Annotated in this window: 40 protein-coding genes and 1 other RNA gene; 3 read left to right on the top strand and 38 right to left on the bottom strand. The window is 46.8% G+C overall.

The window, feature by feature from the left end; translation table 11 throughout:
* The first annotated feature begins 312 nt into the window (after positions 1 to 312).
* Entirely contained in the window at positions 313 to 1,953 is a 1,641-nt protein-coding gene (locus ACKX2L_RS10900; protein ID WP_497551267.1) for an ABC-F family ATP-binding cassette domain-containing protein, read from the top strand.
* A gap of 127 nt (positions 1,954 to 2,080) precedes the next feature.
* Here the strand turns inward: ACKX2L_RS10900 and ACKX2L_RS10895 are convergent, their stop codons facing one another.
* From ACKX2L_RS10895 to ACKX2L_RS10885, 3 genes are all read right to left on the bottom strand, one after another.
* Positions 2,081 to 3,994, bottom strand: a complete 1,914-nt coding sequence (locus ACKX2L_RS10895; RefSeq protein ID WP_497553286.1) for a heavy metal translocating P-type ATPase — start codon at positions 3,992 to 3,994, stop codon at positions 2,081 to 2,083.
* 27 nt (positions 3,995 to 4,021) lie between these two features.
* Entirely contained in the window at positions 4,022 to 4,240 is a 219-nt protein-coding gene (locus ACKX2L_RS10890; RefSeq protein ID WP_497553285.1) for a cation transporter, read from the bottom strand.
* 290 nt (positions 4,241 to 4,530) lie between these two features.
* Positions 4,531 to 5,196, bottom strand: coding sequence for an energy-coupled thiamine transporter ThiT (locus ACKX2L_RS10885; protein ID WP_497551264.1), 666 nt, complete (start codon positions 5,194 to 5,196; stop codon positions 4,531 to 4,533).
* A gap of 456 nt (positions 5,197 to 5,652) precedes the next feature.
* Here ACKX2L_RS10885 and ACKX2L_RS10880 point away from each other — a divergent pair, with 456 nt between their 5' ends.
* Both ACKX2L_RS10880 and ACKX2L_RS10875 read left to right on the top strand, forming a co-directional pair.
* The gene (locus ACKX2L_RS10880; RefSeq protein ID WP_497553284.1) at positions 5,653 to 6,705 is read left to right on the top strand and encodes an IS30 family transposase; all 1,053 of its coding nucleotides are present in this window, start codon (positions 5,653 to 5,655) and stop codon (positions 6,703 to 6,705) included.
* 108 nt (positions 6,706 to 6,813) lie between these two features.
* Positions 6,814 to 7,212: an ArsR/SmtB family transcription factor gene (locus ACKX2L_RS10875; RefSeq protein ID WP_497553283.1), complete on the top strand. Its 399-nt coding sequence runs from the start codon at positions 6,814 to 6,816 to the stop codon at positions 7,210 to 7,212.
* A 62-nt stretch (positions 7,213 to 7,274) separates the two neighbouring features.
* On the opposite strand, the gene sdaAA is transcribed toward ACKX2L_RS10875, so the two are convergent.
* The 35 genes from sdaAA to ACKX2L_RS10700 all read right to left on the bottom strand — a co-directional run.
* Entirely contained in the window at positions 7,275 to 8,147 is an 873-nt protein-coding gene (gene sdaAA / locus ACKX2L_RS10870; RefSeq protein ID WP_497553282.1) for an L-serine ammonia-lyase, iron-sulfur-dependent, subunit alpha, read from the bottom strand.
* A 15-nt stretch (positions 8,148 to 8,162) separates the two neighbouring features.
* Positions 8,163 to 8,825, bottom strand: a complete 663-nt coding sequence (sdaAB, locus tag ACKX2L_RS10865) for an L-serine ammonia-lyase, iron-sulfur-dependent subunit beta (protein WP_497553281.1) — start codon at positions 8,823 to 8,825, stop codon at positions 8,163 to 8,165.
* A gap of 9 nt (positions 8,826 to 8,834) precedes the next feature.
* Positions 8,835 to 10,199, bottom strand: a complete 1,365-nt coding sequence (locus ACKX2L_RS10860; protein ID WP_497553280.1) for a PFL family protein — start codon at positions 10,197 to 10,199, stop codon at positions 8,835 to 8,837.
* 15 nt (positions 10,200 to 10,214) lie between these two features.
* Positions 10,215 to 10,505 (bottom strand): ACT domain-containing protein, encoded by a 291-nt coding sequence (locus ACKX2L_RS10855; protein WP_497551445.1) that lies wholly within the window; start codon positions 10,503 to 10,505, stop codon positions 10,215 to 10,217.
* Positions 10,506 to 10,596: 91 nt separating this feature from the next.
* Positions 10,597 to 11,394 carry an MBL fold metallo-hydrolase gene (locus tag ACKX2L_RS10850; RefSeq protein WP_497553279.1) on the bottom strand — a complete coding sequence of 266 codons (798 nt, stop codon included), beginning with the start codon at positions 11,392 to 11,394 and terminating at the stop codon, positions 10,597 to 10,599.
* Between the two features lie 126 nt (positions 11,395 to 11,520).
* Positions 11,521 to 12,114 carry a dephospho-CoA kinase gene (gene coaE / locus ACKX2L_RS10845; RefSeq protein WP_497553278.1) on the bottom strand — a complete coding sequence of 198 codons (594 nt, stop codon included), beginning with the start codon at positions 12,112 to 12,114 and terminating at the stop codon, positions 11,521 to 11,523.
* Positions 12,115 to 12,129: 15 nt separating this feature from the next.
* Positions 12,130 to 13,740 carry a bifunctional metallophosphatase/5'-nucleotidase gene (locus ACKX2L_RS10840; protein ID WP_497553277.1) on the bottom strand — a complete coding sequence of 537 codons (1,611 nt, stop codon included), beginning with the start codon at positions 13,738 to 13,740 and terminating at the stop codon, positions 12,130 to 12,132.
* 221 nt (positions 13,741 to 13,961) lie between these two features.
* Positions 13,962 to 14,768, bottom strand: coding sequence for a phosphonate ABC transporter, permease protein PhnE (phnE, locus tag ACKX2L_RS10835; protein WP_497551441.1), 807 nt, complete (start codon positions 14,766 to 14,768; stop codon positions 13,962 to 13,964).
* A gap of 12 nt (positions 14,769 to 14,780) precedes the next feature.
* Positions 14,781 to 15,602, bottom strand: coding sequence for a phosphonate ABC transporter, permease protein PhnE (gene phnE / locus ACKX2L_RS10830; RefSeq protein WP_497553276.1), 822 nt, complete (start codon positions 15,600 to 15,602; stop codon positions 14,781 to 14,783).
* Positions 15,603 to 15,604: 2 nt separating this feature from the next.
* Positions 15,605 to 16,357, bottom strand: coding sequence for a phosphonate ABC transporter ATP-binding protein (phnC, locus tag ACKX2L_RS10825; RefSeq protein ID WP_497553275.1), 753 nt, complete (start codon positions 16,355 to 16,357; stop codon positions 15,605 to 15,607).
* A gap of 222 nt (positions 16,358 to 16,579) precedes the next feature.
* Positions 16,580 to 17,623 carry a phosphate/phosphite/phosphonate ABC transporter substrate-binding protein gene (locus ACKX2L_RS10820; RefSeq protein ID WP_497551438.1) on the bottom strand — a complete coding sequence of 348 codons (1,044 nt, stop codon included), beginning with the start codon at positions 17,621 to 17,623 and terminating at the stop codon, positions 16,580 to 16,582.
* Between the two features lie 253 nt (positions 17,624 to 17,876).
* Positions 17,877 to 20,606: a DNA polymerase I gene (gene polA, locus ACKX2L_RS10815; protein WP_497551437.1), complete on the bottom strand. Its 2,730-nt coding sequence runs from the start codon at positions 20,604 to 20,606 to the stop codon at positions 17,877 to 17,879.
* A gap of 106 nt (positions 20,607 to 20,712) precedes the next feature.
* Positions 20,713 to 22,338: an MBL fold metallo-hydrolase RNA specificity domain-containing protein gene (locus ACKX2L_RS10810; protein WP_497551436.1), complete on the bottom strand. Its 1,626-nt coding sequence runs from the start codon at positions 22,336 to 22,338 to the stop codon at positions 20,713 to 20,715.
* 179 nt (positions 22,339 to 22,517) lie between these two features.
* Positions 22,518 to 23,768: a cell division protein FtsZ gene (gene ftsZ, locus ACKX2L_RS10805; protein ID WP_497551435.1), complete on the bottom strand. Its 1,251-nt coding sequence runs from the start codon at positions 23,766 to 23,768 to the stop codon at positions 22,518 to 22,520.
* A 132-nt stretch (positions 23,769 to 23,900) separates the two neighbouring features.
* On the bottom strand, positions 23,901 to 24,686 hold the full coding sequence (locus ACKX2L_RS10800; protein WP_497553274.1) for a cell division protein FtsQ/DivIB: 786 nt from the start codon (positions 24,684 to 24,686) through the stop codon (positions 23,901 to 23,903).
* Between the two features lie 14 nt (positions 24,687 to 24,700).
* Entirely contained in the window at positions 24,701 to 25,801 is a 1,101-nt protein-coding gene (locus tag ACKX2L_RS10795) for an FtsW/RodA/SpoVE family cell cycle protein (RefSeq protein WP_497551452.1), read from the bottom strand.
* Entirely contained in the window at positions 25,779 to 25,910 is a 132-nt protein-coding gene (locus tag ACKX2L_RS10790) for a hypothetical protein (RefSeq protein WP_497553289.1), read from the bottom strand. Before ACKX2L_RS10790 ends, ACKX2L_RS10795 begins: the two co-directional genes overlap by 23 nt.
* 80 nt (positions 25,911 to 25,990) lie before the next feature.
* Positions 25,991 to 27,346 carry a UDP-N-acetylmuramoyl-L-alanine--D-glutamate ligase gene (gene murD, locus ACKX2L_RS10785; RefSeq protein WP_497553273.1) on the bottom strand — a complete coding sequence of 452 codons (1,356 nt, stop codon included), beginning with the start codon at positions 27,344 to 27,346 and terminating at the stop codon, positions 25,991 to 25,993.
* 24 nt (positions 27,347 to 27,370) lie between these two features.
* Positions 27,371 to 28,336 carry a phospho-N-acetylmuramoyl-pentapeptide-transferase gene (gene mraY / locus ACKX2L_RS10780; RefSeq protein WP_497553272.1) on the bottom strand — a complete coding sequence of 322 codons (966 nt, stop codon included), beginning with the start codon at positions 28,334 to 28,336 and terminating at the stop codon, positions 27,371 to 27,373.
* Between the two features lie 56 nt (positions 28,337 to 28,392).
* Positions 28,393 to 30,366: a peptidoglycan D,D-transpeptidase FtsI family protein gene (locus ACKX2L_RS10775; RefSeq protein ID WP_497551431.1), complete on the bottom strand. Its 1,974-nt coding sequence runs from the start codon at positions 30,364 to 30,366 to the stop codon at positions 28,393 to 28,395.
* 27 nt (positions 30,367 to 30,393) lie between these two features.
* The gene (locus ACKX2L_RS10770; RefSeq protein WP_497551430.1) at positions 30,394 to 30,858 is read right to left on the bottom strand and encodes a hypothetical protein; all 465 of its coding nucleotides are present in this window, start codon (positions 30,856 to 30,858) and stop codon (positions 30,394 to 30,396) included.
* Positions 30,859 to 30,872: 14 nt separating this feature from the next.
* The gene (gene rsmH, locus ACKX2L_RS10765; protein ID WP_497553271.1) at positions 30,873 to 31,847 is read right to left on the bottom strand and encodes a 16S rRNA (cytosine(1402)-N(4))-methyltransferase RsmH; all 975 of its coding nucleotides are present in this window, start codon (positions 31,845 to 31,847) and stop codon (positions 30,873 to 30,875) included.
* 14 nt (positions 31,848 to 31,861) lie between these two features.
* On the bottom strand, positions 31,862 to 32,299 hold the full coding sequence (gene mraZ, locus ACKX2L_RS10760) for a division/cell wall cluster transcriptional repressor MraZ (protein WP_497551428.1): 438 nt from the start codon (positions 32,297 to 32,299) through the stop codon (positions 31,862 to 31,864).
* A gap of 395 nt (positions 32,300 to 32,694) precedes the next feature.
* On the bottom strand, positions 32,695 to 33,582 hold the full coding sequence (gene lgt / locus ACKX2L_RS10755) for a prolipoprotein diacylglyceryl transferase (RefSeq protein WP_497553270.1): 888 nt from the start codon (positions 33,580 to 33,582) through the stop codon (positions 32,695 to 32,697).
* A complete protein-coding gene (gene queA, locus ACKX2L_RS10750; RefSeq protein ID WP_497553288.1) occupies positions 33,579 to 34,718 on the bottom strand; it encodes a tRNA preQ1(34) S-adenosylmethionine ribosyltransferase-isomerase QueA in 1,140 nt (379 codons plus the stop codon). The genes lgt and queA overlap by 4 nt, the downstream gene beginning before the upstream one ends.
* Positions 34,719 to 34,774: 56 nt before the next feature.
* Positions 34,775 to 37,207 carry a phenylalanine--tRNA ligase subunit beta gene (gene pheT, locus ACKX2L_RS10745; protein ID WP_497553269.1) on the bottom strand — a complete coding sequence of 811 codons (2,433 nt, stop codon included), beginning with the start codon at positions 37,205 to 37,207 and terminating at the stop codon, positions 34,775 to 34,777.
* 41 nt (positions 37,208 to 37,248) lie between these two features.
* Positions 37,249 to 38,271, bottom strand: coding sequence for a phenylalanine--tRNA ligase subunit alpha (pheS, locus tag ACKX2L_RS10740; RefSeq protein ID WP_497551425.1), 1,023 nt, complete (start codon positions 38,269 to 38,271; stop codon positions 37,249 to 37,251).
* Between the two features lie 426 nt (positions 38,272 to 38,697).
* A non-coding RNA gene (ssrS, locus tag ACKX2L_RS10735) (6S RNA) lies at positions 38,698 to 38,878 on the bottom strand.
* A gap of 346 nt (positions 38,879 to 39,224) precedes the next feature.
* The gene (locus ACKX2L_RS10730; RefSeq protein WP_497553287.1) at positions 39,225 to 39,791 is read right to left on the bottom strand and encodes a UPF0236 family transposase-like protein; all 567 of its coding nucleotides are present in this window, start codon (positions 39,789 to 39,791) and stop codon (positions 39,225 to 39,227) included.
* Positions 39,683 to 40,699: a UPF0236 family transposase-like protein gene (locus ACKX2L_RS10725; protein ID WP_497553268.1), complete on the bottom strand. Its 1,017-nt coding sequence runs from the start codon at positions 40,697 to 40,699 to the stop codon at positions 39,683 to 39,685. The genes ACKX2L_RS10730 and ACKX2L_RS10725 overlap by 109 nt, the downstream gene beginning before the upstream one ends.
* A gap of 123 nt (positions 40,700 to 40,822) precedes the next feature.
* Positions 40,823 to 44,185 (bottom strand): DEAD/DEAH box helicase family protein, encoded by a 3,363-nt coding sequence (locus ACKX2L_RS10720; RefSeq protein ID WP_497553267.1) that lies wholly within the window; start codon positions 44,183 to 44,185, stop codon positions 40,823 to 40,825.
* Positions 44,186 to 44,477: 292 nt separating this feature from the next.
* Positions 44,478 to 45,554 (bottom strand): restriction endonuclease subunit S, encoded by a 1,077-nt coding sequence (locus tag ACKX2L_RS10715; RefSeq protein WP_497553266.1) that lies wholly within the window; start codon positions 45,552 to 45,554, stop codon positions 44,478 to 44,480.
* A gap of 38 nt (positions 45,555 to 45,592) precedes the next feature.
* A complete protein-coding gene (locus ACKX2L_RS10710; protein WP_497553265.1) occupies positions 45,593 to 45,760 on the bottom strand; it encodes a hypothetical protein in 168 nt (55 codons plus the stop codon).
* A 16-nt stretch (positions 45,761 to 45,776) separates the two neighbouring features.
* A complete protein-coding gene (xerA, locus tag ACKX2L_RS10705) occupies positions 45,777 to 46,745 on the bottom strand; it encodes a site-specific tyrosine recombinase/integron integrase (protein WP_497553264.1) in 969 nt (322 codons plus the stop codon).
* A 43-nt stretch (positions 46,746 to 46,788) separates the two neighbouring features.
* Positions 46,789 to 47,511, bottom strand: a 723-nt coding sequence (locus ACKX2L_RS10700) for a restriction endonuclease subunit S (RefSeq protein WP_497553263.1), incomplete at its 5' end; no start/stop codon positions are given.

Here is a 47,511-nt window from a genome sequence, read left to right as displayed (position 1 = left end):
CCGTAGGCAAGGCTTCCATTTCAGACAAGTTTACGCAGCATTACGCTTTTCGCGAGATAAAAACAAAGCCGGAATCCTAGATGTATACTGGGATTGCGGCTTTTTAGGTGTCAAAGATGGGATTATATTAGGATTTTCATTGTGAAAAATCAATAGAGCGACGGTCGATTCCACTGTTTAATTTCAAATACAGAACGGATCCGACCGGCCTTCCGTCTTAACAAGCTTGTGTGAAAATTTTTCCTGCCACTTGATTTCACCGGAAAACTCTATAAAATAGGAAATGTTGTTTCAACTATAGAAAGGTAAATCATGATCCAGGCAAGCAATATTTCTCTTCGTTTCGGTAAAAAAGCCCTCTTTGAGGATGTAAATATCAAGTTTACCGAGGGTAACTGTTACGGTCTGATCGGTGCCAACGGCGCCGGAAAGTCCACCTTCCTGAAGATTCTTTCAGGCAAGATCGAGCCCACGTCCGGCGAGATCATTATCACTCCCGGTCAGAGGCTTTCTGTCCTCGAGCAGGACCACTTCAAATATGACGATTATACCGTCTTAAATACTGTCATCATGGGAAATCAGAGACTATATGACATCATGCAGGAAAAGGATGCATTGTATGCAAAGCCGGACTTCTCAGACGAAGACGGCATCCGGGCATCGGAACTCGAAACCGAGTTTGCCGAGATGGATGGCTGGAATGCCGAAAGCGATGCCGAATCTCTCCTGAACGGACTTGGCGTTGATAATGAATATCATTATCAGATGATGAAGGATCTCCCTATGGCGATCAAGGTCAAAGTCCTTCTTGCCAAGGCTCTCTTCGGAAGTCCTGACATTCTTCTTCTCGATGAGCCGACCAACCACTTGGATCTGGATGCCATCGGCTGGCTGGAAGACTTCCTGATCAATTTTGAAAATACCGTCATCGTCGTTTCCCATGACCGGTATTTCCTGAACAAGGTCTGCACCAATATCGCCGATATCGACTACGGCAAGATTCAGATCTATGCCGGAAACTATGATTTCTGGTACGAATCCTCCCAGCTCATTATCAAGCAGCGGAAGGAAGCAAATAAGAAGAAGGAAGAGCAGATCAAGGAATTGAAGGAATTCATCTCCCGCTTCTCTGCCAATGCAAGTAAGAGTAAGCAGGCGACTTCCCGTAAGAAGGCACTGGAAAAGATAGAGCTCGACGACATTCGTCCTTCCAGCCGGAAGTATCCTTACATCGATTTCCGCCCTCAGCGTGAGATCGGAAATGAGGTCTTAAATGTCGATAATATTTCCCTGACTGTCGATGGAAAGAAGATCCTTGACAATATCACCTTCCATGTCAATCACGACGACAAGATCGCCTTTGTCGGATCCAATGAAGCTGCAAAAACTGCTCTCTTCCAGATCCTGACCGGGGAATTAAAGCCAGATTCCGGTGAATACAAATGGGGCGTTACCACCAGCCAGTCTTACTTCCCTAAGGACAATACCAAGATCTTCGACAATGATCTGACCATCGTGGAATGGCTGACCCAGTTCTCTGAGATCAAAGACGCTTCCTATGTCAGAGGTTTCCTTGGCCGCATGCTTTTCGCAGGAGAAGATGGTGTCAAGAAGATGCGGGTACTCTCCGGTGGTGAAAAAGTCCGGGTACTCCTTTCCCGGATGATGATCGAAGCATCCAATGTTCTGATTCTGGATGAGCCGACCGACCACCTGGATATGGAATCCATATCTGCTCTGAACACCGGTCTGCAGAAATTCAGCGGTGTGATTCTCTTCTCCTCCCGTGACCATGAGATCGTACAGACGACTGCAAACCGGATCATCGAGATCCTTCCGGACGGAAGCATGATCGATAAGGTCGGCACCTATGATGACTATCTGGAAGCCGATGCCGATGCCCGGAAGCGGACCGTATTCTCCACGACTTCCGATGAAGAGGCGGATGACTGACTGATCTCATTCCGATCTCATTCAAAAGACAGATCCATTTTCAGACAAAATGAAGCTGCAGTTTCCGCAAGGAAGCTGCAGCTTCTTTTAATAGATATTTATTAATAGATATTTTTTATAGATATTTTTATAAATATTTCTTCACTGACAAACAGCGGATGGCATTCAATACACAGACGATCATAACGCCGACATCGCCGACCACAGCGATCCACATTCCTGCCAGGCCTGTCGCGCCCAGGATCATACAAAGGATCTTCACACCGATCGCAAAGACGATATTCTCCCGTACGATCCGCATACATTTCTTCGAAATGCCAATCGCCGTCCAGACCTTTTTCGGATCATCATCCATAAGAACAATGTCCGCAGATTCAATCGCCGCATCAGATCCCATCGCACCCATGGCAATGCCGACATCCGCCCGGGAAAGGACCGGTGCATCATTGATCCCGTCTCCGACAAAGGCGACCGCATCTTTCGGATCTTTCCGCTCCTGCATCAGATCTTCAATCTTTTGAACCTTATCCTGAGGAAGAAGTTCTGTATAGACAGAATCCAGGCCGAGATCCCGGCCGACCGCCTCGCCGACTGCCTTCCGATCTCCCGTCAGCATCACCGTTTTCATCTGCATGCCATGGAGGAGACCGATTGCTTCGCCGGCATGCTCTTTCACTACATCCGAGATCACGATATGACCTGCATAGACGCCGTCGATCGCCACATGGATAATGGTCCCGCTTTGATGGCAATCATGCCAGTCAGCACCGACTGCATCCATCAGTTTACTGTTTCCAACGGAAACCTGCTTTCCATTGACCCTTGCGCTGACGCCACGACCTGCGATCTCTGTGACATCGCTGACTTCGCAGCCGTCCTCCTCGCTTCCATACTTGGCATAAGCAAGACGCAGGGAATTCGCAATCGGATGCGTGGAAAAATGCTCGACATGAGCTGCCAGATGCAGCAGTTCCTTCTCATCCAGAACTTCCGGATGCACTGCCGTTACTTCAAAAACACCCTTGGTCAAGGTTCCGGTCTTATCGAAAACAAAGGTCTTCGTTTCTGACAGACGCTCCAGAAAATTCGATCCCTTGATCAGGACGCCGGCCCTGCTGGCGCCGCCAATCCCGGCAAAGAAGGACAGGGGAATCGAGATCACAAGAGCGCATGGGCAGCTGATCACAAGGAAGATCAGGGCCCGGTAGAGCCATGTGATAAATGTAAACCGACCGGACAAAAGCCAGATCAAAAGACTTGGTGCCAGAGCGAGAGCAATTGCCGCATAGACGACGACCGGAGTATAGACGCGGGCAAATTTTGTGATGAAGGCTTCGGAACGGGATTTCCGGGAGGAAGCATCTTCGATCATTTCAAGGATCTTCGAAGCCGTAGATTCACCGAATTCCTTACTGGTTTGAATTTTTAAGAGGCCGGACGTATTGATGCAGCCGCTGATCACATCATCTCCCGGATGAACGGACCTTGGCAGACTTTCACCGGTCAGGGCCGAGGTATCCAGGAGGGAAGTTCCTTCGACTACTTTGCCGTCGATCGGGATCTTCTCTCCGGGCCTTACCGTGATCAGGCTTCCGATTGCAACATCGTCCGGGTCAACCTTGACAAGACCGCCCTTCCCGTCGTCCATATTGGCATAATCCGGCCGGATGTCCATAAGTTCTCCGATATTCTTCCGGCTCTTTCCCACCGCATAGGACTGAAACCACTCTCCCACCTGATAGAAAAGCATAACAGCGATTGCTTCGATATAATCGCCGTCTTTTTTTAAAACAATGCTTTCATAGACTGCAAGACCCAGGGCTCCAAGCGTTGCAACCGCCATCAGGAAATGCTCATCAAAAGGTTTTTTCTTCCGGATGTTTTTCCAGGCCTTTTGCAGGACATCATATCCTACGATCCAATAGGGAATCTGATAGAGAAGAAAGCGAATCAGGCCATGGACCGGAAGGAAATATAAGACAACCATCAGTGTGGCTGAAATCAGGATCCTGATCAGGTTGATTTTCTGCTTTTTATTCATATTTCTTCCTTTCACCTAAGAGGCGGTTTAATCCAGGATCACTCCATCACTTCCGGAAGCATCAATTTCTTTTTTCAGAATCGGCAGCATCTGATCCGGATCAACGCCGTCTTCATAATCAACCTTCATCTTCAAGGTCATGAAATTAACCACACAATCCTTGACGCCATTTACATTTTTCACTGCCTCTTCCATTTCATTTGCGCAGTTCGCACAATCCACATCGATCTTGTAAGTCTTTTTCATAATCATTTCTCCTGTGATTTCTGCAAGTCCTGTCTAATCTTTCGGACCTTTTAATACGGCAAACAATTAAACGTTTGTTTAATTGTTACTTAAAATATACTACCGGATCTTCTGGTCGTCAAGTGCTTCTTCGCAGACTCCGGAAGTTTTTCCCCTTTCACTTTTCCTTTTCCGGCAAGCTTTACTAAAATCGGCACCCGCCTCTCCTTTCAGAAAGACGGGTGCCGATTGTCATTGTTTCAATGGGTACTATTTCTCTCACTGGCATGTGGAAATGGTTGAAAAAACTTTCACTCTCCTACTGCCAGATGCTTTACGGTTTCAAATCCTCTTCGAACGGATGGAATAGCAAGAACAACGAGTGTAATTGCAGCTTCCAGTCCAAGGTAAGCTCCATTGTATGCGAGAGAATAAACCACACCACTCTTAAATCCATAGTCACTTGCATACATACCGAAGAAGATCCAGCCAGACAGGAATGCAAAGAAATATCTGCCAAGTACAGCTGCGATATATCCCTTGATCAAGCCATTTCTGGACTTCGAAAAGAGTCCGGAAAGTCCCAGTGCTCCAAAAGCCAGAATATAATCTGTCAGCATCTGAGGAAAGCTTAGGATATAAGGATCGATCAGAAGCTGAAGAATACCATAGGCAATGCCTGCCATGATGCCATTGGCTGTACCGAACCAGTAACCGATCAAAGCGATGAAGAGCATGGAAAGAAGGGTGACCGATCCGCCCATCGGCATCTTGATCAGCTTAATATTGGAAGTAAGAAAGCCAAGGGCAATTGCCATTGCGGAAAATGCGATCTGCCTGGCGCTTAATTTCTTCCCGCGATTGAAGATCAGATTTCCCAGAATCAGGATCACAATCATCAAAATAACGAGCAGTGTATAGCCGGCTGTCGTAGGCATAAATGTGCCATCTTCCATTTTCTTAATCAAAATAGACATAAAAAACCTCCCTAAGTGCACGCACTGAGGGAGATTCCTTGATGACTAGCTTCCTTTCGCCGGCATTATCCGGATCAAGTAGGTAAGGGTCAGTGGAAATCCATGAGATTCCCACCTCTCAGCGGAATGCGCCCCCAGCGTTAATTAAATTTTACAACCGTTTTCTATCCTATCAATGTGACCTCATTCTGTCAAATTTGCTGTTAAATCTGATCCGTGCCATCGGATCCGAATAGCATTTGTCCATCTTACCGCCTCAAGCATCTTTCTGTCCAACAAGAGGTCAATCAGCTATAATAGAAATAGAAATAAACAAATCTTGAAATAAAAAATAAAAAATAAAAAATCGCCAATTGTAAAATGAAGTTGGACATCTGAATAAAATAAAGATCCATGGCAGGATCTTTGGTAGAATGTAAGTCACCACAACAAACTTTCTACAGGAGAATCGCCACCATGGACTACTCTCATTCTACCATAGCTTCCCATATAAAAGGCAAACATCTTTCGTATGAGGAACGGGTTCTTATTCAGATTCGTCTTAAAGACCACTACTCCATCCGGGCAATTGCCCGTGAGATCGGCTGCTCACCGAGTACTGTCTCGAACGAAATAGCACGTGGCTCAGTTGCCTTGTATAACGGCCATGTGACCCGTTATAAGGCGTCTGCCGGTCAGAAAGCCTATGAGGACAACCGAAAGCACAGTTGCCGGCATTATGACTTCCTGAGCAGATCAGCGTTTCTGGAGTATGTGCTGAAACACTTTACAGAAGATGGCTGGTCATTGGACGCCTGCACCGGACGCGCTGTTCTCGATGGTGAATTTACCAGAGAGCAGATCGTCTGCACAAAAACGCTTTACCGCTATGTTGATCTTGGCCTCTTTGGCATCAGGAACCATAACCTTCCTGAAAAGCTGAAGCGTAAGTCCAAGAAACATAGAGTTCGGATCAACAAGAAAAAGCTGGGTCGCAGCATTGAGGAACGTCCCAGAGAGATCGAGTCCCGTGAGGAATTCGGGCACTGGGAATGTGACCTCGTATTGGGCGCCAAAACCCGGGATGACCAGGTCCTGCTCACTCTTGCTGAACGCAAAAGCCGTGAGTTCCTGATGCTTCCTGTTGCAAACAAGACATCAGCGTGTGTCATGAAGGCAATTAAACAGCTTCAGGAGACTTACAGCGAACACTTCAGCGAAGTGTTCAAAACGATTACGACCGATAACGGTTCGGAATTCGCCGACCTTTCAGAACTTGAGAAGATGGCTGATACGCTTGTCTACTATGCTCATCCCTACACATCCTGCGATAAGGGAACCGTAGAGCGGCATAACGGCCTGATCAGAAGGTTCATACCAAAGGGTAAGCGGATTGATGACTTTACCGGTCAGCAGATCTCCGATGTGGAGACCTGGTGTAATTGCCTCCCACGGAAGATCCTGGGTTACAGAACCCCGGATGAAATCTTCGAGGAGGAAATCGACCGAATCTACCAGGCTACTGCCTAGCGGAGGGTGTCCAACTTGTTATTGCAATTTACTAAAAATAAAAAATAAAGAATAAATAATAAATCCTGCCGGAGCTAAAACAAGAGCCGGCCCAGAAGGTAAGATCCTATGAAGAATGATAATAAATCAAATACGAACCGCACATCCATTCCCTGCAAAGAGCTGCCCCATCATCATGGCAGCTGCAATGAAGAAATCTTAAATGATCTCCCTACGGAAGATATGATCCAGGCTGTTTCAGAAGCCATGAAGCAGCTGGGGGAACCAACGCGGCTGCGTATCTTCTGGCTTCTTTGCCATGCAGAAGAATGCGTGATCAATATTGCAGCTATCATGGATACCAGCAGTCCTGCCATCTCCCATCATTTAAGACTTCTGAAAAATGCAGGGCTCATCGTATCCGAACGGCATGGAAAAGAGATGTATTATAAGGCAGCCGACAGTGAGCTTGCTCAAAAACTGCACCATGTGATTGAAGATATCGGACGGATCTCCTGCCCGGAGTAAGAAAGTCGCTCTTTCCGGAAAGACAAACCGGTATTACAGACCGATCATCGAGAGGACAGGGGTCACTCCATGCCCCGCATCATGGACCGGATCTTTCGCCCGGTCGGCGTACCGGCAAGACCGCCGGTCCCGGTCTCTCGAATACTTTCATCCATATTACGGCCAATCGATCCCATGGCATCAAAGACCTCATCCGGCGGGATCTTGGATTCAATACCGGCCAGGGTCATATCACAAGCCGTCAGAGCATTCACAGCTCCAATCACATTTCTCTTCACACAAGGGACTTCTACCAGACCTGCAACCGGATCACAAGATAAGCCCAGAAGACTCTTCAAAGCAAGTGCCGCTGCATTTGCGATCTGCCGGTCACTTCCACCCTGGAGATAGACCGCTGCACCTGCCGTCATTGCCGAAGCCGCCCCAATCTCAGCCTGGCAGCCGCCTTCTGCACCGGAAAGACTGGCACGGCTGGCAATGACGCCGCCGATCCCACCAGCAACAAACAAGGCCTCTGCCATCTTCTCATCCGAATAACCATACTTCTCCTGCAAGGTCAATAGAACCGCCGGCATAACTCCACAAGATCCGGCCGTCGGTGCAGCCACGATCTTCTTCATGCAGGCATTGGATTCAGCCACCCTCAGCGCCCGCTCCATAACGGCAGCAATCAGATCCCCGCAGATCATCTCCTTTTTGGCTCTCCGATCCGCAATCTTTTTCGCTTCCCGCCCAACCAGACCGCTGGTCGAAGAAAGATTCGGATCATAACTACGGTCAGATTCCACCATAGCCTGATAGGTCGAAAGCATCCTCTTTTTATCTTCTTCTTCCGAAATGTCCTGTGCCCCGGCATCCTCTTCCAGGACGATCTCCCAGAAAGCTCTCTTCTTTTCTTCCGCGATTCTTATGATCTCTTCTATCGAATCGTACATCGTATTTTCCTCTTATCATTCTCCTGCGATATAAGTCACGCGTAAGACTCCGTCAAGGCTTTCCAGATGCCGGATGGATTCCTCTGATACGGCCTGATCACATTCGATCACCATAACAGCATTGCCGCCCCGTCTGGAACGGTTCAACTGAAGCGTTGCAATATTCACAGATTCTGCTTCCAGGATCGACGTCACCTCGGCGACATAACCCGGTTTGTCCTGATTGTGGACGATCAGAGTCGGCAGCTCTCCGGAGAAATTTACACCGATCCCATCAATTTCATTGACCCGGATCCGACCGCCTCCGATCGAAGATGCAACAAGCTCGATCTTCTTTTCCTGATCGCCGGTCAGGATCAATCTTGCAGAATTCGGATGATGGTCGGGACCGAGCTCTACTCCATGAATCTCGAAGTCCATTCCCTTCTCCCTGGCAAGTTCAAAACTCATAGGTATGCGTTCGTCATCTACAGAAATACCGAGCAGACCGGCAACAATGGCCCGATCTGTTCCATGCCCACGTCCGGTTGCAAGAAAAGAGCCATGAAGGCCGATGTCTGCCCGGGCTACATTTGTTCCGAGAAGACGGCGGCCGATATTGCCGATACGAACAGCGCCGGCTGTATGAGAGCTGGAGGGGCCGACCATCACCGGCCCTATGATATCTGATATCAACATGGTCTGCCCCTAGTTCTTAAAGCTGTGGATCGGTGCCGGGATCCGGCCGGTCCGCTTGATAAAGTCTTCACAAGAATAAGGATTGACCGGCATGATTGGAGCATGACCCAAAAGGCCGCCGAATTCAACGGTTTCACCGACACCCTTTCCGATGACCGGAATCAGGCGGGCTGCCGTCGTTTTCTGATTTACCATGCCCAGAGCCGCTTCATCTGCGATGATTCCGGAAATGGTACTGGCGGGCGTATCACCCGGGATCGCAATCATATCGAGGCCGACGGAGCAGACACAGGTCATAGCCTCGAGCTTTTCGATCGTCAGTGCATTGTGCTCTACCGCATCGATCATGCCCTGGTCTTCCGAAACGGGAATAAAGGCACCGGAGAGCCCGCCGACATAAGAAGACGCCATGATGCCGCCCTTCTTGACCTGGTCATTCAACATGGCAAGAGCTGCCGTGGTTCCCGGAGCGCCGGCATACTCGACACCGATCTCATGCAGGATATCTGCAACCGAATCACCGATGGCCGGAGTCGGAGCCAGAGAAAGGTCGATAATTCCAAAAGGAATCCCAAGCATTTTTGACGCACGCTTTGCAACCAGCTGGCCGACACGGGTGATCTTAAATGCGGTCTTCTTGATGGTTTCACAAAGGACCTCAAAGCTTTCTCCGCGGATGGATTCCAGCGCTGTCTTTACAACGCCCGGGCCGGAAATACCGACATTGATGATCTCATCTGCTTCCGTGATCCCGTGAAAAGCTCCTGCCATGAATGGATTATCATCCGGTGCATTGCAGAGAACAACAAGCTTTGCACATCCAAGACTATCCCGGTCCTTCGTATATTCTGCTGTCTCCTTTACGATCTCACCCATCAGACGGATGGCATCCATATTGAGTCCGGTCTTGGTGGAACCGACCACAACGCTGGAGCAGACATACTCTGTCTCTGCCAGGGCCTTGGGGATCGAGCGGATCAGATATTCGTCATATTTTGTCATGCCCTTACTGACCAGGGCGCTGTAACCGCCGATAAAATTCACGCCAAGTTCCACAGCACATCGATCCAAAGTCTTTGCGATCTCGACATAGTCTTCCGGACACTTGCAGCAGGCACTGCCGATCGTAGCGATCGGTGTCACGGAGATCCTCTTATTAACGATCGGGATATTGTAATCCCTCTCGATCTCCAGGCCGGTCTTCACCAGATCTCTGGCAACGGTCGTAATCCTTTCATGGATCTTGTCACAGCAGGTCTTAAGATCGCTGTCCATGCAGGAAAAGAGACTGATCCCGATCGTAATCGTCCGGATATCCAGATTTTCCTGTTCGATCATCTTATTGGTTTCTTCTACCTCATAGATACTAGGCATTATCTTTCCTCCCCGTCAGATCCGGTGCATTTTATCGAAAATTTCTTCTCTCTGACACTTGATCGAAACTCCAATTTCTTTGCCAAGTTCCGTAAGGTCACTCTGAACCTCCTCAAAGCTCTTTTTCGAAGCTGTCATATCAACGATCATCATCATATTGAAGAATCCCTTCAAGATGGTCTGAGTAATGTCATTGACATTGATGCCCGTATCCGCCAGATAGGTGCAGACCCTGGCGATGATGCCGACCGTATCCTTGCCGACAACCGTGATGATCACTTTCTGACTCGTTTTTTCCAATTCCATGTTGAGACTCCTTCTTTTCTCCCTGTAGTTATGTAACATCTAAAATCAGGCCGGTTTGATCAATCGGCCATCATTTACAAGATATCGTCCATCAGACCTCGATCAGGTCCGATGGCTCGTTTCTCGATGCAGCAACGATGGGAAAATCATTTCCCTTATAGTCCGTATCGGACATCGTCACTTCCAGAGATACCGTCATCTCCGCCAGTTCCGCGATATTATTATCCTTGGATAAATGGCCGAGATAGATCTGTTTCATATGATCATTTAAGATCTTGGAAAGCAGCTTTCCGCTGGCTTCATTACTGAGATGGCCCTGGTCGGAAAGGATCCGCATCTTCAAGGGATAAGGATAGGGGCCGCTTTCCAGCATCCGGATATCGTGATTCGCCTCCAATACGATGGCATTGAGGTTCTTCATATGCTGAACGATCGTATCATCATAAACCCCCAGATCTGTGCAAACGCCGACCCGCTTTTCTCCATCTGCGATCACATAGGCAACCGGATCTGCCGCATCATGTGAAATGTGGACCGGATCGATGGAGAAATCTTCGATATCGAAGGATTCCCCTGCAGTAATCGGATGGAATAAGTCAGGGTCTATATTTCCCAGGCTCTTAATAGAAGAGATGCAATCGATCGTTGCCGACGTTGCATAGATGGGAAGGTTGTATTTCCGGGCAATGACGCCCAGACCACTGACATGGTCAATGTGCTCATGGGTGATTAGAATGCCGTCACAGTCGCGCGTTGTAAGGCCGTTGTGATTCAAGCCGGCTTCGATTTTTTTCCCGCTGATCCCGGCATCGATCAGAAGATGGTGCCGGTCGTTGCCAACGCAGATGCAATTGCCACTGGATCCGCTGGCGATAGTGAATATATTCATGAAAGCTCCGGTTATTAATACTGTCTCATGTCGGTTCTTAAAAAACCGTCCTTTTTTCATACAGGCATGAAAGGTAATTTGAATACTTATGTATTATTATATCTCATTTTTCAAATTCGTATAGGCCTATTGCAGGCGATGCATGGCCCGATCGATCTCCATTAACGTTTCTTCCCGGGAACCGTTATTGTTGATGACAAGGGAACACTGCTTCCGAAACTCTTCTTCCGCTAACTGTGCCTTGAAAATGGATGTGATCTTAGCATCGGAATAGCCCCGGCTGTCTTTCAGGCGGCTGCGGCGGATCTCTTCTGAAGTATAGATATACCAGCACTCATCGAGAAGTAAATCCAGACCGGACCCTAATAAAAGGGCTGATTCCACAAAAAAATAAGAGCATCCCTTCTTTAAAAGGAGATCCTTCTGTCTCAGTACCTCCTGAATGACCGCGGGATGGACCAGACCGTTGACTTTCTCGATCCGGCTCTGATCCGCATACATCCAGTCTGCCATTGCCTTCTTATCAATCTGTCCATCCGGCCGGAAACAGGATGCCGGCAGATTTTCCATAAGCTTTCTATGCAGGGCATGGCCCGGCAGCATGAGTTCCTGTGCTGATTCATCCGTTCGAAGAACATAAGCCCCATACCGATCTCTCAGATGATCCAGAATAAAACTTTTCCCGGCGCCGACACCGCCTGTAATTCCAATAAAATGCATATCTTTTCCCGCTTCTTATTCGTAAATCACCCGGAACCTTACATTATCCATGATCTGCACCGGTTTGTGGTTTCTGATATAATCAATGATCAGATCCTGCACATTATCCGCGCCGGTATAGACGGTTGGGCAACGGCCGATCATCTCATATCCGCCGGTTCCCGTGGCCCGATAATCGCTGGTCACAAGGTTCAGTTGGTCTTCTTTTGCAATCGGACTTCCATCCAGGCGGCAAAGTCTTACGACCCTTTCTCCACGAGGCTTTCTCAGATCGAATGCATAGTCGATCCCTGCGTAAAAGTCATAATTATAATGCTCGACCTTGGGTTTCATGAAGACATCGGAAATATAGGGCCTGCCCTCCGAATCCAGATCAAGATATGTCGCACAGCGTTCCAAAGCTTCCCTAAGATCCGCTCCGCTGATCCTTTTTACCACAGTGTTATTGGCAAAAGGATAAGCGGTATAGACATCGCGGATACTGACTTCCTTGGGAAATCCGATCGGCTGATTCCCAAGGCTTACTGCAGAGATGTCTGCATAGATCCTGGAAGGATCATCTCCATTGCCACGATCTCCATGGCTTTGACCATCATGGATATTATCACCCCATCCATTGATGGAAGAAAACTGCACGGCATTGAAAAAGCGTGCAACCTTGCTTCCGTAGAGAGCGCAGTCCAGTTTGGCTTCCGGCGTCAATTCCTCTTCAAAGGAGCCGATGGGCTGATCCAGCCATTCTTCGGTCAGATCTTCCAGGGGAAGGAGCTTTTCATAGATATCCCTTCGGGTCTTATCTCCCACAGGCAGAAGCTTCGATGTGACAGAGACAGTTCCTTTCCCATCCACTTCTCCGCAAAGATGAATGAATTTCTCGGCATTGGCCGGTGGCTGAACGGTCCAGGTCCCATAGAGATCCAAGCCCTCCACCGCCATATGCTGATGGCCGGTCAAAAGAATATCGAAAGAAGTCTCCCGGGCAATGCGGCAGGCCTGGTTCTCGTTCGAATCCGACAAGAGCTTATGGCTCCCATCCATTGCTTCCTCATAACCCCCGTGATAAATGCAGACCGTGACATCGCAGAGATCCTTCATCTCATCCAATGCCTCTTTCAAAGCCGACACGGGATCTGTGACCCGGAGTTTTTTCAAGTGTTCCTTCTTCTCCCAGACATTGACATGACCTGTTACCGCACCGGTCAGGCCGATCCGAAGACCATTTTCCAGTGTCCGGATCTCCCATTTTTTGATGGGAAGTTTTCCTCCCAGGTCCTCGACATTGGCACAGATCAGATCTGCTTTCATAGCCCCTGCGAACGCCGCAATCGCATCATAGTCAAAATTAAAGTCATGATTTCCAAGCGTATAGGCATCCAAACCGCAGGCATTGAATCCCTCCGCACAAGGATGAAAGGAAAAAGAAGATGCATGTTCCAGATAATAGGTCATAAGGGGAGTTCCTTGCAGATTGTCGCCCCCATCCAAAACCAGGGTATTCCCGCTTTTCTCGATCTGTTCGGACAGATTTAAAAGGCCGCAGGCCTTTCTCTCCCCACTGGCATAATCCACCGGCATAATCTTCCCATGGCTGTCACTTGTAAAATAAATATCAAATTTTTTCGTCATAACAATTCCCTTATTTGTTTGCATCCGTGGACAGGCGCTGTCCCATCTTCATTTTCCTTCCGAATTTCACTGGCGATCTGCATCCGATTCCATTTCAAAAAATCCGGAAGAAGGTCTCCCTTCTTCCGGATCCTGCCGGATGTTCTGAATGCAAAGTCTTAATTTTGATCGGATATTCGGAAATTTCTCTGCCTCTCGTATCTTTTTTCAGGCCTTTGATTTCAGCCTCTCGTCAGCTTGACACGTATCCTTGTAGAAATAAATTCTACGATCAAAACCAGGATCACAAGTCCCAGGAGAATCGCTCCTGCCTCATGCCAGCGGTAAGACTGCATAGCGAAAATCAGCGGAGCACCAATACCTCCGGCTCCTACCAGGCCGAGAACGGTAGCATCTCGAAGGTTGATATCAAATCGGTAGATCGCTGTAGATGCAAAATTCGGAGCCAGCTGCGGAAGGATCCCATGACGGATCTTCTGCCATGTGGTGCATCCTGCTGCATCCAATGATTCCAGGACCTTCGTATCCAGATCCTCGATGGCCTCGGTATACATTTTTGAAACCATGCCGACCGAACAAAGGGACATGGTCAGAAGTCCTGCGAAAGGGCCGGGGCCGGTCACAGCAACGAACATGAGTCCGTAAATCAGAGACGGAATGGTTCGGATGGCCATAACGATCAGACGACCGATAAAGGCGATGGGCTTTGGAACCAGATTCTGTGCCGTCAAAAAAGCAAAAGGAATGGATATAATGGCGCCCACAACCGTTCCCAGGAAGGCGATACAAATTGTCTCCAAAAGGAGATAAGGGATGCCCTGCTTTGTCATATTGAAAAGCGAAAGATCCGGATGGATGATGCCGGAAAGGATATTACCGGCAATCTTGGCTCCGTTTTGGGTGGTGCCGCTGCTTTCCATGGACCGGCCGCTCCAGATCAAAAGGATTGCTACGATCACAACTATGGTCAGATACCAGACCCACTTCCGCGGACGGGAAGCGTAGGCCTTTTCTATACGTTCGTTCATTCTGCTTCCTCCTTAGACAAGCCGCTTACGGATGGCCCGGCTGATGGTTTCAATAATGAAGACTGTGACGTAGAGGGCAACCAGGATCATTCCAACGCTTGGATAAGCTCTCCATGCAACTCGTTCATTTAAGATCAGTCCCAGACCGCCGGCTCCGACATAACCTAAGATCGCAGCATAACGGACATTTCCTTCGAAGTTGAAAAGGGACTGGGACAGATAAACCGGCATGACCTGAGGAATGATGGCCTTGCGGAAAGCCTGGCTCTTCGTGCAGCCCATGGCTTCCATGGCTTCGAAGGAGCCCATGTCGGCCGTTTCGATCTCTTCATAGAGGATCTTTCCGATATAAGCGAAAGAGAAAACGCCGATGGCAATAGAACCGGCGATGGTTCCAAGGCCCCAGATATTCGTAGCCACCAGAGCTATGACCAATGTCGGCAGGGTACGAACAATACTTAAGAAAAGTTTCGTGATCGCATTGACGACCCGATTCTTTACGACATTACTGCTGGCTAAAAAGGCAAAAGGAACGACAACCACAGATCCCACAAAGGATCCGAGAAGGGACATCTTGATAGTATCCAGAAGAGGTCCCCAGACCTTAGCCATGTATTTGGTATCCGGCGGGAACATGGATCCCAGCATGGACCAGAAATTTCCCATATTCTTCGAAAGAATTGCAAAGCTGAATCCCGTGATCTTGACTGAGAGAATGGTCATTGCAATGATGACCGCCCAGACAAGAGGAGCCCGGGACCGCTTCTGGGCAACAACTTTACCGTTCGGGAGTTTATATTCCTTCGGGCGAAAGATCTTATCATACAGACTCATATTCAGGCTTCCTCCCTATTTCCACCCCGGTATACGGTCTCCAGGACTTCATCCGTTACTTCGGAAGCAGGTCCGTCATAAACCACCTCACCGGCACGGATTCCAATCACACGAGTCGCATATTTAAGAGCCAGATCGATGTGATGGATGTTCAAGAGGATCGTGATATTGTCTTCCTCATTGATCCGCTTGAAATCTGCCATAACAGACTTGGCGGTAATCGGATCCAGGGAAGCGACCGGCTCGTCTGCCAGAATGATCTTAGGATTCTGCGCCAGAGTCCGGGCCAGAGCGACACGCTGCTGCTGTCCACCGGAAAGCTGATCGGCACGAACAAAAGCCTTGTCGAGAATGCCCACCTTGTCCAGGCATTCCAGGGCCTTCATTTTTTCTTCTTTCGTATAGATTCCAAATGTAGACCGAAACCAGGGCATGTCCGGCACGAATGCGGTCAATACATTTTTGATGACGGTGGTTCTGGTGATCAGATTAAAAGACTGGAAGATCATACCGATCTTACGGCGGAACTGACGCAGGCTCTTGCCCTGCAGGGTCATAACATCGACGCCGTCAACGGTCAGCTTGCCTTCCGTCACGTCATGCATACGGTTCACGGTCCGAAGCAGGGTGGACTTACCTGCGCCGGACAATCCGATGATGGCTACAAATTCGCCCTGTTCAATTTTCAGATTGACATTTTTCAATCCCTGAAAACCGTTCGGATATCTCTTACCTACATTCTCGAACTGAATCATACTCTTTTTCTCTCTTCTACTTTTACGACAGACCACACAAATTGGTATGGTAACCAATGCGCGTAACATACGGATATATTTTACACTAATTTTCCGGCATAAAAAAGGGCGGAGAACAAATCTCCGCCATTTTCTTTTAGCAAATGCAAAAGTCCTTTTCCCTTCGGATACTCATTACGAACCGAAGGAAGATGGAAGCTTTCGCATTTACCTGATCTTTTATTATTTACTCATCTTTTCGATCATCTTCTGTGCTTCACGCTCGGAATCATAATCGGAAGACTTTGCAATCTTATATCCCTCATGGGAATAAATGGCAATGACTTTCTTTCCTTCATCGGTCTTTGCAATATTGATGAAAGCAGTCTGCAGAGCCTTTTTCAGTCCTTCGCTCATGTTCGGGGACTTCTTGGATACAGAGATGGTATCGTTATAGATTGCAGGAGTTACACCGATAACATTGGTGTCATCCCAGATCTTATTGGTCATGCCATAGGTATCATTCCACTTTGCTTCATAGTCACGACGGGCATCCGCATAGCAGCAGACAACATCCACCTGACCGGAAGCCAGCTGTGCGAATGCAGTACCATAGGAGTCGGCCTGTACAGCATGGGACAGCTCAGTGATGTTATGCTTATAATGCTTGGACAGCCAGAGAGACGGATATACATATCCGGCCGGGCTGGTAGAACTCATGATGGACCAGTTAGCGCTGTTTAAATCATCCCAGGTAAGCTTCTTTCCGCTGTTTACCTTCTCAGCCAGCTCCTTACCCTTTGCGGAAGGGCCTGCAATCATCAGAGCACGATAAGAAGTAGCCTGCTTGTCAACTGCTGTCGTAGGCTTATTGTCATTCCAATCCTTTGCAGAATCAGAATCATTATTCAAGCCCTTTCTGGTAGCAGTCAGAATAACATCTGCACCATCATCATAAAGGACATAGGTAGAACCCGGGATTACACCGATATCAGTGGTGCCGGCAACCAGGGCCTGACCTACTGCATCGAAGCTGGTTCCTACAGAAATATCAACAGAACCAACATTGTAACCTTCCTTCTTCAGCTCGTCTTTCAGAAGATTCTTCAGAGGCTCGGTAGCTGTGATGATCTCATCCGGTTCACGGGACGGAACGAAAGCGATCGACAGCTTGTCGATATTCTTGTCATCCTTTTTCGATGATGTGTTGGACTTTGTACTTCCGCAGCCGGCTAAGATACCTACGGACATAGCTGCAGTCAGTGCAAGTGCAAGTACTTTCTTCATGAATTTCCTCCATTTCGGGCGAATGCCCACTTTCTAAATTGTGCTCCTGGGCAATCTGATTGGACAAAAGAATCTGTCGGGTTCGATCCCAGTCGCAAGACAACAAAGCCATTATAAATAGCAGAGATAGAAACTACAAGATGAAATTTAGTTTTTAAAGCATTTTTGCCAAAAATTTACACGTCTATAACAAAAGGATTCCTTTTCTTTGATGATAGGCAATGCATCCTATATCAATCTTCCTGCCCAGGACTCAATGCACGGAAAACCAGTCTTCACCGACTTCCATATCAATTTCCAGAGGAACGGACAAGTGGGCTGCGCCCATCATTTCCTCCTTCAAAATGGCCTTGACCGTCTCTAATTCTTCCCTTTTTGCCTCAATCAGAAGCTCATCGTGAACCTGGAGAACCAGACGGGAGGAAAGTCCTTCCTCAGCCAGCCGGTCATGGACACGAACCATGGCGATCTTTATAATATCCGCTGCCGTTCCCTGAACCGGCGAATTCATGGCCACCCGCTCTCCGAACTGTCTCTGCATGAAGTTACTGGACTTTAGTTCCGGGATCGGCCGTCTCCTGCCGAACAGGGTCTCTGCATATCCCTTTTCCTTAGCCGAGGCCACCAGCCCTTCCAGATAGACCTTGAGCTTAGGATAGGCAGCATAATAATTATCGATATATTCCTTGGCTTCCTTTTGCGAAATATGAAGATCCTGGCTCAAGCCATAGGCCGAGATGCCGTAAACAATGCCAAAGTTTACCGCCTTGGCATTACGTCTCTGAAGATCCGTAACCTCATCAAAGGGGGTATGGAAGACTAAGGATGCGGTGGATCGGTGGATATCCTGACCGTTCTGATAAGCCCGGATCAGGTTTTCGTCCCCCGACAGATGGGCCAGGACACGAAGCTCGATCTGCGAGTAATCGGCATCCAGATAAATATAGCCCTCGGCCGGATGGAAAACTTTCCGGATCTTCTTTCCAAGCTCCATACGAACCGGTATATTCTGCAGATTGGGATTGGTACTGGAAATTCGTCCGGTTGCCGTCACCTTTTGCTGAAAGGTCGAATGTACTCTTCCATCCTCTGCCAGACATTCCGACAAGCCATCCACATAAGTCGACTTCAGCTTACTGTATTTTCGATAATCCAGGATATGGGCAATGATCGGATTCCAGGGAGCCAGCCGTTCCAGGACATCCGCAGCCGTTGAAAAACCGGTCTTGGTCTTCTTTCCGCCCGGAATGGCCATCTTTTCAAAAAGAATGGTCGACAGCTGCTTCGGAGAATTGATATTAAATATTTCTCCCGCCTCTTCATAGATCCGGCTCTCCAGACCTTTCATTTCCTTCTCAAGAACCTGCCCGTAGACAAGCAAAGAATCCCGGTCCATCTCCATGCCGAGTTTTTCCATATCCGATAAGGTGAAGATCAGGGGCAGCTCAATCTTTCGATAGAGATCTTCCGCTCCGACTTCCTCCAATTTCTTCTCCAGGATCTCCGGTGCCCGGGCAGCTGCCAGAGCGGACAGTGCCGTCATTTTCATGAGATCCCCGACCCGGCTGCCATCCGCCGGATCCATAGCCTTGGCCAGTTTGGTCTGTCCCAGCGTCTCCTCAAGAGACGGTACGGTAAGATCCAGGAAATTCTTTGCGATTTCATCCATGGGATAGGCTGATTGCAAAGGATCTAATAAATATGCAGCCACCCCGCAATCAAAAAAGGAATGATAGTCCATCTTCCCAAGGCTAAGTCTCTCGCTCGCCGTTTCCTTGAAAAGGTTCTGATACTCCTTGACATCTTCCATGGAAAGAAGGTGGTCTTTCCGTAAGCTTTCGGTCCCTTCCAGAAGCTTGTCACAGCTCAAGCCCGAAATCCCCTGCCAGCCTTCCGCCACTGCCATTCCAAGGTCCATGCCGGCCTCTGGGACCAAAACCCAGGCCTTCTCCCCGTCCGACAGGGCGAAGATCCGGATCCTTTTCTCCCACTGCATGAAATGTAGACCAATGCTCTTCTTTTCCGGAAGAGAACGTAAGTGATCCAGAACTTGTTGAAAGTCTTTGGGGCTTTCGATGAAACGAACCTTTTCTTCCAGTTTTTCTGTTGACACAGAGCCTTGTGAAAAACGGGGAAGGAAGTTTTTAAAGTCCCATTCTCTGCAAAGTTCAAATGCCCTTTTCGTATAGAGATCTCCCAGGACAGCATCCTCCAAAGTAAGTTCCACGTCCGCTTTGGTGTTGATGGTTGCCAGTTTTTTCGACAAAATGGCCTGATCGTAATATTCCTGCAGATTCTTTTTTGCCCTGGGAGGTTTGATCTCATCAATATGAGCATAAGCATTCTCTACCGTCTGATAGGACTGAATAATGGCAGTCGCCGTCTTTTCACCGATGGAAGGAACGCCGGGGATATTATCTGCCGTGTCTCCCCAGAGGGCCTTGACATCGATGAATTCCTGCGGTGTTACACCCTTGGAAGCCAGAACATCCTTGGCATAGTAGTCTTCGATCTCCGTCCCGGTCTTCTTGGTCTTCGGAATGGAGATCTTGACATGATCTGTAGCCAGCTGCAAGAGATCCCGGTCGCCGGAAACAATGGTCACTTCGTATCCGGCCTGCTCCGCCTGAACAGACAGGGTACCTAAGATGTCATCCGCTTCCAGGCCGGCCTTCTTTACGATGGGCACATCCATGGCCATAAGCATCTCCTGGATCATAGGGACCTGTTCCTTCAGTTCCGGATCCATGGGATGACGGGTTCCCTTATATTCCTTGTACATCTCATGGCGGAAGGTCGGTGCCGAGACATCAAAAGCAACAGCAAAATGATCCGGTTTCTCGGTATCTATGTACTTAAACATCATATTTAAGAAGCCATAGACCGCATTGGTATGCTGGCCCTTGGAATTGGTAAGATCCGGAAGGCCATAATAAGCCCGGTTTAGAATGCTGTGTCCATCGATTAAAAGTAACTTACTCAAACTATCTCTCCTAAATTTATTTCTTTATTTCTATGCATTTCTATGCTTTGTCTATCCGGCCCACTTCTTCCCTTGATTGGTCTATATTTCCAATTCTTCGATCTGTTTATCGATCCCACTTGTCGCAAAGGGCATTGATCTGGTCTGCAAAGCGGGCCATATCCTTATTGGCAAGTCCTGCACTCTTTCTTATGATGGTCATCAGGCGCTGGCCGGCAGCCAGAAGACGATTATAGATCTGCTGGCCGCTTTGTTTGCCCTTACTCATCTGTGCATGACGGACAGATACCTTCTCACGCTTGATCCGGCTGCCTTCTCTGATCTTTTCTCCACTGATGAGATCCCAGCTGTCACCGGAATAAGGCGCTACTGCATCGAAACCATAAGTATCATGCACCAGTTTGGCATAATGGTCCGTAACTTCATCCTGACCATGGACAACGAAGACCTTCTTTGGCGGATTCTCCTTGAAATGACCGATCCAGTCCAGAAGATGGGGCTGGTCGGCATGGCCGCTGATACCGGGCAGGTTCAAGATCCTGGCATTGACTTCGATCTCTTCACCGAAGATATGAACACGCTTGGCTCCATGCAGAAGGTTAAAGCCCAGGGTTCCCGGAACCTGATAACCAACGAAAAGGATGGTAGATTCCGGCCGCCAGAGATTGTGCTTTAAGTGATGGCGGATCCGGCCGGCTTCACACATACCGGATGCGGAAATAATCACTTTCGGCCGCATATTAAAGTTGATCATTTTCGACTCTTCGGGTGTGACGGCAACCCGAAGTCCGGGGAAGGAAATGGGATTTATGCCATGAGATACCAGATCCATAGCCTCCTCATCGAAGCATTCGGAAATATTCCGGGAGAAGATATTCGTAGCTTCCACCGCCAGAGGGCTATCCATATAGACTTCAAAATCATCCATCTGGGGGATCAAATGTTCCTCCTTGATCTTACGGATGAAGTAGAGCATTTCCTGGGTCCGGCCGACAGAAAAGGCCGGAATGACCAGATTACCGCCTCCCTGCAGGGTGCTCCGGATGACATCAGCCAGAGCTTTGGCATAGTCTGCCGGTTTGTCATGGACCCTGTCACCATAGGTGGACTCTGTTAAAACATAATCCGCATCCTTGATAAATTCCGGATCTTTGATCAGGGGCTGGTCTACATTTCCAATATCACCGGAGAAAACCAGTTTTACTTCATGGCCGTCTTCTTGAAGCCACATCTCGATCGAGGAGGAACCGAGCAGGTGTCCGGCATCCACAAAGCGGATGGAAATGCCGTCACAGACCTGGATCTTCATGTGATAGTGGCAGGGAACGAACTGGGTCAGAACCTTCGTAGCATCCTCAACCGTATAGAGAGGTTCTATCAGTTCTCCGCCGGAACGGCGGGCTTTCCGGTTCTTCCATTCCACTTCGGACTCCTGAATGTGAGCCGAGTCCTTCAGCATGATCTCACAGAGCTGGGTGGTTGCCTGGGTGGCAAAAACCTGTCCGCGGAAACCGTGATTGTACATGAGCGGAATCAGACCGCTGTGATCGATATGAGCATGCGTTACGAAAATATAGTCCAGTTCGGAAGCATTGACCGGGATTTCCTGATTTTCATAAATATCGGCTCCCTGCTGCATACCGCAGTCTACCAGGAACTTTTTTCCGGCTGCCTCCAGATAATGGCAGCTGCCGGTGACCTCATGATCTGCACCTAAAAATTCAATAATCATATTGTACCCCCTTAGCTAGTGCGTAATCACCTTTCGACCTTGCTATCCTCATTGTATCATAAGAAAAGAGAAAGAGAAAAAAAGCATGTGAGAAAACTCACATGCTTTTCCATAACTTATTTTCTGAATCGATCCAAAGGGCCCTTGCCCGATCTCCTCTGGTCCTTCGATTATCTCGATTATCTCTTTTTCCCTCTTAAGAAATCCGGAACAGAGATATCATTTGGCTTTACGTTGGGCTTGGGCTGAACCGGTGTGTTCAGATTTCTCTGGAAATCTTCCCGGGGACTGCTCTGCATTGCCGTCGGATGCGGGGCACGCACCGGATCCACACTTGCATGAGGAACCTGAGGATTGGTATAAGAATTTTGATAACCAGTATATCCGTTATTCAAACTTCTCTGCCCCTGATTATAATTCATCTGATTATAGCCGGCACGGAGATTCGGCGTCTGAATGGTATCCTGGCCTTCCAGTCCGGTTGCAATAACAGTCACAGAGACCTGATCCTGCATGGATTCGTCATAACGGCAGCCCCAGATGATATTGACATTCTCACCCGCAAGTTCCTGGATATAAGAAGCAGCTTCGCTTGCTTCCAGAAGAGACATATCACCACTCATGGAAACCAGAGCATCACTTGCTCCCTGAATCGAGGTCTCAAGCAGAGGACTCTCAACTGCCATCTTGACAGCTTCCTGAGCCTTCTCATCTCCCTTGGCGTAACCGATACCGATATGAGCGATGCCCTTATCCTGCATAATGGTACGGACATCTGCAAAGTCCAGGTTGATGTCGCCCGGATTATTGATGACATCGGTGATGCCCTGAACGGACTGCTGAAGAACTTCATCGGCCTTCTGCAGTGCTTCCGGCATGGAGGTATTTCTGGCTACGATCTGAAGCAGACGGTCATTCGGAACTATAATCAATGTATCTACGGCCTGACGCAGTTTCTCGATCCCTGCCTCTGCATTCTTCATACGCACCTTACCCTCAAAGGTAAATGGCTTTGTCACAACGCCGACCGTCAGAATTCCCTGTTCCTTTGCAAGTGCTGCGATGACAGGAGCTGCACCCGTTCCGGTACCGCCGCCCATGCCACAGGTAACAAAGACCATATCCGCGCCCTTGATTGCAGAAAGCAGATCTTCCTGGCTCTCTTCCGCCGCCTTTTCACCGATCTCGGGATGAGCGCCTGCGCCCAGTCCCTTGGTAAGCTTTGCTCCGATCTGAATTGTTACTGGTGCCTTGCAAAGTGTCAGGGCCTGTTCATCGGTATTAACGCCGATCAGAGTAACTTCCTGATCCATGTTTGCTTCTACCATGCGATTGATGGCATTATTTCCGGCGCCGCCTGCACCGATCACAATAATCTTTGCCTTGGACTGAGCCTCCTGGCTCGGTGTGATATCTAAACCTAAACTCAAGGTCGTTCCTCCTTCTAATGGTCAGGAAAGGTTTCTACCTGACAATCTAAATTTTATTCTATAATTTTCACTAAATATATTCAACCGCTTTTTGCGGTTTTTCACAAAATTAAGCACTAGGTATTGTGCTTCTTATCCTTCACTCTTTTCAAAGATAATATCTGTATTTTCCGGCGTCCAGGTATCCAGATGCAGTGTTCCCTTCAGTCCCTCCAGATGTGGCTTTAAATAAGGGAGGCGCATCAGTTTCTCCTGGAGATACTCAAAACTTCCGATATCGTAAGTAATATCCCCGCTGACAGCAGAGACTTCCCGCTCATCCCGGAAGGTCACGGAATCCACCTTGATGCCATACTTCTTCATCGCCTTCGTCAGTTGAAGCAAAGTCCGCCGGCATCTTCGGTTAATGGGAAGCGGTTCTCCCTTCGTCGGTTTACTGCATTTGATCCCACTGACCGGGAAGAGTCCATCTACCTTTCGATCCGAAACTTCTTCCACCAGACCGTCATCATTAAAATAAGCCATTTTTCCATCTTCCATCGAAATGTAGCCCAGAAGCTCCGGTTCCCGAATTGCGATATGCAGAGTATGGGGCGAAGAAAGGCGGATGGAAAGCTTATATGATTTGCAAAAAGGCAGGTCATGAACCGGCTTTACCATGCTTTTTACAATCTGAACCAAACCGTACTTCTTATAATCCCCGGTCACGATCCGGTTCTCGATTTCCTGATCCGACAGGATATGATTCCCGCTCACCTCGACCGATGTCGTACGAAAGACCGTAATACAGAGGATATAGGAAAGAATCAAAAGCAGGACCAGTGCGAGAAGAATATTCGGAAGATAAAAGAGAAGGCGGGACTTCTGTTTTTTCTTATGTGCTTTTCGTCTCTTTACGACTTCTTCACTTTCACTCATAAAACAATCCTTTTTCAGGCATAGAAATTGATCGATCGGGAAACATTCAAAGCGACCCCGATTTCCGCCATCAGAATAAACAAGGCAGACCCTCCGTAACTGATGAAAGGAAGGGTAATACCGGTATTGGGAATGGAATTCGTGACTACAGCGATATTTAAAACCACCTGGATCGCGATCTGGGCCATGATCCCGGTAACGATCAGTGATCCTGTCAAATCGCTGGCATTGATGGCAATGAAGTAGAGGCGGTAGAGAAACAATAAAAAGAGAATGATCAGGATCACAGCGCCGAACAAGCCAAGTTCTTCACAGATCAGAGAAAATATCATATCGTTTCGGGCTTCCGGAACAAACCGTTTCTGCATGCCTTCTCCAAGTCCCTTTCCGAACACTCCCCCGGAACCGATCGCATAGAGGCCCTGCAGGGTCTGATATCCTTTCTCATACTTGGTTGGATCTCTCCAGATCTTGATCCGGTCACTCCGATATCCGGCAAAAGTTATAAATCCGGCGATTCCCAAAAGTCCTATGCCGACAATGGAAAGCATGACCTTACGGTTTTTGGAAACCACAAGAAACATGAAAAACCAGATGCCTGCAAGGATCACTGCCGTCGACAGGTTGGTAGCCGCAATCGGAACAAGCATTACCAGAAGCAGGCAAAAAGGAATAATGAGTTTTTTGGACTTATCGATATTTTTTCCCATTGCATCGAATAAACGGGCAAAGAAAATAATGACCGCAATTTTAGCGAGCTCGGACGGCTGAAGCTGAATCGGGCCAAGTTTTAGCCAACGGGACTGGCCGTTTGCGGACTTACCGGCAAATATGACATACACATTTAAAAGAAATGCAAGAATATATCCAAGTGCCGCAAGTTTCAGCCAAAAGTGATAATCCACCTTTGACATGATGATCATAAGGACGAAGCCGCCCAGACTGAAAATCAGCTGTCGTTTCACCCAAAAAGCTGCATCCCCATAACTTAAAGAGGCTGTGTAGGAACTGGCACTATAAAGCATGACCACACCAAAAGCCAGAAGAATCACCAGATATAAGACCAGCTGGTAGTCAAAATACTCCGTCTTCTCAATTGGCTTCAAACGGACCATCCTCCGGTTGGAGGACGAATGCCCGCCCTGCCTCGTATTCTTTTTTCTCTTCCGGATTGTCTCTTCTGTCATCGTTCTCAGTCCCTTTGCCGACTTCTTTCTTATGCATGACTGTACTTGCATAACATGACTTGCATGACTTTATTTAACTAACGGCTATGATATGGGAAAAGTGCATTTCTCCACAATTTATGATTCAGGAAGACTTCTGACATAATCTTTAAAAATGTCTCCCCGTTCTTCATAGCTTTTGAACATATCCCAGCTTGCACAGGCCGGAGAAAGAAGGACACAATCCCCGCTCTCGGCTGCTTCATAGCAGCAATCGATGGCTTCTTTGAAGCTCTTGCAGAAGACATAATCCTTGAAACCGATCTTATCACAGGCTTTTGCAATCTTCTCTGCTGTAACACCGATCAAAGCCAGTTTCTTGACCTTTCCCGGAAAATGGGATACCCATTCCGTAAAATCATTTCCCTTGTCATATCCCCCGCCAATCAGACAGGTCGGCCACTCCATAGCATCTACTGCCTTGATTGCCGCATCGGGATTGGTTCCCTTGGAATCATTGTAGAAACGTACCCCGCGCTTTTCGCAGGTAAATTCGATCCGATGAGGAACCGCCTGGAAATGGCGAAGTGCCTTACGGATATTGTCAAGAGAAACGCCCATTGCCTGGCCGAAAGCGATCGCTGCTAAAGCATTTTCATAATTATGGGCGCCTACGATATTCAATTCTTTCACAGAAAGAACATCTTCTTTCTCCCCGGTGAATTCCGAAATCAGATGGCCATTTTCCACATACATACCACCGGGGACTCTTTCTTTCGAAGAGAAGTAAACCACCTTCATGGGTAGGGTCTGGCCGAATGCACGAAGAACCGGATCCTCGTAATTCAGGATCACGACATCATCTTTTGTCTGATTCTTCGTGATATTCTCCTTGGCCTTGATATAGTTTTCCATCGTATGATGGCGGTTCAAATGATCCGGCGTAATATTTAAAATGGCAGAAACATGGGGATGAAACTCATCGATCGTCTCCAGCATAAAGGAAGAGATCTCAGCAACGATCACACTGTCATCCTTTGTCTGATCTGCGACTCCGGTATAGGGAATTCCGATATTTCCGACAACAAAGACCGAATCAAAAGCAGTCTTCATGATCTCACCGGTCAGAGAGGTTGTCGTTGTCTTACCATTTGTTCCGGTAATCGCACAGACCTGTCCCTTGCCAAGTTCATAAGCAAGCTCTACTTCTCCCCAGATCTTCATTCCGTGATCCCGCATTGCATCCACAATCGGAAGATCCGTCGGGACACCCGGGCTTAAGACTGCGATATCCGCTTTTTCCAGTACTTCCTTGGGACAATCGCCGGCATAGATCGGAAGGTCTTTCCAATTCTCATGCTTTGCTCTCAAATCCGAAACGGAAAGCTTTTCATTTCCATCATAAAGGATACAGGTCTTCCCCTCCCGAAGGAGAAGATCAATTGCGGCTTCACCGGACTTACCGGCGCCAACGACCAGATAGGTTTCACTCATTTTTTTGCACTTTCTAATTCTTTGTTACAATGCCATCCAGCCGAGGAAGGCCAGAAGAACCGTTACGACTCCGAAAATGGTTACGATCTTCGTTTCCGACCAGCCGCCCTTCTCAAAATGATGATGAATGGGGGCCATGCGGAAAAATCGTTTGCCATGGCTTGCCTTGAAATAAGCCACCTGAATGATGACGGAAAGAACTTCTATGAGATAGATCAGACCGACGATCAGGATAAAAAGCGGCATTTTCAGCATATAAGCCATACCGGCTACAAAGCCGCCCAGAGCCAGAGATCCGGTATCACCCATGAAAACTTTGGCCGGATGACAGTTAAAGCAGAGGAAGGCCAGAAGGGCGCCTGCCATAATCAGTCCCATGACTTCCACCCCGCCCCCAAGGCGTAAAGATGCGGCTGCAAAAAAGAAGGCCACAACAAGAGTTACCGTCGATGCCAGACCATCCAGACCATCCGTAAAATTTGTCCCGTTGACCGTACCGATGACTGCGAAATAGAGGACCGGAATGGCAGCCCAGCCGATATTCACGGAATGGCCACCGGTAAAGGGAAGGATCAGATCCAGCGAAACATGAGAAAAATGTGTGATGTAATAGGCAAAAATCGTTGTGACAAGGATCTGCAAAAGCAGTTTTTGCCAGGCTTTCAAGCCATCGACCCGGTGGAGAATGACCTTCATGAAGTCATCGATTAATCCGATCAATCCGAAACCGAGTGTCAAAATCAAGACCGGAATGATCTTCGGATTCGAAAAACTATAGACAATCGTAGAGATCGTTACGGAAAGAAGAATTGCGATACCGCCCATGGTCGGTGTTCCGTTTTTCTTCTCATGTGACTTGATATAGGTTCTTTCGGTCTGGTCTATCTTTTCCTTATTCAAGAAATTGATCAAGGGAGGAAGACAGATCAGTCCGATTGCAAAGGACAAAAAAATCGATAAGAGTTCTATGATACTTATTTTCATTTTCATTTACCCCATTTCATCAAAACAAAGAGCCTCAAGCATTATACCACGGAATGCCCGACTTAATGATTTGAGTTTGCAGAAGAAGAAACCGTTTCGCCTGTCTCCTGAGAGTCGAAGGTCTGAATACCAGCTGCTTCTTCCTCCGCTATGGTCGGGATATTGAGATATGGCATGATCTGAGTAAGGATCTCTCTTGTGATATCCTTGGGCGCCGTGCTGGTCTCCTGATCATCCACATGCGGCTGATCCACAACAACATAAGTAACAAGCTGTGGATTCTCTGCCGGAACCGCACCGATAAAGTTCAAGAGGTAGTTTCCATTTCCACGTGGCAGTTTCTCAGCTGTGCCGGTCTTTCCGGCAATACTGTATCCATCCACAGAGGCTGCTTTACCGGTACCGTTTCGGACAACGGTTCTTAAATATTTCTTTAACAGATTTGAAGTTTCTTGAGAAATTGTTTGCTTCTGTACCACCGGCTCAATGGTTTTCACCACATTTCCGGAACTGTCCTGTAAGGCAGTTACGACGTGCGGCTGGTAGAGTTTTCCTCCATTGACGATCGAACAGAAAGCCGATGCCAGCTGGATCATACTGGTATTAAAGCCCTGTCCAAAGGAATTGACCGCCAGATTAATGGGATGCTTCAGACCATCCAGGTCAAAAATCAGGCCTGCCGTACTTGCCTCACCGGGGAGGTCGATACCGGTCTTCTGGCCAAAACCAAAGAGGGACTGATATTTGGAGAAGACCTCCGGCCCTTCTGCCTGAGCCATCTTAATGAGAGCCGAATCGCAGGAATCTCTCAGGGAATCCTCCACTGTCTCCGTTCCATGACCGGATCTCCGCCAGCAGTGAACAATATCCGGACCGATTTGATTCGCTCCGGTGCAAACGAAAGTAGAATTCGGAGAAAAAGATCCGCTTTCCAGTCCGGCTGCTACGGTAAAGGGTTTAAAGGTAGACCCCGGCTCGAAGGAAGCAGAAACCGTATAATTCTGCCAGAGATTATTCAAGAAGTTCATTTTGTCATCATCTGACATGCTGGCCTGCTGCTCCGCCGTGAAATAATTGCTAAGATCTCTCGGCTTATTCAGGTCAAAATAAGGATAAGAAACCATGGAATAGATGGTTCCGTCATTGGGATTCATCACGATGACTCCGATGTGCTCGGCTCCTGTGGCCTGGTCACCTCGAACCGAATCCGCCCAGTTTGAGACAACTTTCTCAACGGTCGACTGGATATTGGTATCAATGGATGTTACCAGTGTTTCCCCGTTCTTCGGCTCAATGACCGTCCGCTCTACATTGGAATCATCATTGACATAACCGTAGGAGCGGCCATTGACACCGTTCAATTCCGAATTATATTCCAGCTCCAAGCCATTGATTCCCTGATCTCCACTGGCAGAAAAGCCAATCAGAGAAGCCGCCATGGATCCGTAAGGATACTGGCGGACATATTCCTTCTCCGTCCAGATCCCATAGACTTCATTGTTTTTGGTCTTATCGGTCTTTCTTTTTTCTACAAGATCATCGAATTTCTTTTTTTCTTCATAGCTGACTTTTTTCGCCAGAACATTATATTGGGAATTCGGATGTTTTTTCAGATCTTTTCTGGCTTTCTCTGTATCAACCTCCGGGAAGCATTCCGACAAGGCTTCCATGGTCGGCTCGATCAGCTCGCTTTCTTTATTTAAGGCCTTGCAGTCCAGAACGACATTATAGACATCGATCGAAGACGCCAGGACCGTGCCCTTCGAGTCAATAATATTTCCTCTTTGAAAGGGGATCGTCTTACTGGAATACTCCTGCTGGGCCAGAACAATCTTTTCATATTTGCTGCCGCTCTTACTCTGTATATACATCAGGCGAAAAATCAGAGCAACAAAAAGAACGCAGATCAAGCAAAATACGATGAAGAGCTTTTTCTGCATTCTTAAAGTCAGTCTGTCCAGTTTCTTAACCTTGCGGGGTCTTTTTTGATTCCCGCCCCGTCTGTAGGGCCTGTCTCCATCAAAACGATAAGCCATACTCTGTCTCCAAGCTAATACTTTTTATTATTTCACATCATCATATTGATTCATGTAATCGCTGTCATCAACAGTATAGTAGACGATCTGCCCCTGGCCTGCATAGACCATGCCAAGAGAATTCTGAGCGGTCTCCTTGACCTGATTCAGATTTTCAGATCCACTGATCCGGTTCTTCTCAGCCGAATTATCGGCTTTTAAAGTAGAGATCTCATCTTCCAGAGAAGCAACATGACGCATGGTGGTCTGCGTTTCTGCCTGGAGATAGACATAGCCGAAAAATGTCGCTGCACAGAAGGCTGCAATCAGGCAGAGGCGGAAGGTATGGCGGCGGGATCTGGCCATTGCAGCTTTCTTCCGGTTTTCTCTCTCCCGGCGGGCCTTATTTCTCCGCCGTCTTTCCTCAGCATCTCTTTCTTCACGGCTGGGAATGGGAGCGGTATGTACTCTTACTGCATTGCCGTCATAACTGTATCTTGATACCTCTGTCATATTCAAATCCCCCTTTAATCGGTTACCTGAATTCTTTTCTTGCTTTTGTCTGTATCTCTTTCGAACACACGAAGATGTGCACTTTTGGATCTTTTATTCTCTTTTAATTCTTCTTCGGAAGGAAGAATAGGCTTTCTTGTAATGACCCTGCCCTTGGAAACGGCTCCGCAGACACATACCGGAAATTCCGGCGGACATGTGCAAGGGTTTTCATTTCTTCGGAAATTATTTTTTACAATATGATCTTCCAGGGACTGGAAGGTGATCACGCAAAGTCTTCCTTTTTCATTCAAGAGATCGATCATCCCGTCCAGACTGTCCTCTAAGACAGACAGTTCCCGGTTGAGCTCGATCCGGATGGCCTGATAGGTCCTCTTGGCCGGATGTCCGCCGTTTCGTCTGGCCTTGGCTGGAATGGCATGTTCAATGATGCGGTTCAGATCGCCTGCGGTTTCGATCGGATGATCTTTCCTCTCCTCTACGATGTGCTTTGCAATATTATGAGCGAATCGATCCTCGCCATAATCCCGAATGATCCGGTAGAGATCTTCTCTGGAATAAGTATTTACGATATCTCTTGCGGTTTTCGGATTTCTCTGATCCATCCGCATATCAAGCGGTGCATCCTCCTGCATATAGGAAAAGCCCCGTTCCGGTGTATCCAGTTGGAAGGAGGATACGCCAAGATCCAGGACGATACCGTCGACTTTTTTGATTCCAAGCTTATGGACTTCCTCCACCATGTTTTCATAATTAGAATGGATCAGAGTGACCTGATCCTTATAATCTGCCAGGCGTTTCCCGGCTGCTTCGATCGCATCCTGATCCTGATCAAAACAGATCATTCTGCCCTTGGGTCCTAAGTTCTGTAAGATCAAAAGCGAATGTCCTCCGCCGCCGACCGTTCCGTCGACATAGATGCCATCCTTTTTTATATTCAGATTGTCGATGGTCTCATGAAGGAGAACCGAATAGTGTTTGAATTCCATCTGTCTCCTTCCTGTCAGATACTAAGTCCGAGATCAGCCATATGCTCGGCGATCTCGTCCATATCCTGATCATCGTAAGCATTGTTCTCATCCCAGCGGCTCTTATCCCAGATCTCAACACGATCCAGAACTCCGACCAGGACCACATCCTTTTCCAGGCCGGCAAAGCTTCTTAAGGTTGCCGGAAGAAGGATCCGTCCCTGTTTATCCAGTTCCATCTGAGCCGCTCCGGCGAAGAAGAAACGGGAGAACTTACGGGCATCCTTGGTTGTCAGAGGGACTTCCCGGAAACGCTTCTCTATGTTCTGCCATTCTTCTTGTGGGTAGGCGAAGAGGCATCCGTCGAGTCCTTTTGTCACAACAAAGTTATCGCCGAGCTCTTCCCGGAGCTTGGCGGGAATGATCAGCCTTCCCTTGGGATCGATGGAATGACTGTACTCTCCCATGAACATGACGGACACCTCCTTTCTAATCGAAAATTTTAGAAATTAAAAATCAATCCTCCGAAAAGCAGTCGTGGCACTTTCCGCCACTTCGTTCCACTTTTCACCACTACAAACTTAATATTACTGTTTCACAGGCAGAAAATCAAGCAGAAAAGCCCGAGAAATCAAGCCTTTCCGAGGGGTGGGGAATGGTGGAGGATATCTCATTAAAAAAATGTTTCACCGGCAATTTGTGAAATCTTATCATCGAATTTTCTATATTTAGGTCATTTCTGTTGGACGAACACCAGATATAGTTCCTGCTTCTCTTGAAATCGGTCTAAATTTGCCCATAGAAAAAGCGCCCGGAAATTTTACGGTAAAATTTCCAGACGCTTTCGAAGCTTTCGGTCAAATTGTATTTAATTTTGTGCAATGTCTTCTTTTCTTTCCCTGTCTTTTGCCCGACGATTTCCAAGAATCAGCATGATGACACCGAAGACCACCATAATAGCAGCCAGAAGCTGGGAAACCGGGATGCTCGTCCCTGTGAGAAAGAGCTGGTCGGTTCGTAATCCCTCGATCCAGAAGCGGCCAATGCCGTAAGAAACGAGATAGGTCAGAAACTGCTGGCCGTGAAAGCGGACATGCTTTCTCATAAAGAAAAGGAGGAGAAAGACGCCCAGGCTCCAGAGGGATTCATAGAGGAAAGTCGGATGAACGGAAATATAATCCACGCCCTTGATGGTCACTAAATGCTCCATCATTTCCTTTGTGACTGCCTCTTCCTGACGCACCGCATCCAGGGGAATCTGCATGGCGAAGAGACCGTCGGTATAGCCTCCGAAGGCCTCCCGGTTGAAGAAATTGCCCCATCTTCCCAGCATCTGTCCGATGGGCAGGCCGATGATACAGGTATCTGCTACCAGAAGGAAATTCATTTTCTTGATGCGGCAGATCACAAAGACCGTGAGGATACCTGCCAGGACACCACCATAGATGGCAAGTCCACCCTGGCGGATGTTGAAAACGGAAAGGAGGTTATTCTTATAGCGGTCCCATGCAAAGACCACATAATAGATCCGGGCGCCGATTACGGAGAAAATCAAGGTCCAGATGGCGATATCCAGATAATTGTCTTCCGACTGGCCGGTTCGCTTGGCTTCATGAAGGATCATGATGACGCCAAGGATCATACCCAGGGCGATCACGCAACCGTAAAAAGCGACATTGAATCCAAAGAGATCAATGCTCTGTCCCACATGATTCAAAGTGATATGAAGATGTGGAAAACGTATGGTTTCCGTCATTGCATGCCTCCATTTTCATTCATATTGGTCCCTTGATCAGAAGGTTTTGTATCCTGATTCAGAGATCTCTCCTCCGCTTTCTGATCGTTAGGATCGATTTCCGTGAGATCATTTGTGATAAACATGGCATCACCGAAGCTGAAGAAACGATAGCGCTCCTTCACAGCCTCCCGGTAAGCAGCCAAAATATGTTCCCGGCCTGCCAGGGCACTGACCAGCATGATGAGGGTAGACTTTGGCAGATGAAAGTTCGTGATCAGGCAGTCAATGACCTTATAACGATAACCCGGATAGATGAAGATATCCGTCCAGCCGCTTTTTTCTCTCATTCTGCCATCGGGATCCGAAGCCGCTTCCAGAGTCCGGGTAGAAGTCGTACCGACGGCAATGACCCTGTGGCCACTGTCTTTGGCAGCATTGATCATGTCCGCCGCTTCCTTCGTCACCTTATAGTACTCCGAATGCATGTGGTGTTCGAGGACATTTTCCTCCTTGACCGGACGGAAAGTGCCGAGACCCACATGGAGAGTGATTTCCGCGATATTTACACCCATATCACGGATCTCCTGCAAAAGTTCCTTTGTGAAATGCAGACCGGCCGTGGGTGCTGCTGCGGATCCTTCATATTTGGCATAGACCGTCTGGTAGCGGTTCTTGTCCTTCAACTGGTGAGTGATATAAGGCGGCAGGGGCATCTGTCCCAGCTGGTCCAGAATTTCCTCGAAGATCCCATCGAAATCAAAGCGAACCAGACGGTCTCCCTCATCCACGATATCGATGACCTCTGCCTTCAAAAGGCCATTTCCAAAGACCAGTTTCTGACCGATCCGGGCATTTTTCCCGGGCTTGACCAGGGTCTCCCAGGTGGTATCTGACTTTCTGGTCAGAAGAAGGACTTCGACCTTACCGCCGGTCCCCTCCTTCTCGCCGATCAAACGAGCCGGCATAACCTTGGTATTGTTAATGACCAGGCAGTCTCCCGGACGTAAGAACTTACGGATATCATAAAAATGCTGATGCTTATATTCTCCTGTATTTTTGTCAAGAACAAGAAGTCTGGAATCATCCCTTTTCTCCAAAGGATCCTGGGCGATCAGTTCCTTTGGAAGATCATAATCGAACTCTTCCAGAGACATGGTTTTCTTTTCTTCAGACATAAAAATGAACTTCTTTCTATCTTTTATTTCTTTTTTCACGAACGGATCTCGACGCCGACATGAGACAGGCCGATAAGGATCCGGTCCATTGCCTCATTGACATCACTGTCAGACAGATTCCTGTCTTTCGCCCGGAAAGTCAGGGTATAGGCAACAGACTTAAAACCTGCCTGGATCCGGTCTCCCTCATAGACATCAAAGAGTTCGAAGGACTCAAGATATGCTCCGCCTTCCTTCTCGAAGATCTCTTCCAAGGTCTGCACTTCCATATCCTTCGGCACCAGAAGAGACAGATCTCTGGTCGAAGCCGGGAAGTTGGTAATACCGGTATACTTCCGGTCAAAAGATGCCAGGTCATAAATCACCGGCATATCGATAACGCCGATATAAGTTCTCTCCCCGAGATCATAGTTGTTACGGACCAGAGGATGGACCTCACCAAGGAATCCCAAATAACGTCCCTTGTAATAGATATCCGCCTGGCGGCCCGGATGGAGATAAGGTCTGCCCGCTTCGGCATCATAGACCGGTTTCTCATCCATGCCCATGGTATTCAAGAGCTCTTCGATGACTCCCTTCATATCATAGAAATCGCCGTCTCCATAGAAGCCCAGAGTCAGTGTCATTCGCTCATCCGGAAGTTCCGTCAGAGGCAGGGATTTGGGCAGATAGACATTGGCCAGCTCATAGAGATGTACATTTTTATTACGGCGGTTGTAGTTCGTGGCCAGCGAAGTCAGAATTCCGTTCAGAGACATGGTCCGCATGATACTGAAATCCTCACCCAGAGGATTGGCGATGGTAATGCAGGTCCGCTCCGGCGCATCCTTCGGAAGGAGAAGCTTATCGTAGACTTTCGGGCTCTCGAAGGAATAGGTCATGGCCTGGGAATAGCCCGCAAACTGCGCAACTTCTCTGGCCTTATTCTCGATCCGCTTCTTTAAGGAAAGCTTTCCTGCGGTAGAAGTTCCCTTCGGCAGTGTGGTCGGGATCTTGTCATAGCCATAGAAACGAGCCACTTCCTCTGCCATATCGGCATAAGTCAGAAGGTCCTGTCTCCAGGAAGGAACCAGAATTTCATTGGTCTTCTCGTCATAACCCAGGTCAATGGCCTTGAAGTATGCCAGCTGCGTCTCTGCCGGCACATCCGTCCCAAGCAGAGCATTGTAGCGATCCGGTTCAAAAGGAATACGGACACCCTCTCTCTTTCTCGGATAAATATCGACCACGCCGCCAACGACTGTTCCGGCACCAAGTTCCTCGACCAGTGCACAGGCACGGTTCATAGCCAGGATCGCATTATTGGGATCCAGTCCCTTTTCAAAAATACCGGATGCATCTGTCCGAAGGCCGATCCGCTTGGAAGACAGGCGGATATTGGTTCCGTCGAAGCAAGCTGCCTCAAAGACCATGGTTTTCACCTGATCCGTGATCATAGAGTTTTCGCCGCCCATGATACCCGCGATACCGACCGGCTTCTCGCCGTCCCAGATCATCAGCGTATTATGGTCTACATTTCTCTCCTGACCATCCAGCGTGGTAAAAGTATCGCCGTCATTTGCCCTCTTCACAAGGATCTTATGGCCCTCGATACTGTCGAGATCATAGGCGTGCATGGGCTGGCCGTATTCAAGCATGACATAATTCGTGATATCCACCAGGTTATTGATGGGACGGATGCCCTGGGATCTCAGACGGCGCTGCATCCAGGCAGGAGAAGGTCCGATGTGGACATTTTTCACGACTCTTGCCGTATAGCGGCTGCAAAGATCATCTGCATCGATTTCTGCGGAAATATAGTTCGATACGTCATCATCATCTCCGGTTTCAGGGACTTCCGGGAAAGCGTGCTTTAAATGGAATGTCGCCGCAGCTTCTCTGGCAAGGCCCAAAATGGAGAAGCAGTCGACCCGGTTACTGGTGATCTCGTATTCGATGGCTGTGTCATGAAGTCCCAGGGCTTCGATGGCATCATCGCCAGGCTTTACATTACTTGCAGGGTCGAAGATATAGAGGCCGTTTTCCGGTGCTTCCGGGAAAAGTTCCCGACTTTGACCCAATTCCTCGATGGAACACATCATACCATTGGAGGGAACACCTCTTAATTCGCCGGCCTTGATCTTGATACCGCCTTCGGTCTTCGAGCCGTCATGGCCGCCTGCTACCCGGCCGCCGTCCAGAACGACCGGAACCAGCTGGCCCGGCTCACCGACATGGACATTGGGAGCGCCGGTCACGATCTGTATGGTCTCTGTTCCGATATCGACCTGGCAAATGACAAGCTTATCTGCATTGGGATGCGGCTCGACCGACTTGATCTGTCCGACGACGATTCGATCCAGGTCTTTGTCAAATTGTTCAAAGAATTCAACCTTGGAACCGGACATTGTCATTGCATCTGTATATTCCTGTGGTGTGCAGGACAGGCCGGGGACCAGGTCCTTGATCCACTGTAATGAAGTTCTCATTGATGTTCTCCTTTTCAAATGTTATTGTTTTCAAGCCTTCTTTAAAACTGATCCAGAAAACGGATATCATTCTCATAAAGAAGCCGCATGTCATCGATCTCGTCCTTCAAAAGCGTGATCCGCTCCAGGCCGATACCGAAGGCAAAACCGGTATAGACTTCCGGATCAATGCCGGACATGGCAAGCACCTTAGGATGAACCATACCGCAGCCTAAGATCTCGATCCAGCCTTCGCCTTTACAGAAACGGCAGCCCTTGCCGCCGCACTTGAAACAGGAGACATCCATCTCTGCAGACGGCTCTGTGAAGGGGAAGTGATGAGGGCGGAACTTGACCCGGGTATCCTGACCGAAAAGTTCCTGAACAAACTGCTGCAGAGTTCCTTTGAGATCCGACATGGTGATCCCCTTGTCGATCACCATTCCTTCAATCTGATGGAAAGAAGGAGAATGGGTCGCATCCACTTCATCGGCACGGAAAACACGGCCGGGAGCAATCATTCGGATGGGAAGCTTACCCTTTTCCATCTCACGAACCTGAACCGGGCTGGTCTGAGTACGAAGGAGAATGTCTTTTGTAATATAGAAGGTATCCTGCTCGTCCTTTGCCGGATGGTTGGCCGGAATATTCAAAGCTTCGAAATTGTAATAATCCTTTTCGATCTCCGGTCCTTCTACGACAGAGAAACCCATGCCGATAAAGATCCGCTGAACTTCATCCAAAACAGATGTATTGGGATGCGCATGACCGATGGCATGCTTTCTGGCCGGAAGGGTGACATCGATTTTCTCAAAGGCCAGCTTCTTCTTCAAAGCTTCCGCCTCCATTCTCTTCTTCGCCTCTTCCAGCTTCTCCTCGACGGCTGTTCTGGCTTCGTTCACCATCTGGCCGAAGGCAGGACGTTCTTCCTTGGGGAGATCCTTCATCGTATTCATGATCTGTTTCAATTCGCCCTTCTTACCAAGGACAGAGACACGGATCTGGTTCAAAGCGTCCAGATCTTTTGCATTCTGGATCTGGGCTGCTGCTTCTTCCCGGATTTTCTGCAACTTCTCGTTTACCATCTGCTACTCCTTCTCTACTGATGTATGTTTTACACTAATTCAGGCATTTTAGGCATAAAAAAAGTCCGCCGGAGCTTCACATGCCCCAGGGACGAAATTCAAAATCCGAATACCGCGTTACCACCCTGCTTCCATTCCCTGAAAACACCGTCAAGGCTCATAATAAGTCTGATCATCGGAATGGCTCTTCATTTGCAACTTACGTATGCCTTACGTCTTATCCTACGCAACATTGGATCAGAACGTATGGATCTCTTGATCCTGTACGTCAATCCATTTACTCTATGCCTTCAGATAAGAAGCTCCCGCATGAACTTCACTGCATCCATAGGTATTCTCAGCTTTTCCTTCATACCCTCTCTGTCTTCTATACCTTGTCAATGCAAAGCAGAGGACGCAGACTACTAAATGCGATCACAGCTTTTGTATATCCCCGAAATGACGTGCCTATGCGTTTGACTCCTAGCATAAAGCCAGGTGGGTGTCCGCACGTGATCTTCTGCCTTCCACGACGAGAGGCCTGACATCCGATCCCAAATATAAGATTCCCGTTTAAAGTACTTGTAGGTTCAATTAACATAGGTGAAATCGTGCATTTCAGGTTATATGCATTATAGCAGGAACGAAAGAAAAATACCAGTCTAATTATTTTCTTCGACGGCGTAAGTTTATATTCGGATTTTATGGGTAGGAGAACACCCTGGATACTGCTGATAAGATATCAGGCAACGAAATGCTGGCTCCACTATACTTCTTATTTTCCTGCAGCACAAGGCTGAGCTTCCACGAAGCCACAGATCTGCTTACTTCTCTTAGCTGCCTTTTGGCCTGCGTCCCCAGCCCCTGTCAAGGGCAGGGCCGCGGAGCGGTGCTATGCACCCTTGACAGGGACTGCGGCGCAGGCTTTTCTTTCGCCTAAGAGAAGTAAGCAGCCCTCTGTTCACCTTTACGGCTCACAGATCCCAAATATTTCTTTCCAGATGGACATACTTCCTTGATCCTTGCGGTATGCTGGCCTGGAGCTTTTCGATATACTTGCCATAGTTCTTCTGATTCTTCCTCTCTTCGGCCAGCATCTCACTTGCGGAATAGATCACTTCTGCTTCTCCTCCTGCCGCCACAGGAAGCTTCTCAGACTGTTTCCTTACCAGTTCCAGCATATCTCCGCCATTCTGATAATACGCCCGCAGCTGAGCCATCTTTTTCGCACCTGTACGGCTCCAGCCCATCGGCCTCGAGCTCATCCGGCTGGACAAAAGGTGACTGACATGGCCTTCCGCGCTACAACCGATCACCCCATCCTGATGCAGCAGCCTTCTTCTCGCTGGCATCCAGTTGTTCAGAAAATACGTTCTGGCCTCCTCGATCCGGGCTACCCCGCTCGCATCCGGGAGGCAGTCTCTGAGCCGATTCACGATTGCATTGAATTCTTCTTTGTCCCATAGCGAATCGCGTGATACAGCTCTTTTCGCGCGTCTTCGATGCTGTCTTTCATGTGACTGGTCAGACGGATCAGGTATTTTGACAGATGAAATTCATCCATCACAAAGATCAGGCCATGGATCCGCTTCATCCCGGATTTGATCCATCCGCCACCGTCTGCGCTCAGATAGATCCGCTTGATCTGATCCACCTCGTAGGTATCACAAATATACCGGTAGATCCGATCCCAGAACGCATTGTTCTCTTTCTCCCCACAGACATCTGCGAAATACCGGGGATTTTTCAGATGATGCCGCTTACTCTTTGGGGCATCCGGCTCGATTCCCTCATGGACATAGACCATCTTGCTGATCAGTGAGTTGTTTTTCCGGCCGTCCGCATTCTGCACCAGATCTCCTTTCGCATTCTGGAATTGCAGAGACACATGGTCCTCATCGGCCTCTATATAGAGATAATCAACGACCCGTTTTGTTTCCGGCTTTTCCCATTCATCCGGGATCTCAAGCGCATGCAGGCGGTCTTTTACGGCCTCTTTACTGACTGCGTCGGGTGAGATTGTGCTTGCCTCCCCTCCACGACGATAGGAGGTCTGTACGGCTTCCGTGAGGAGACGTGCTTCGGCATCCTCTGTGAGTCTGGCATGTGGGCTGAGCCCAAGGATCCGATCGAGCAGGTAGGCCATCTCCCCCGATTCTTTATTCGTAAACAGAGTTTTTGTGAAATCGACCGCTCCAAGAGAAGTAACAAGCTTTTTATGACAGTTTTTTTCGATGACCCATGATTGCTTTCTCTTTCCGCTTTTCCGGATCTGCTGATCGATCTCTTCCAGGGTCTCCTGGATCATCAGCACTCCAAGGGTACGAAGTTCATCAGAGATCCCGTAGATGAAGGAGGCCATGTCTGTAGGATCCTCATAAAATTTTTCCTGAAGTTTCTGAAAAATATTGATCGACACGTCCGAAAAATGCTGTATACTCTTATTCATAGAGAACATCTCCTTTGCAAGGTTTTTTGGTTTTCCGCTTAATACCTTATCACAGGTGATGTTCTCTTTTTATATTTTTTCCGACTAAAACTTTACGCTAGCATTTTCTTCCCCCTTAACTCTTTACGCTACTGCATTTGCGTTTATTTTCTCTATGACCTTTCGAATCGCACTCCAAACCGTTAAATCAGTAAATATATCAACTACACTTCCCTGATCTGTAAACGGCGGTTCCTGAAGCACAGAAAGGTCTGTCATCATGCCGTTGTGAACGATATATTCTACAATTTGATTTACAAAATAAATCTGTCTGCTATCAAGATTCGTATTCTCAAGGAACTCTGAGAATGCTTCCTTAGCAGCATTCATATCCATTCCAACGATACTACGGACAAACTCACCCAATGGCTTCTGACCATACTCCTTCTCGTAATCTTCCCTGGTTCCGACTTCTTTCCAAAGGATTTCTTCCAAAGATTCAACATCGACATGAGTCAGTGGCTGATTTGTACGAAGCTTCGCAATAACAATATTATCCTGGTGCTGACGAATATAATATTCTGCTTTCGCCTTATAATTCTTCAACTCATCATTTTCAAGTTCAGATTCATTCCACTGTGTATCCAAAATATCATCCGAAAAATCTGTGTTATATATAACACCATCATATGGCAAATACTTCATCAAGTTTCGTAAGCTTTCTCGGATATGTTCAAAATCATCTATACCAGCTCGCTCAACATAATCCGTATTAAGTATTCTTTCGATTAATTCTTTTTGTGCGACAATCTCCGGAATGTTAGCAACCTTAGCAATCAAGCCAACCTTTTTGAATAAATCTGATTTCAAACGGCCATACTTTTTCCCCGCAAGCTGTGCTAATTCTAATCCATACATCAATGCATCAAAACGAACTGCTGAAGCCTCATCACTATCCGGCAAAATCAACGGAGCCAATTCTTCGCGAACCAATAATGTATCCTCATATGTAAGCGTCTGATAATTACTCTCAGAGGAATATAAATCCACATACTTAATATGCTGACGAACCGCAAAGTTTTCGCGATTTAATTCTTTCACTTTTCCCGTCATCGTTTGAACCAGCTGATTACGATAGGCAATCAGTCGATCCACCTGATAATTAATGTCCTGAAGCTTATAGGCAATCTGGAATTCCAGATTAAATACTGCTCCTTGTAAAGCAATCATATTGGCGGTCGGACGACCTTCTCCCATTCGGAAAAATTCAAAATTCCCGCAGAAATCAAAGATATAGAACTTGTTCTTATCTTCTCCATCTACAAGTCCCGGACAAAGTCTGGTACCACGGCCAATCATCTGCCAAAACTTTGCTTTACTCATTACTTTCTTGAAAAATACAAGATTCAATACTGCCGGTACATCAATACCCGTATCCAACATATCTACCGATATGGCAATCTGCGGCATCTTCTTCGCATCAGAAAACTCATCGATTGCACTCTGAGCATAGGTCATATAATTATCAATGACCTTCGCAAAAGCCTGACCGTTTGCTCCACTGGCAAGATTTGGATATTCTTTATTAAACACTTCCAAAATCTTTTCTGCATGCGCATGATTCTTGGCAAAAATAATTGTCTTACCAATCTTTTCTCCATAATTAATCTTCAGCGCATCTCGCATCACAATATGTAGCACCTGACGAATCGTATCCTCATTGAATAACCATGTATTTAAAGCAGAAGAGTCTATCTTCTCCGGAATCTCTCCATTTTCATCTTCAAATGTATCTTCGTAGATTTCCTTCTCTTCTTCCGTAAGCTCTGCGTAACTAATTCCCTGCTCTATGAATTTCAGTTTTGTTTCTACAGACATATAATCTACTAAATATCCGTCTTTTACTGCCTGCGCCAGATCATATCCATAAGTAGGAACACCATTTTCAAGTTCAAACACAGAATATGTATTCTTATCGATATCATCCTTTGGTGTCGCAGTTAATCCAACAAGTGGTGCATCAAAATATGTAAAAATATCCTTGTATTTGTTGTAGATAGATCTATGTGCTTCATCACAGATGACAAGATCAAAATGTCCACACGTAAAAAGTTTGCCATCCTCATCTGTCACCGAATCAATACATCCCATCATCGTCTGATAAGTAGAGAACACACAATGAGAATTATAATTATCCTTTTCCTCACAAAGGTTTGTGCAAGACAAGTCAGGAAGCAAATTCACAAAACTTCTCTTTGCCTGAGTAACCAATGAATTTCGATCTGCCAGGAAAAGAATATTTTTTACCCATCCGGCTTCCAAGAGAACTTTACATAAGGCAATAACGGTTCTTGTTTTACCGGAACCTGTTGCCATTACAAGAAGTGCTTTTCTTCGGTTCTTTTTATCAAAAGCATCACAGACAGCCTTAATTGCAGCTTCCTGATAATAACGACCTGCTATGTTTTTATCCACTGATATATGATTTAAGCTCGTTCTCATAGACTGGAGATTATAAAGCTTCTCCAAATCACGTTTTGAATATATTTCAGCTACTTTTCTCTCTGGGTACTGATTATCTACAATACGAGTTTCAAAGCCGTTTGTGAGAAAAACTACCGGTCTTCTGCCGTACTCTTTTTCTAAAATATCTGCATATAATTTTGCCTGCTGACGCCCTTTCGCTACATCCACGCAGGTTCTTTTTGCTTCAATAACAGCAAGTGGCTTATGTGCGTCGTCATATAATACATAATCTGCAAAGCCCACCTCGGACTTATTTGGCATTCCCGGCAGTTCTACCTCATTGATCCAGTCCTTACCTTCCGTCCAACCGGCATCAATCAGCATGGAATCTATATAAATCTTTCTGGTCTTATACTCTGACAAATCAAGAGGCTTTGGTACATAAGTCTGCTGTTTCTCCGCACGACGCGCGGATAAAGTCTCTTTGAGAGATTCATTCTCATCACGAAGCTTTTGTAAATCAATATCCTTTTGTGCAGAACTCTCAATTTCCTTCTGAAGTTCAGCTTTTGTAGCTTCCGCCTGTGCACGGTTTTCCTTTGCTTTCTTTTCTCTTTCTGTAATAAGATTTGGATCAAAGGCACGCTCTACATATAAATCTGAATAGCAATATGCAATATAATCCAGATAGATAAAAAGATTCTCCAGGCAAAGCATCGCTTCATCTCGCCCCAGCTTCTTACCGCTATGAGCCACATTGTTCCCGCATCTACGGATGAAATCCATTCTCTTCCACAAATCCGGCCCAATAATCTGACGATATTCTTCTGCGTTCATTAAGCTCTGCAGATTATCCCGATATGGCATCTCAAGTTCCTTATCCACGGAATACATCCATTTCAAAGCAAACTCCATAGCACGGCGGCTATTAATAATACTTGCTTCCGGATCCATCAGAATAATTCTCTCTGCAGAAATCGCTACATCAGCAAAGCTCTTAAATTTTGGTTCTTCTTTTAAATAATCAAAATTCGTTGTCATATAACCCCCTTAGAGTTCTAGATATCTCTACGACGATATACTTCCAACTCTAACCATATATTTACATATTACATCATTTTCCTTCGCAAATGGGCATGTACACATGCATTCCTTCGGATGGTTCACATCAATAAAAACGTCCTATTTCGTCTTTCCACTACCGGCTACAATTGCAGAATAGCAATCTTTCCCATTCTCATGTAATCAAGAACTTTATCCTGTTTGTAATATTCGATAGCTCTCCAAACAATCTTCTTGGGAAACTTTTCTACAATGCCTATACTCTCTCCATTTATGCTGCTTTTAAAGCGACAACTTTTGATTTGTCGACTTGTTTAATAAAAATCGCAAACTCATTTTGTAACGCTATTGGAGGCACAAAACCTTTCAACTTTGCTATCTTTCCCTGAAATAAATTCGCCTGAGATGATGCTGTCTTAACCTTATCAATCTGCTGTTGTACATAATCAGATGTGATCATATATTCAGCGAACACAGGATTAATAAAATCTTTAAACCTAAGAATTGCCGTACTTCTAACCATCTGGAACTTCAACCCTTCAGGAACACAGCAGCATCGCCCTATCGTGCCAGAACAAGATAGTAATACATCTCCAGCTTGAGGAATAACGCGTTTCGAAATACGTTCATACTCTTCTTCATCTATATAATCGACATCATCAAGTTGCAATCTATGATTAAGAACATTTCTTGCTGATAACAGATATATCCCTTTATCCGTTTTTCTTGGAGTTGCATGTTCACCATCAGTAATCAAGTCTGTAAGATCTTCAAATTTCTTTAAATCCCATCCTAAGGGATTAGTATTCAAATCACCAAAGAGCTCGACAAATCGGGCTCTGATGAGTTCATCCAACTTGTCTAGCTGAGACTTTCTTTCTCTAATAATGGACTCTAACAAATCCATCATATCCATACACTTTTGTTGTTCATCACGGCTTATCTGTGGTACTGCTATCTCTTCTAAAACATTTTTTCCAATAGCTTTAAAAGTACTTCCTGTTCCCTTCTGATTTAGGTCATTATTTCTGGCTTTTAACAAATGAAATACATAATTTCGCTCAGCTTCATCTTCTATAGTTATTGCTGCTAAACCTCGTCCTATGCAACATTCATCTTTAGCATAATTCAACGCACCGATAGGCGCTCTTACAGAAATTAAAATATCCCCTGGTTCTGCCACTTTTTTAGGTTCATTGCACCAGACTCTTTCATTTGGATATAACTCACCAAAATCAGCATTACCTTGAAAGAATGGTAATCCATCTTTTTCTTCGTTATAGCTAGATGAATCTGGAGACTGTCCCATCGTAATTTTTGCTATATCCTTTAACGCTTTATATTCCATCTATCATCCCTACAAATCTCAATTTATAGGATGTATTATTATTTCTTAATGATATGTGGATTTGGAAAACCATCTGTGAAAACACGAGTTAAGTATTCATCACAATTCGGGCAATTTACTTCTTCAAAATCGCGATTTCCTTCCCATACAGATTTATCATTATATTCAACAACCATACCACAATTTGGACATTGTACTCTTTTCATCTAAAGTTCTCCTAAACTATGATATATATTTTCTATGCGACGCCTTTACATTACTCTGATTCACCATCGCATATTGCATTGTTGTATCGATTTGTGAATGTCCTAAAATCTTTTGTACCTGTTCAATCGGCATTCCCTTATCAATTGCTCTCGTAGCCATCGTACGACGAAACTTATGCGGATGAATCCTCGTCAAATTATTACTTCGTCCCAAAGAACGCATTCTTATTTCTACACCACTGATTTTCAGCCTATCATGCGGAGCATCTAGTGTTACAAACAGTGCCTCATTATCATCTACACGACTAGATAGATACGCTTGCAAATGTAATTTTGATTTTGCATCAAAGTATACTCTTCTCTCTTTACCGCCTTTACCCAAAACGACACATTCTCTGGCTTCAAAGTCCACATCAGAAATATTCAGATTCACAAGTTCTCCGACACGAATGCCCGTGGAATAAAGCAAATCAACTATCGCAAGATCTCTCTTGCATTTACAACTATCGCGAAGTCTCTCTATGTCCTCGTCCGTAATTATTTCTTTTACCTGTTGATTCGTCTTAATCTTATGAATCCGACGCATCGGACTTTTAAGATTATAATTTTCTTCCTCAAGCCATGAAAAAAAGCTAGATATATTACGCCGAACATTATCAACCGTCACCTTGCTACAGCCATTCCACTCTTGGTATCGTGACAAGTAACTTCTCATATCCTCCGTAGTAATCTTGCGAATTGGCTGATTCATAACAGTCAGCATTTTTTCAATCGTTACTCGATAGTATTGAATTGTCCGCTTTGAACAACCTTCTATTGTTTTTGCCGCCAAAAACATTTGCAAATATTCTCGATTTGAAATTTGCTTTTGCTTTTCAATTCTTCCTGAAAAAGCATCCAGCATAACTTCCTGAAGCTTCTTCATTTGTGCAATTGAAAGATACTCCGACATCTCATTTAATATAGTGACAATCTTTTCTTCCATACTGGTAATCCTTTCTTTACCAGCATCCCTACAACCACTTTATTTATCCAAAATACTCTTGCATCAAACTATCAAATAATAATTGAGCCTCATCCAGCGCTTTCTGCACTGCAACTTTTGATTTGTCGACTTGTTTGACAAACTCTGCAAACTTTTCTTGTTCTTCAATAGGAGGAACAACAATCTTTGTCTTTTTGATTTCTCCCAAATGCAGATTCGGAACTCCAATTCCTTTCAGGCTACTATCAAATTGATGTTTCGTCTCAATAGAATTGACCGCAGAGCACAGATACTCTGATGTCACCATGCCTAACGGACGTAGAAGAGCCAAGCTTACATAAATATCAAAAACATCATCTCTATCTACGATTGCGGCAACTCCTGTTGTTCCATTTTTCGCAAGCAAAATATCGCCTTTTCTTGGGCTAATTCTTTTATAAAGCTCTTTGTGCAATTCTTCGGGTATGTATTTCAAATGATTCCAGTCAACCTTACCGGAAGTAACATCCTTTGATGACAAAAACTTATACCCATTAACGGCATCTTCCGTATATGTTGGAGTTTGATGAGTACCATCTTTAATGGGCTCGCATACATCCTGTAAAGTCATTACTTCATATCCAAACTTGTTATTGCTTATCGAGCCAAAGAGCTCGACAAATCGGGCTCTGATGAGTTCATCCAACTTGTCTAGCTGAGACTTTCTTTCTCTAATAATGGACTCTAACAAATCCATCATATCCATACACTTTTGTTGTTCATCACG

Origin of the sequence: Porcibacter vitabionis (assembly GCF_046263795.1) — a bacterium.
Taxonomy (GTDB): Bacteria; Bacillota; Clostridia; order Lachnospirales; family Lachnospiraceae; genus Lachnocurva.
Note: the sequence above shows the minus strand (reverse complement) of the source record. Positions and strands in the feature narration are given on the sequence as shown.

Excerpts from the sequence above, each read along its gene's own strand:
- ACKX2L_RS10895 (WP_497553286.1), bottom strand. The coding sequence starts at position 3,994 with ATGAATAAAAAGCAGAAAATCAACCTGATCAGGATCCTGATTTCAGCC.
- ACKX2L_RS10900 (WP_497551267.1), top strand. The coding sequence starts at position 313 with ATGATCCAGGCAAGCAATATTTCTCTTCGTTTCGGTAAAAAAGCCCTC.
- ACKX2L_RS10720 (WP_497553267.1), bottom strand. The coding sequence starts at position 44,185 with ATGACAACGAATTTTGATTATTTAAAAGAAGAACCAAAATTTAAGAGC.
- ACKX2L_RS10715 (WP_497553266.1), bottom strand. The coding sequence starts at position 45,554 with ATGGAATATAAAGCGTTAAAGGATATAGCAAAAATTACGATGGGACAG.
- ACKX2L_RS10725 (WP_497553268.1), bottom strand. The coding sequence starts at position 40,699 with ATGAATAAGAGTATACAGCATTTTTCGGACGTGTCGATCAATATTTTT.
- ACKX2L_RS10770 (WP_497551430.1), bottom strand. The coding sequence starts at position 30,858 with ATGACAGAGGTATCAAGATACAGTTATGACGGCAATGCAGTAAGAGTA.
- queA (WP_497553288.1), bottom strand. The coding sequence starts at position 34,718 with ATGTCTCTGGAAGAGTTCGATTATGATCTTCCAAAGGAACTGATCGCC.
- ACKX2L_RS10800 (WP_497553274.1), bottom strand. The coding sequence starts at position 24,686 with ATGAGTGAAAGTGAAGAAGTCGTAAAGAGACGAAAAGCACATAAGAAA.
- mraZ (WP_497551428.1), bottom strand. The coding sequence starts at position 32,299 with ATGTTCATGGGAGAGTACAGTCATTCCATCGATCCCAAGGGAAGGCTG.
- ACKX2L_RS10710 (WP_497553265.1), bottom strand. The coding sequence starts at position 45,760 with ATGAAAAGAGTACAATGTCCAAATTGTGGTATGGTTGTTGAATATAAT.
- ACKX2L_RS10855 (WP_497551445.1), bottom strand. The coding sequence starts at position 10,505 with ATGGAATTGGAAAAAACGAGTCAGAAAGTGATCATCACGGTTGTCGGC.
- ACKX2L_RS10840 (WP_497553277.1), bottom strand. The coding sequence starts at position 13,740 with ATGACGAAAAAATTTGATATTTATTTTACAAGTGACAGCCATGGGAAG.
- ACKX2L_RS10820 (WP_497551438.1), bottom strand. The coding sequence starts at position 17,623 with ATGAAGAAAGTACTTGCACTTGCACTGACTGCAGCTATGTCCGTAGGT.
- mraY (WP_497553272.1), bottom strand. The coding sequence starts at position 28,336 with ATGAAAATGAAAATAAGTATCATAGAACTCTTATCGATTTTTTTGTCC.
- murD (WP_497553273.1), bottom strand. The coding sequence starts at position 27,346 with ATGAGTGAAACCTATCTGGTCGTTGGCGCCGGTAAGTCCGGTGAAGCC.
- ACKX2L_RS10880 (WP_497553284.1), top strand. The coding sequence starts at position 5,653 with ATGGACTACTCTCATTCTACCATAGCTTCCCATATAAAAGGCAAACAT.
- sdaAA (WP_497553282.1), bottom strand. The coding sequence starts at position 8,147 with ATGTACGATTCGATAGAAGAGATCATAAGAATCGCGGAAGAAAAGAAG.
- ACKX2L_RS10875 (WP_497553283.1), top strand. The coding sequence starts at position 6,814 with ATGAAGAATGATAATAAATCAAATACGAACCGCACATCCATTCCCTGC.
- lgt (WP_497553270.1), bottom strand. The coding sequence starts at position 33,582 with ATGACGGAAACCATACGTTTTCCACATCTTCATATCACTTTGAATCAT.
- ACKX2L_RS10810 (WP_497551436.1), bottom strand. The coding sequence starts at position 22,338 with ATGATTATTGAATTTTTAGGTGCAGATCATGAGGTCACCGGCAGCTGC.
- ACKX2L_RS10795 (WP_497551452.1), bottom strand. The coding sequence starts at position 25,801 with ATGGTCCGTTTGAAGCCAATTGAGAAGACGGAGTATTTTGACTACCAG.
- phnC (WP_497553275.1), bottom strand. The coding sequence starts at position 16,357 with ATGATTCAGTTCGAGAATGTAGGTAAGAGATATCCGAACGGTTTTCAG.
- ACKX2L_RS10775 (WP_497551431.1), bottom strand. The coding sequence starts at position 30,366 with ATGGCTTATCGTTTTGATGGAGACAGGCCCTACAGACGGGGCGGGAAT.
- phnE (WP_497553276.1), bottom strand. The coding sequence starts at position 15,602 with ATGAGTCTGTATGATAAGATCTTTCGCCCGAAGGAATATAAACTCCCG.
- phnE (WP_497551441.1), bottom strand. The coding sequence starts at position 14,768 with ATGAACGAACGTATAGAAAAGGCCTACGCTTCCCGTCCGCGGAAGTGG.
- sdaAB (WP_497553281.1), bottom strand. The coding sequence starts at position 8,825 with ATGTTGATATCAGATATCATAGGGCCGGTGATGGTCGGCCCCTCCAGC.
- ACKX2L_RS10890 (WP_497553285.1), bottom strand. The coding sequence starts at position 4,240 with ATGAAAAAGACTTACAAGATCGATGTGGATTGTGCGAACTGCGCAAAT.
- pheS (WP_497551425.1), bottom strand. The coding sequence starts at position 38,271 with ATGGTAAACGAGAAGTTGCAGAAAATCCGGGAAGAAGCAGCAGCCCAG.
- rsmH (WP_497553271.1), bottom strand. The coding sequence starts at position 31,847 with ATGGAATTCAAACACTATTCGGTTCTCCTTCATGAGACCATCGACAAT.
- ACKX2L_RS10885 (WP_497551264.1), bottom strand. The coding sequence starts at position 5,196 with ATGTCTATTTTGATTAAGAAAATGGAAGATGGCACATTTATGCCTACG.
- ACKX2L_RS10860 (WP_497553280.1), bottom strand. The coding sequence starts at position 10,199 with ATGCCTAGTATCTATGAGGTAGAAGAAACCAATAAGATGATCGAACAG.
- coaE (WP_497553278.1), bottom strand. The coding sequence starts at position 12,114 with ATGCATTTTATTGGAATTACAGGCGGTGTCGGCGCCGGGAAAAGTTTT.
- ACKX2L_RS10790 (WP_497553289.1), bottom strand. The coding sequence starts at position 25,910 with ATGCATAAGAAAGAAGTCGGCAAAGGGACTGAGAACGATGACAGAAGA.
- xerA (WP_497553264.1), bottom strand. The coding sequence starts at position 46,745 with ATGGAAGAAAAGATTGTCACTATATTAAATGAGATGTCGGAGTATCTT.
- ACKX2L_RS10850 (WP_497553279.1), bottom strand. The coding sequence starts at position 11,394 with ATGAATATATTCACTATCGCCAGCGGATCCAGTGGCAATTGCATCTGC.
- pheT (WP_497553269.1), bottom strand. The coding sequence starts at position 37,207 with ATGAGAACTTCATTACAGTGGATCAAGGACCTGGTCCCCGGCCTGTCC.